Here is a 44,719-nt window from a genome sequence, read left to right as displayed (position 1 = left end):
AGTCTGGACCGTGTCTCAGTTCCAGTGTGGCTGATCATCCTCTCAGACCAGCTAGGGATCGTCGCCTTGGTGAGCCATTACCTCACCAACTAGCTAATCCCACCTAGGCATATCTTGACGCGAGAGGCCCGAAGGTCCCCCTCTTTGGCCCGTAGGCATCATGCGGTATTAGCCATCGTTTCCAATGGTTATCCCCCACATCAAGGCAATTTCCTAGGCATTACTCACCCGTCCGCCGCTCGACGCCCATTAACGCACCCGAAGGATTGTTAGTGTCGTTTCCGCTCGACTTGCATGTGTTAGGCCTGCCGCCAGCGTTCAATCTGAGCCATGATCAAACTCTTCAATTTAAAGTTTTGATTACCTAAATTAATAGGTGTGACTCAACGAATACTGACTTCAAAACTAATATTCATTGCTCTTTCGAAAAAGATTGATGAACATGTAATTCTAAAGCTATTACCATTCCAACAGAATGGTAATGAATTGACTGTGCCGAATAACTACAAGTAGTTAAACGTATTGGTCACTCAGTTCATTGAAATCAAGTTTGTTACCGAAGTAACTGTTTTATCCAAAAGGATAAAACGTTTTGATATTCATCAACGAGTGCCCACACAGATTGATAGGTTTAAATTGTTAAAGAGCTTGTTCTCTAAAAAGAGAACGCTTTCAGTGCCTTAGCACTTAAGCAGGACGCGTATAATACGCTTTCCACTTTGAAAGTCAACATAAAATACTAAGAAAACTTAGAACTCTATGGTGACTTGTCTATTAAATAGACAAAGTCGAAATTAAAGCCTGGCGATGTCCTACTCTCACATGGGGAAGCCCCACACTACCATCGGCGCTATTGTGTTTCACTTCTGAGTTCGGCATGGAATCAGGTGGGTCCACAATGCTATGGTCGCCAAGCAAATTTTAAAATTCGGAAAGCTGCTTCTCTATTTAATAGAGCTATAAAAGTATCTCTTCAAACGCATTCAAGGTCTGTCTTTCTTTGAGTCCACAAAACCCCTTGGGTGTTGTATGGTTAAGCCTCACGGGCAATTAGTACAGGTTAGCTCAATGCCTCGCAGCACTTACACACCCTGCCTATCAACGTCGTAGTCTACGACAACCCTTTAGGACACTTATAGTGCCAGGGAAAACTCATCTCAAGGCTCGCTTCCCGCTTAGATGCTTTCAGCGGTTATCGATTCCGAACTTAGCTACCGGGCAATGCCATTGGCATGACAACCCGAACACCAGAGGTTCGTCCACTCCGGTCCTCTCGTACTAGGAGCAGCCCCTTTCAATTTTCCAACGCCCACGGCAGATAGGGACCGAACTGTCTCACGACGTTCTAAACCCAGCTCGCGTACCACTTTAAATGGCGAACAGCCATACCCTTGGGACCGACTTCAGCCCCAGGATGTGATGAGCCGACATCGAGGTGCCAAACACCGCCGTCGATATGAACTCTTGGGCGGTATCAGCCTGTTATCCCCGGAGTACCTTTTATCCGTTGAGCGATGGCCCTTCCATTCAGAACCACCGGATCACTATGACCTGCTTTCGCACCTGCTCGAATTGTCATTCTCGCAGTCAAGCGGGCTTATGCCATTGCACTAACCACACGATGTCCAACCGTGTTTAGCCCACCTTCGTGCTCCTCCGTTACTCTTTGGGAGGAGACCGCCCCAGTCAAACTACCCACCAGGCACTGTCCGTAACCCCGATTCAGGGGCCAACGTTAGAACATCAAAACTACAAGGGTGGTATTTCAAGGACGACTCCATCACATCTAGCGACGCAATTTCATAGTCTCCCACCTATCCTACACATGTAGGTTCAATGTTCAGTGCCAAGCTGTAGTAAAGGTTCACGGGGTCTTTCCGTCTAGCCGCGGGTACACTGCATCTTCACAGCGATTTCAATTTCACTGAGTCTCGGGTGGAGACAGCGTGGCCATCATTACGCCATTCGTGCAGGTCGGAACTTACCCGACAAGGAATTTCGCTACCTTAGGACCGTTATAGTTACGGCCGCCGTTTACCGGGGCTTCGATCAAGAGCTTCGACCGAAGTCTAACCCCATCAATTAACCTTCCGGCACCGGGCAGGCGTCACACCGTATACGTCATCTTACGATTTTGCACAGTGCTGTGTTTTTAATAAACAGTTGCAGCCACCTGGTATCTGCGACTCTCGTCTGCTCCATCCGCAAGGGACTTCACTGATAAGAGCGTACCTTCTCCCGAAGTTACGGTACCATTTTGCCTAGTTCCTTCACCCGAGTTCTCTCAAGCGCCTTGGTATTCTCTACCCGACCACCTGTGTCGGTTTGGGGTACGATTCCTTACAATCTGAAGCTTAGAGGCTTTTCCTGGAAGCATGGCATCAATGACTTCACTACCGTAGTAGCTCGACATCGTATCTCAGCGTTAGTAGCGGTCCGGATTTACCTAAACCACCCGCCTACATACTTGAACCTGGACAACCGTCGCCAGGCCCACCTAGCCTTCTCCGTCCCCCCATCGCAATTGTAAGAAGTACGGGAATATTAACCCGTTTCCCATCGACTACGCCTTTCGGCCTCGCCTTAGGAGTCGACTTACCCTGCCCCGATTAACGTTGGACAGGAACCCTTGGTCTTCCGGCGAGGGAGTTTTTCACTCCCTTTATCGTTACTCATGTCAGCATTCGCACTTCTGATACCTCCAGCAGCCCTTACAGACCACCTTCAACGGCTTACAGAACGCTCCCCTACCCCACATACCCTAAGGTACGTAGCCGCAGCTTCGGTGTATAGCTTAGCCCCGTTACATCTTCCGCGCAGGCCGACTCGACCAGTGAGCTATTACGCTTTCTTTAAATGATGGCTGCTTCTAAGCCAACATCCTGGCTGTCTGAGCCTTCCCACATCGTTTCCCACTTAGCTATACTTTGGGACCTTAGCTGGCGGTCTGGGTTGTTTCCCTCTCCACGACGGACGTTAGCACCCGCCGTGTGTCTCCCGGATAGTACTTACTGGTATTCGGAGTTTGCAAAGGGTTGGTAAGTCGGGATGACCCCCTAGCCTTAACAGTGCTCTACCCCCAGTAGTATTCGTCCGAGGCGCTACCTAAATAGCTTTCGGGGAGAACCAGCTATCTCCAGGTTTGATTGGCCTTTCACCCCTAGCCACAAGTCATCCGCTAATTTTTCAACATTAGTCGGTTCGGTCCTCCAGTTGATGTTACTCAACCTTCAACCTGCCCATGGCTAGATCACCTGGTTTCGGGTCTAATCCTAGCAACTGTACGCCCAGTTAAGACTCGGTTTCCCTACGGCTCCCCTAAACGGTTAACCTTGCTACTAAAATTAAGTCGCTGACCCATTATACAAAAGGTACGCAGTCACACCACGAAGGTGCTCCTACTGCTTGTACGTACACGGTTTCAGGTTCTATTTCACTCCCCTCACAGGGGTTCTTTTCGCCTTTCCCTCACGGTACTGGTTCACTATCGGTCAGTCAGTAGTATTTAGCCTTGGAGGATGGTCCCCCCATATTCAGACAGGATATCACGTGTCCCGCCCTACTCGTTTTCACTGATTATGAGATGTCGACTACGGGGCTATCACCCTTTACTGCGGCACTTTCCAGAGCCTTCGTCTGTCTCATTAAAAGCTTAAGGGCTAATCCAATTTCGCTCGCCGCTACTTTCGGAATCTCGGTTGATTTCTCTTCCTCGGGGTACTTAGATGTTTCAGTTCCCCCGGTTTGCCTCCTGTTGCTATGTATTCACAACAGGATACGTGCTTATGCACGTGGGTTTCCCCATTCAGGAATCCCAGACTCAAAAGGTTATTACTACCTAATCTGGGCTTATCGCAAGTTATTACGCCTTTCATCGCCTCTGACTGCCAAGGCATCCACCGTGTACGCTTAGTCACTTAACCATACAACCCGAAAGGGTCTTAGTGTATGGCAACTAACCAAGGTTTTTGGTTGTCATCAAGAAGGGTTAATTCTCAATGACTGTTTGCCGGACTCAATTTACTTCTTGTTTCCACTTTTTAATAAAAAGTAGAATCAAAAAATGAACAATCATTTCTGATCATTCGAATACAAGACACTTGAATGTGTTTGTTGTGTTTATCTAATGAAAGATAAACATTGAGAACTTTTAAATTTGATTGAATTACTCGTAAGTAATCAATCAGTCAGCTTTCCAAATTGTTAAAGAGCTTGATTCAATAAAATGAACCATTTTTAAAGACTCTCTTAAGAGAATACTTAAAGATGGTGGAGCTATGCGGGATTCGAACCGCAGACCTCCTGCGTGCAAGGCAGGCGCTCTCCCAGCTGAGCTATAGCCCCATCTAGGTCGATATTGGTGGGTCTGAGTGGACTTGAACCACCGACCTCCCGCTTATCAGGCGAGCGCTCTAACCAGCTGAGCTACAGACCCAATATCGTCTCTTAACTTTTTTAAACCTAATCAATCTGTGTGGACACTCATCGTAAGTATCTTCGTATAAGGAGGTGATCCAGCCCCAGGTTCCCCTAGGGCTACCTTGTTACGACTTCACCCCAGTCATGAACCACAAAGTGGTGAGCGTCCTCCCCGAAAGGTTAAACTACCCACTTCTTTTGCAGCCCACTCCCATGGTGTGACGGGCGGTGTGTACAAGGCCCGGGAACGTATTCACCGTGACATTCTGATTCACGATTACTAGCGATTCCGACTTCATGGAGTCGAGTTGCAGACTCCAATCCGGACTACGACGCACTTTTTGGGATTCGCTCACTATCGCTAGCTTGCTGCCCTCTGTATGCGCCATTGTAGCACGTGTGTAGCCCTACTCGTAAGGGCCATGATGACTTGACGTCGTCCCCACCTTCCTCCGGTTTATCACCGGCAGTCTCCCTGGAGTTCCCGACATGACTCGCTGGCAAACAAGGATAAGGGTTGCGCTCGTTGCGGGACTTAACCCAACATTTCACAACACGAGCTGACGACAGCCATGCAGCACCTGTCTCAGAGCTCCCGAAGGCACACCTGCGTCTCCGCTGGCTTCTCTGGATGTCAAGAGTAGGTAAGGTTCTTCGCGTTGCATCGAATTAAACCACATGCTCCACCGCTTGTGCGGGCCCCCGTCAATTCATTTGAGTTTTAATCTTGCGACCGTACTCCCCAGGCGGTCTACTTAACGCGTTAGCTCCGAAAGCCACGGCTCAAGGCCACAACCTCCAAGTAGACATCGTTTACGGCGTGGACTACCAGGGTATCTAATCCTGTTTGCTCCCCACGCTTTCGCATCTGAGTGTCAGTGTCTGTCCAGGGGGCCGCCTTCGCCACTGGTATTCCTTCAGATCTCTACGCATTTCACCGCTACACCTGAAATTCTACCCCCCTCTACAGCACTCTAGTTCACCAGTTTCAAATGCAGTTCCGAGGTTGAGCCCCGGGCTTTCACATCTGACTTAATGAACCACCTGCATGCGCTTTACGCCCAGTAATTCCGATTAACGCTCGCACCCTCCGTATTACCGCGGCTGCTGGCACGGAGTTAGCCGGTGCTTCTTCTGTTGCTAACGTCAAGATGCGCAGCTATTAACTACACACCCTTCCTCACAACTGAAAGTACTTTACAACCCGAAGGCCTTCTTCATACACGCGGCATGGCTGCATCAGGCTTTCGCCCATTGTGCAATATTCCCCACTGCTGCCTCCCGTAGGAGTCTGGACCGTGTCTCAGTTCCAGTGTGGCTGATCATCCTCTCAGACCAGCTAGGGATCGTCGCCTTGGTGAGCCATTACCTCACCAACTAGCTAATCCCACCTAGGCATATCTTGACGCGAGAGGCCCGAAGGTCCCCCTCTTTGGCCCGTAGGCATCATGCGGTATTAGCCATCGTTTCCAATGGTTATCCCCCACATCAAGGCAATTTCCTAGGCATTACTCACCCGTCCGCCGCTCGACGCCCATTAACGCACCCGAAGGATTGTTAGTGTCGTTTCCGCTCGACTTGCATGTGTTAGGCCTGCCGCCAGCGTTCAATCTGAGCCATGATCAAACTCTTCAATTTAAGATTTTGTGACTCAACGAATACTGACTTCAAAACTAATATTCATTCGCTCTTTCGAAAAAGATTGATGAACATGTAATTCTAAAGCTATTACCATTCCAACAGAATGGTAATGAATTGACTGTGCCGAATAACTACAAGTAGTTAAACGTATTGGTCACTCAGTTCATTGAAATCAATTTTGATTCCGAAGAATCTGTTTTATCTAACGATAAAACGTTTTGATATTCATCAACGAGTGCCCACACAGATTGATAGGTTTAAATTGTTAAAGAGCTTGTTCTCTAAAAAGAGAACGCTTTCAGTGCCTTAGCACTTAAGCAGGACGCGTATAATACGCTTTCCACTTTGAAAGTCAACATAAAATACTAAGAAAACTTAGAACTCTATGGTGACTTGTCTATTAAATAGACAAAGTCGAAATTAAAGCCTGGCGATGTCCTACTCTCACATGGGGAAGCCCCACACTACCATCGGCGCTATTGTGTTTCACTTCTGAGTTCGGCATGGAATCAGGTGGGTCCACAATGCTATGGTCGCCAAGCAAATTTTAAAATTCGGAAAACTGTATTTAAAAGTTATGTCTCTTCAAACGCATTCAAGGTCTGTCTTTCTATTGAGTCCACAAAACCCCTTGGGTGTTGTATGGTTAAGCCTCACGGGCAATTAGTACAGGTTAGCTCAATGCCTCGCAGCACTTACACACCCTGCCTATCAACGTCGTAGTCTACGACAACCCTTTAGGACACTTATAGTGCCAGGGAAAACTCATCTCAAGGCTCGCTTCCCGCTTAGATGCTTTCAGCGGTTATCGATTCCGAACTTAGCTACCGGGCAATGCCATTGGCATGACAACCCGAACACCAGAGGTTCGTCCACTCCGGTCCTCTCGTACTAGGAGCAGCCCCTTTCAATTTTCCAACGCCCACGGCAGATAGGGACCGAACTGTCTCACGACGTTCTAAACCCAGCTCGCGTACCACTTTAAATGGCGAACAGCCATACCCTTGGGACCGACTTCAGCCCCAGGATGTGATGAGCCGACATCGAGGTGCCAAACACCGCCGTCGATATGAACTCTTGGGCGGTATCAGCCTGTTATCCCCGGAGTACCTTTTATCCGTTGAGCGATGGCCCTTCCATTCAGAACCACCGGATCACTATGACCTGCTTTCGCACCTGCTCGAATTGTCATTCTCGCAGTCAAGCGGGCTTATGCCATTGCACTAACCACACGATGTCCAACCGTGTTTAGCCCACCTTCGTGCTCCTCCGTTACTCTTTGGGAGGAGACCGCCCCAGTCAAACTACCCACCAGGCACTGTCCGTAACCCCGATTCAGGGGCCAACGTTAGAACATCAAAACTACAAGGGTGGTATTTCAAGGACGACTCCATCACATCTAGCGACGCAATTTCATAGTCTCCCACCTATCCTACACATGTAGGTTCAATGTTCAGTGCCAAGCTGTAGTAAAGGTTCACGGGGTCTTTCCGTCTAGCCGCGGGTACACTGCATCTTCACAGCGATTTCAATTTCACTGAGTCTCGGGTGGAGACAGCGTGGCCATCATTACGCCATTCGTGCAGGTCGGAACTTACCCGACAAGGAATTTCGCTACCTTAGGACCGTTATAGTTACGGCCGCCGTTTACCGGGGCTTCGATCAAGAGCTTCGACCGAAGTCTAACCCCATCAATTAACCTTCCGGCACCGGGCAGGCGTCACACCGTATACGTCATCTTACGATTTTGCACAGTGCTGTGTTTTTAATAAACAGTTGCAGCCACCTGGTATCTGCGACTCTCGTCTGCTCCATCCGCAAGGGACTTCACTGATAAGAGCGTACCTTCTCCCGAAGTTACGGTACCATTTTGCCTAGTTCCTTCACCCGAGTTCTCTCAAGCGCCTTGGTATTCTCTACCCGACCACCTGTGTCGGTTTGGGGTACGATTCCTTACAATCTGAAGCTTAGAGGCTTTTCCTGGAAGCATGGCATCAATGACTTCACTACCGTAGTAGCTCGACATCGTATCTCAGCGTTAGTAGCGGTCCGGATTTACCTAAACCACCCGCCTACGTACTTGAACCTGGACAACCGTCGCCAGGCCCACCTAGCCTTCTCCGTCCCCCCATCGCAATTGTAAGAAGTACGGGAATATTAACCCGTTTCCCATCGACTACGCCTTTCGGCCTCGCCTTAGGAGTCGACTTACCCTGCCCCGATTAACGTTGGACAGGAACCCTTGGTCTTCCGGCGAGGGAGTTTTTCACTCCCTTTATCGTTACTCATGTCAGCATTCGCACTTCTGATACCTCCAGCAGCCCTTACAGACCACCTTCAACGGCTTACAGAACGCTCCCCTACCCCACATACCCTAAGGTACGTAGCCGCAGCTTCGGTGTATAGCTTAGCCCCGTTACATCTTCCGCGCAGGCCGACTCGACCAGTGAGCTATTACGCTTTCTTTAAATGATGGCTGCTTCTAAGCCAACATCCTGGCTGTCTGAGCCTTCCCACATCGTTTCCCACTTAGCTATACTTTGGGACCTTAGCTGGCGGTCTGGGTTGTTTCCCTCTCCACGACGGACGTTAGCACCCGCCGTGTGTCTCCCGGATAGTACTTACTGGTATTCGGAGTTTGCAAAGGGTTGGTAAGTCGGGATGACCCCCTAGCCTTAACAGTGCTCTACCCCCAGTAGTATTCGTCCGAGGCGCTACCTAAATAGCTTTCGGGGAGAACCAGCTATCTCCAGGTTTGATTGGCCTTTCACCCCTAGCCACAAGTCATCCGCTAATTTTTCAACATTAGTCGGTTCGGTCCTCCAGTTGATGTTACTCAACCTTCAACCTGCCCATGGCTAGATCACCTGGTTTCGGGTCTAATCCTAGCAACTGTACGCCCAGTTAAGACTCGGTTTCCCTACGGCTCCCCTAAACGGTTAACCTTGCTACTAAAATTAAGTCGCTGACCCATTATACAAAAGGTACGCAGTCACACCACGAAGGTGCTCCTACTGCTTGTACGTACACGGTTTCAGGTTCTATTTCACTCCCCTCACAGGGGTTCTTTTCGCCTTTCCCTCACGGTACTGGTTCACTATCGGTCAGTCAGTAGTATTTAGCCTTGGAGGATGGTCCCCCCATATTCAGACAGGATATCACGTGTCCCGCCCTACTCGTTTTCACTGATTATAAGATGTCGACTACGGGGCTATCACCCTTTACTGCGGCACTTTCCAGAGCCTTCGTCTGTCTCATTAAAAGCTTAAGGGCTAATCCAATTTCGCTCGCCGCTACTTTCGGAATCTCGGTTGATTTCTCTTCCTCGGGGTACTTAGATGTTTCAGTTCCCCCGGTTTGCCTCCTGTTGCTATGTATTCACAACAGGATACTTACTTATGTAAGTGGGTTTCCCCATTCAGGAATCCCAGACTCAAAAGGTTATTACTACCTAATCTGGGCTTATCGCAAGTTATTACGCCTTTCATCGCCTCTGACTGCCAAGGCATCCACCGTGTACGCTTAGTCACTTAACCATACAACCCGAAAGGGTCTTAGCGTATGGCAACTAACCAAGGTTTTTGGTTGTCATCAAGAAGGGTTAATTCTTGATAACTGTTTGCCGGACTCAATTTACTTTTTGTTTCCACTTTTTAATAAAAAGTAGAATCAAAAAATGAACAATCATTTCTGATCATTCTAATACAAGACACTTGAATGTGTTTGTTGTGTTTATACTGTTCTTAATAAATAAGAGCAGATAAACATTGAGAACTTTTAAATTTGATTGAATTACTCTTAAGTAAATCAATCAGTCAGCTTTCCAAATTGTTAAAGAGCATAAAGCAAAAAGCTTTAATCAATAACTTACGTTATTAATTAAAGCTCTGGCTTTAACTAAATCTAAACCATCAATCTGTGTGGACACTCATCGTAAGTATCTTCGTATAAGGAGGTGATCCAGCCCCAGGTTCCCCTAGGGCTACCTTGTTACGACTTCACCCCAGTCATGAACCACAAAGTGGTGAGCGTCCTCCCCGAAAGGTTAAACTACCCACTTCTTTTGCAGCCCACTCCCATGGTGTGACGGGCGGTGTGTACAAGGCCCGGGAACGTATTCACCGTGACATTCTGATTCACGATTACTAGCGATTCCGACTTCATGGAGTCGAGTTGCAGACTCCAATCCGGACTACGACGCACTTTTTGGGATTCGCTCACTATCGCTAGCTTGCTGCCCTCTGTATGCGCCATTGTAGCACGTGTGTAGCCCTACTCGTAAGGGCCATGATGACTTGACGTCGTCCCCACCTTCCTCCGGTTTATCACCGGCAGTCTCCCTGGAGTTCCCGACATGACTCGCTGGCAAACAAGGATAAGGGTTGCGCTCGTTGCGGGACTTAACCCAACATTTCACAACACGAGCTGACGACAGCCATGCAGCACCTGTCTCAGAGCTCCCGAAGGCACACCTGCGTCTCCGCTGGCTTCTCTGGATGTCAAGAGTAGGTAAGGTTCTTCGCGTTGCATCGAATTAAACCACATGCTCCACCGCTTGTGCGGGCCCCCGTCAATTCATTTGAGTTTTAATCTTGCGACCGTACTCCCCAGGCGGTCTACTTAACGCGTTAGCTCCGAAAGCCACGGCTCAAGGCCACAACCTCCAAGTAGACATCGTTTACGGCGTGGACTACCAGGGTATCTAATCCTGTTTGCTCCCCACGCTTTCGCATCTGAGTGTCAGTGTCTGTCCAGGGGGCCGCCTTCGCCACTGGTATTCCTTCAGATCTCTACGCATTTCACCGCTACACCTGAAATTCTACCCCCCTCTACAGCACTCTAGTTCACCAGTTTCAAATGCAGTTCCGAGGTTGAGCCCCGGGCTTTCACATCTGACTTAATGAACCACCTGCATGCGCTTTACGCCCAGTAATTCCGATTAACGCTCGCACCCTCCGTATTACCGCGGCTGCTGGCACGGAGTTAGCCGGTGCTTCTTCTGTTGCTAACGTCAAGATGCGCAGCTATTAACTACACACCCTTCCTCACAACTGAAAGTACTTTACAACCCGAAGGCCTTCTTCATACACGCGGCATGGCTGCATCAGGCTTTCGCCCATTGTGCAATATTCCCCACTGCTGCCTCCCGTAGGAGTCTGGACCGTGTCTCAGTTCCAGTGTGGCTGATCATCCTCTCAGACCAGCTAGGGATCGTCGCCTTGGTGAGCCATTACCTCACCAACTAGCTAATCCCACCTAGGCATATCTTGACGCGAGAGGCCCGAAGGTCCCCCTCTTTGGCCCGTAGGCATCATGCGGTATTAGCCATCGTTTCCAATGGTTATCCCCCACATCAAGGCAATTTCCTAGGCATTACTCACCCGTCCGCCGCTCGACGCCCATTAACGCACCCGAAGGATTGTTAGTGTCGTTTCCGCTCGACTTGCATGTGTTAGGCCTGCCGCCAGCGTTCAATCTGAGCCATGATCAAACTCTTCAATTTAAGATTTTGTGACTCAACGAATACTGACTTCAAAACTAATATTCATTGCTCTTTCGAAAAAGATTGATGAACATGTAATTCTAAAGCTATTACCATTCCAACAGAATGGTAATGAATTGACTGTGCCGAATAACTACAAGTAGTTAAACGTATTGGTCACTCAGTTCATTGAAATCAAGTTTGTTACCGAAGTAACTGTTTTATCCAAAAGGATAAAACGTTTTGATATTCATCAACGAGTGCCCACACAGATTGATAGGTTTAAATTGTTAAAGAGCGCTAGCGTTTTGTGATTCACATCTCAGTCGCTAGGGGTGCGTACTATACCTGCACCACTTTGAGAGTCAAGGGTTATTTTCAAACTCTTTTCCTCTACCGATTTCGCTGTGTGACTCTCGTCTCACTCCGTGTCGGTGAGGCGGCATTATAGAGAGATTGATATGGAGCACAAGGACTTTTTCAAATAAAAATTTCGTTCGTCTAAAAAGCCACCAGATTCGCATTTTTCGAATAAAAACTAAACATTTGAGACGTATCACAGCAATACATTGGAAATATGGAAGCCATGAACGTAAGATTCATGTGTCTATTTTGTTAATAGTAGATGCGTCTATTTCGTTTATTAATATGTAGTATTCCGATATGAACTCAAAAAAATCGATGTTGTTAATTGTCGCACTGGCTGTATTAGGCGGCATTGTTTTCTCTCAGGTAGATATATCGCCTGCAATTACCTTTATCCTTGGTGTCTTGGCTTCCGCTTTTGTTGTTAACTTTTCAAGCACCGACTCAAAATCTGATTCTGAACCTAAGGCTTCAACAAAAACACTTTATGTGGGTAACCTTCCATACAAAGCGAATGAATCACATGTACGTGAATTATTCTCAGAGCATGGTGAAGTATTTGCAGTACGTTTAATGAAAGACAAACGTACTGGTAAAAGAAGAGGCTTTGGATTTGTTGTTATGGCAAGTGATGATGTGAATCATGCAATCTCTGCACTTAACGATAAAGATTACATGCAACGAACTTTAAAAGTACGAGTTGCAAATGATCCTAAACATCCTGAAACGGACGAATCTGAACTGAGCTAAACCCTAACTGCTTTAACATACTATTTAGTGCACTTTCTTTTTTAGGAGGTGCACTACAAAAAACTTCACGCAATCCTCTCTCTTTATCACCACTATCCAAATCCAACAAATCTTGAACTCGCTTCGCAATCGCTTTACCGGAATCAACCAATAAAACACTCTTACCCAAGACTTGTTGAATCTCAGATTTTATCAGCGGGAAATGTGTGCACCCTAATACGGCCACATCAACCATGTTGATCATCGGTTGAAGAATCTGCTGCAACTCTTCAATACAAATTTCCTCGCCTCTGAGTTTATCTTCGGCCATATCCACCAGCCGAGTAGAACCTAAAAGTTCGACTCTTTTATTACTCGAGAAATTGTTGATGAGCTCGTGTGTGTACTCTCGCGTAATCGTTGCAGGAGTAGCAATGAGACCCAACGCTTTATTGGCAAGTAGGGATGCTGGCTTGATTGCCGGAACAACGCCAACAATTGGGATTAGATTATTAGCGCGAAGTGTAGGCAAGACTATCGTACTGGCCGTATTACAAGCTATCACTACAATATCAATAGCGTGACTCACCACAAAGCTAGCGACGATACTTTGGACTCGCTGAATAAGAACTTGCTGATCGAGCTCGCCATATGGGTAAGCCTCGTTATCGAATACATAGATATAATTGTGATTTGGTAGTAACTGACTTATCTCTTTATATACAGACAGGCCACCAACTCCAGAATCAAAGATCAATATGTTTTTTTGTATGCTTTCCGCCACAACCATTACCTATAATAAGTTCCGCAGCAATGATACCCCTTCACTTAGTTTTCGCCAATCATCACTCTACATAATGCAAGCTCGGTAGCGTTGATGAACAAAGCGCTCACCTTGATCTACATTTTCTAGATCTATCTTGAGCTTACCTTTAAAGCATGGCGCTGACGTCACTAAGGTGTGGAACTCACCATCTTCGCCACATGGATCGACATGACTCGGTAAGCTACCTATGAGCTCAAGTGTGTACTCCTTCCCGCAATAGCTCATATCTAATGCATCGCTATCGACCGTGACGAGAAAGGTTTCGATGCCTCTGCCTATTATTTCAGTCGCTAATGCCTGACTGCTCTCTCCCATTAGAGGGAACACGCACTCCCAACCAGCTGGTTCTATATAGCTCTTTCGATAATCTGCAATGCCATTACAAAACATGTCTCCAAACGCGACCGCATCAATTGATAAGCCAGAACCTTTAAGTGCGGAAACAATAGTACTTTGATAAATCTCATTACTAGGAAACACTTCTGGAAGCTCAATCGTGATTAATGGCAAACCGACTAATTGCGCCTGCATGGCAACAACATCAATCGGAGTCACTTGGAAAGGAACCTCATCTCCAACATATGTCGTATAGAGAGCAACAACTTCATATTCGGAGCTTTCAAGTAGACGCTCTAGCGTTAATGTCGAGTCTTTACCTGACGACCAGCTTATGACGACTTTCTTTTTCATTGATATACCCAATAAGAAAAAACCGCCCGGAGGCGGTTTAGGTGTAAATTAGAATTGGTAAGCTAGATTCGCAAAATACCTGCGCTCAGGTGCGTTATATCCTAGCGTTGTCTGGTATTTTTCATTAGTTAGATTATCAACTCGGCCACGAACAACCAACTCAGGGGAAATCCAATACCCCACAGAAACATCCCACAAGCTCACTGATGGCAAGATATTATCTGGGTCGGTGGTTTCTTTTGGGTTACCCGCTCTATCACCTGTATATGTATAAGTAAGATTTACATCGAAATCTTCATATGAAGCATCCATCAACCACTTGTAGTTTTCATCAGCACGCTTCGCTAACTTGTTGCCAGCTGAGTCTTTATGATCTTTAAATTCAGCAACAACCGTATGATGGATGAACCACGTGTCGAAATTACCTGTAATTTCTAACCCTTTCAGTTTTGCATCTACGTTTTGAGGGTACCAAAATGGGCTACCTTCATACCAAATAATCAAGTTATCGACTTCATTATCATATGCTGTTATGTCCAGTTTGAATAAATCGAATTCACCGGTGTATCCAATTTCGCGATTTTCAGCTTCTTCAGGCTTCAGGTCTGAGTTTGTTGTCAGATCAGAATAGCTCGGAGCTTTAAATGATGTACCCGCGGCAGCTCTTAACGAGTGCTTCTCCGTTAGGTAATAACGAGTACCTAAAGACCAAGTCGTATGATTGTCGTATGTATCGTGTTTATCGTTACGCACACTACCTACGATTTGCACATCACCAAACCTAAGTTCAGAAGAAGCGTAAACACCCGTCGTGTCTCGTGACTCGCCAGCTAGAGCATCAGGAAACCCATATGACAAAGCATCATCATCAAGCTTTTCTCTACGCCAATCTGCGCCAGCACCAACAGAAACGTTCTCGTTGATGTAATACTGATTTAAGAACTGTAAGTTCGTTAGGTCTATTTTCTTTTTAGTACCAGCATTATCTTTGCCCTGAGTTTGTGAATAGTCTAGGTTCTCGATCGCTTGTTGATTAGCCCTAAGAGTCGAGCTTAAGTTATCACCTTTATAATCAAGAGCAGCTGTAACACTCAGATTCTCAGAGTAGCCATAGTTCTTACCACTAGAGTCGTACTCAGTTAAACTATCGAACCAACGAACTGAAGCACTGCCTGAAAAGGCCTCATTAATAGGTTGAGAATACGATGCAAAGAGATTTTGGCTTTCATAGCCATAATTAAGTCCAGTAGCAGGATCTTTGATATCGTAACCTTCAGTCTCATCAAAACCACCAGCGAGCTTTAATGTTCCGCCATTAGACAAATTACGGGTCGTTGAAAAGTTAGCTTCCTTTTGAGCGTCGCTACCAGCTCCAACAGAAATCCTTGTCGATTCACTTGAACTACCAGAGGCTGTAATAATATTAATTACACCCGCTACAGCATCAGAACCATAAAGAGCACCGCCAGAACCACGAATCACTTCAACTCTCTCAATAATGCCTACTGGGATGTGGTTAAAATTAATACCGCCAGCAGCAGAGTCAATACGAACACCATCAACTAGAAATAATACTTGATCACTATTGTAGCCGCGCATAAAAACAGATGCGCTGTGTCCACGTCCGCCATTTTGAGAAACTTCAACGCCAGGTACTCGTTTCAAAACATCCACTAGAGATTTAGCTTGGGTTTCTTCTATTTCTTGTTTTGATACAACAGTCGTTGATGCAATAACATCACTGAGAGGTTGCTCAAAACGGTTAGCTGTAACGACCATGGTTTCGTCGGCAGTGGCTTCTTGGGCATGTAAATTGGAGATAGGTGAAAGCAGCGATGCTACAGCAACCGCTAAAAGGGATTTGTTCATGTTGTGATCCTAAATCGCGTAAAGTCCTACCAAACCACATTGTGTGGCTTAGCCGCTGGCAGGTATTCGGACTCAAGAGCACAACCTTATGGTTACCTAATATTCGACTTCCCACAAAAAGCTATTTGCAGTGTCTTATGAATATTCGTTCTCTTTTACCGCTGCGCGTCAGTTCTGGATTCACACCAGATTCCCTCTTCAGCCATCTATACATCCAAATGGCACCAGCTTGTCGGAGATAGTATTAACCTATGAATCATTTGTCTAGTCTAAGATAGTTATAAGCTATAGTTTTCAAGGTCGATTTACATTGAATAGCTCTCAACACTGGACAAGCGCCTGTGATTGAATAAAATCTGCGCTCTTGATTTAAAAGCACGACAGCAAAAGGCATAACAATGGCGAATTTAGATGTAAACCCGCAACGCTACCAAGAACAGCTCGCAGAAAAGACTGAACGTCTTACTGAAATGTTCTCACAATACAATGTGCCTGAGCTGGAAGTGTATGAATCTCCAGAACAACACTACCGCATGCGTGCTGAATTCCGCGTGTGGCATGAAGGTGACGATATGTATTACGTCATGTTCAATCAAGAGACCAAAGAAAAATACCGCGTAGACCAGTTTCCTGCGGCTAGTCGTCTTATCAACGATCTAATGCCTCTATTAACGGATGCAATGAAGAGCAACCACTCTCTACGCCACAAGCTATTCCAAGTAGACTTCCTTTCTACGTTAAGCGGTGAGATTTTGGTGTCACTGCTTTACCACCGTCAATTAGGTGAACAGTGGATTCAAGATGCTAAAGCGCTTAAGCAGCAATTAAATGATGAAGGCTTTAACCTAAACCTGATTGGCCGTGCGCGTAAGATGAAAATCGTACTGGATCGCGACTACGTCATTGAAAAGCTAGATGTGAATGGTGATAGCTATATATACCAGCAAGTAGAGAACAGCTTTACTCAACCAAACGGCAAAGTAGCAGAGAAAATGTTGGAATGGGCTGTCGACTGTACTCAAGACAGCAAAGGTGACTTGCTTGAGCTTTACTGTGGTAACGGTAACTTCTCATTAGCTCTGGCACAAAACTTTGAGCGTGTACTTGCAACAGAGCTAGCGAAGCCATCTGTAGAATCTGCTCAATACAACATTGCGGCGAACAAGATTGATAATGTTCAGATCATTCGTATGTCTGCGGAAGATTTTACCGTAGCAATGGAAGGTAAGCGTGAATTCCGCCGCCTACAGCAAGCAAACATCGATCTAAAGAGCTACAACTGCAACACTATCTTTGTTGATCCACCGCGTTCAGGTATGGACGTTGATACTTGTAAGATGGTGCAAGGCTACGAGCGCATCATGTACATCTCTTGTAACCCTGAAACACTGAAAGAGAACCTAGAGATCTTAAGCGAAACCCACGATATCACTCGTTTTGCTCTGTTCGACCAGTTCCCTTACACGCACCACATGGAAGCAGGTGTGTTCTTAGAACGTAAAGCATAAAACACGCTTTCTCGACCTAAGACAAACAGCAGATACAAAAAAACGAGCCAATCGGCTCGTTTTTTTATTTATAGGTTGGCTTAAGCTGTCTTGCCGATAAAGCCTAACTTCTTACCTACCCAAGCTAAAAGCAGCATCGCGACAATAATCGCAAAGAAGTTTGAACCTGCATCAGGGTGCTGTGCTTTCACAAAAGCCGAGTGGCCAAATGCACCTACAAAGAAACAAGCCAAACCCACTAACGGAATATCTTCAGATACTGGATTAGTTAGGTATTCTTGGTAAAGCGCTTGTACAGCCAAAACTAAAGCAATCAACGGGAAAATAGAGAAGCCCACTTCGCTCATTGTTACCCAAGATAACAGTGCATCACCACACACACCTGCAACAACAGCAAGTACGAGTGTCTTTCTTTCAGAACCACGGTTTACAGTATTATTTTCATTCGACATTATTCAATCCCGCCTTTTAATCGGTTACGTTCACGTTCTTTACGATACCAAAAAGCCCCTTTGGCCATCATTCGTAATTGCATGATCAAGCGTTCAGCCAATTCATCTCGCTGACGTCGATCTAAATCTAATGCTTCTGCCCCTGAGTTGAAAACCAATATGACCGAGGCTTCTGCTTGAGTAAAAGCTTCATCTCTTGTCATGCCTGTCGTTATCAGGTATTCGGTTAATTCAGCAGAGAAGTGTTGTATCTCACGAGCTACCGCTGCACGAAACTCAAATGAAGTTCCTGAGCGCTCGCGTAATAACAGTCTGAATACGTTTGGGCTGCTTTCAATGAATTCCATAAAGGTTTCAACCGATGTGCGAATCACACTGCCTTCTTTTACTATACGCTGACGAGCTTGACGCATTAATTGGCGTAATAATAAACCACCTTCATCAACCATGGTTAAGCCGAGCTCATCCATATCTTTAAAGTGACGATAAAAGGAAGTCGGTGCTATTCCAGCCTCACGAGCGACTTCTCTCAAGCTTAGGTTGGAAAAACTACGATCGGCGCTGAGTTGGCTAAATGCTGCATCAATTAAGCTACGACGAGTTTTTTCTTTTTGCTGTGCGCGAATGCCCATTGGTTTCATACTTTATCAATTTCTTCTTTTACAGCCTAAACAGGCATGTCTGATTCTCTGGTTAATATAACGCGAATCACTTCTTTATATAAGGCACTCTGGTTATATAAGACACTAAACACACCTCTTTGTTCACGTATCGAAGTAAATACGTTCGAAGAAAAAATTTCAATATCCACACTGTCATTTGGAGACATACGACATACCAAATATTCTTTTTTCGATGACTCGGCGTGATCTCACCGACTCTCTGATACCCTTTTCATGTACCCAAGAACAGAATCAGTTAAAATCTCGCTAAAGCAATGTTAATCAAATATAACAAGGAAGATAGCTATGCCACACTCCAACCACTTTGATGTAATCGTAATTGGTAGTGGCCCCGGAGGAGAAGGGGCAGCGATGGGATTAACCAAAGCCGGGTTGAACGTTGCAATCATTGAGAAAGAAAGCAGCGTTGGTGGTGGTTGTACTCACTGGGGAACCATTCCGTCAAAAGCACTGCGTCACGCTGTTAGTCGTATTATCGAATTCAACAGCAATCCGCTGTTTTGTCAGAACAACAAAAGCATTCACTCAACGTTCTCTAACATCTTGGGGCATGCTAAATCAGTCATCGACAAACAGACTCGCTTGCGCCAAGGATTCTACGACCGCAACCAGTGTACGCTAGTGTTTGGTACTGCACGTTTTATCGATACTAACACTGTCTCGGTAATGCAAAGCGATGGTACTGAAGAACATTACAGTGCGGACAAATTTGTTATCGCGACAGGTTCTCGTCCTTATCAACCAGATAATGTCGATTTTCTGCATGAACGTATTTACGACAGCGACTCGATTCTTTCTCTTAAACACGACCCGCAACATATCATCATCTATGGTGCTGGCGTTATTGGCTGTGAATACGCGTCGATTTTCCGTGGTTTGGGCGTAAAAACCGATCTCATCAATACTCGAGACCGCTTACTGTCATTCTTAGACAATGAAACCTCAGATGCGCTTTCTTACCACTTCTGGAACAGTGGCGTAGTCATTCGTAACGATGAAACCTTTGAGAAAATTGAAGGCACTGATGACGGTGTAATCATTCACCTAGAGTCAGGTAAGAAAATGCGTGCTGATTGCCTACTGTATGCCAATGGCCGAACAGGTAACACAGACAGACTAAACCTTGGTGCTGTTGGGCTAGAATCGGACTCTCGTGGGCAAGTCTCAGTAAATACCAATTACCAAACCAATGTTGATCATGTTTATGCTGTCGGGGATGTGATTGGCTACCCTAGCCTAGCAAGCGCTGCTTATGACCAAGGTCGATTTGTGGCTCAAGCAATAGTGAAAGGTGAAGCTGAACGCCACCTTATCGAAGACATTCCAACAGGTATCTACACCATCCCGGAGATCAGCTCTGTTGGTAAAACTGAGCAAGAGCTTACCGCAGCTAAAGTACCGTATGAAGTGGGACGTTCTTCCTTCAAGCACCTAGCTCGTGCTCAAATTGCGGGTAAAGACATTGGTAGCTTGAAGATTCTGTTCCATCGCGAAACCAAAGAGATTTTAGGTATCCACGTGTTTGGTGAGCGTGCCGCTGAAATCATCCATATCGGACAAGCGATTATGGAGCAGAAAGGTGAAGCGAATACCATCGAGTACTTTGTAAATACAACCTTTAACTACCCAACGATGGCAGAAGCTTATCGTGTTGCAGCACTCAACGGGCTTAACCGTTTATTCTAGACAAAGCACCAATAGGAGTATTTGACCACCCATAGGCCAAATACAAAAACAGCAAGCAGCGCGCTTGCTGTTTTTATTTAAGATATTGAACATTAAAGCATTAATAGTAATTAGATCATGATGTTCTAAATACCCCTTTTCCTGTACAGCCTCTATTTGTTGCTCCCTGAACTGAGCTATCTAAGTAAGCTAAGCGAGAAACTCACCCTTTTTCCACTGAGAAACAAACAACACACCAAGACCAATTCCGCGCATTGCCATAAAGCTCAGCATCGCTAGCCACAGTGCATGGTTTTCTAAGCCTGATGCTAAGTAGAAAATCGCGAAAAAACTGCAAGTCGCAACAAACATACTATTGCGCATATCCTTGCCTTTAGTGGCCCCAACGAAAATACCATCCAACAAGAAGCACCACATAGATACCAATGGCATCGCAATCAGCCATGGCAGATACACCTCGGCTTGGCTCTTCACGTCTGGGATTGTGGTGATCATATTGATTAAGCTAGAGCCAGCGATTACGAACGCTATGGTCAGTACTAAACAAGTATTGAAGCTCCAGAAGAAAGTACCAATCAATGACTGGTTTAGTTCATCTTTGTCTTTCGCGCCAATCGCCTTACCGACCATAGCTTCCATTGCATAGGCAAAGCCATCCATCCCATAAGATATGATCATCAAGAAACTCATCAACACGGCATTGGCCGCAACAACATCATCGCCAAAGCTTGCACCTTGGAAAGTCATGAAAGTGAAAGTCGCTTGTAGACACAATGAACGAAGAAAGATATCGCGATTCAGTTTCACGAAACGACTCAAACCTTGGCTAGTTTTCTTAAGCAGATCCCATGGCGATGGTAACTGTTTCTTCGCCCAGATTCGGTAAACACAAATCAGGCCAAATGTTAGACCAGCATAATCCGCCATTACAGATGCCAATGCAGCACCTTCCACTTGCCACCCTAAACCGATAACAAAAACGATATCCAAAATGATATTGGTGATGTTGGTGATAATCACCATCCACATTGGCGCTTTGGCATTTTGAGTTCCGAGTAACCAACCTAAAATTACAAAGTTAGTTAGCGCAGCAGGTGCACTCCAAGCGCGGATTGAGAAATATTGCTGACCATAGTGCTTAACTTGATCACTGGCGCTACTCAATGAGAAAACTAAATCGGCGACTAGACTGTGTAAAAGCAAAAAGACACCAGCAAACCCTAAGGCCATAGTCACGCCTTGCACAAAGACTAAGCCAAGTTGCTTGCCATCATTCGCACCATAGGATTGTGCGGCTAGCCCTGTTGTCGACATACGCAGGAAGCCAAGCAACCAAAAGGTCACACTGATCATAGTGCCGCCTAATGCCACACCACCTAAATACCAAGAATGCTCTAGATGACCAATAACCGCCGCATCGACTAAGCCCAGCAGTGGAACCGTAATATTAGAGAGAACCATCGGGATCGCGAGCAACAACACTTTTTTGTGCATCGCCTGATTGGATAGCGTTTGAAAAATAATTTGGGGATTAAATAGCTTCACGATCACCTCTTAGTTTAGAGGCGATAGTTTAACCTAGTGGGTGGGCTTTCACTATGTTGTGTACTTTGTGTATTGGTTAGCTTTTACCAAACTATGTGTTGATAGAAGAAGCTAACGCTACCATTTAACGAGTACTAATTGAGGAGTTAAACGCTTTTTAAACTGAGAAATCTTACACAACAATCGCTGCCACAACTTCCAACGATTACATTGCTGCTCTAATGGTGAAAATGACTTAACCCATTGCGCCCATGGCAACCAATTGAGAACACTGTCTATTGGTGAAGACAACCCGTGAGCATACTTTCCAGAACCGAGCTTTTGCCCAAGAGCACTCGAGCTTTTGTCTCCAGCTAACACTAAACACGCGTGTGCATGAGTAAAGTAACGACTCAATGACTGAATAAAGTGCGCCGTCAGCTGTTCATTACAATCAAGCAGAGCATGTTCACACACCACCATCACAGAAGCTTGCTCTGGAATGTTAAGTTCATCTAACCAAGTTAAGTCGTCAACAGAGCCACACTCTAAACGATAGCGTTCATTTTTGTGGAACAGGCGTTGTCGCCAAAGCAGATTCTCGGTTACATCCAGCTCAACCCAATGACAGCGGCCATTATCTAAACGGTAGAAACGGGTATCGAGCCCTGCTCCCACGTTAATAATCCAAGCATCTGGGTTATGAGATAAAAACTGTTGAACTTGAGAATCACAAAGTTGAGTCAGTGTCGCGTAAAGGAGTTGTTGTTGGTCGAGTTCACCAGTAAGACATTCTGGTGCTAATTGGCAGCGTTTGCAGGCTTGAGCTGCGATAGGGTCATAGACTAGGCCGTCATCGGCAAGGCTTTCGCGGCTGCGAAACCAAAGATGTTGAACGAGATTCGTCGGAACTTGGAATTCTTGATGTGCAGACCCTTGATTAGAAGAAGCCTTTTGAACAGAGGAGCGCGGCTTACGAATAAGCGGCTTCATTTGAGGTTTGGTTGGATTTGGCATCATCATCTTCCTTGTATCTAGACAAAGAAGATGATAATGAATATCAATTACAATAACAAGTTATTGAGAATAAATATCAATAAGCTTTTTTTGCAATGACTACATCCAGTCGGTGTTACGAATAATACCAACAGCCAGCCCTTCAATAGACAAATGTTGAGATTCTAGATCGACGTGAATTGGAGAAAACTCTTCATTTTCAGCATGTAACAGAACCGTTGAACCTTTGCGTTCTAGGCGTTTTACCGTTACATCATCATCAACACGAGCTACAACAACCTGACCGTCGCGTACGTCTTGTGTTTTATGAACAGCCAGTAGATCACCATCCATAATACCGATGTTTTTCATACTTTCGCCATTTACACGAAGTAAGAAGTCAGCCTGAGGTTTAAACATACCTGGGTCTACTTGGTAATGCATTTCTACATGTTCTTGAGCCAGAATAGGCTCACCAGCGGCAACCTGACCGATTAATGGTAAACCTTGTTCCTCATTTGCTGCATCTTCAAGCAAAATACGAATACCACGAGACGCACCCGGGATAATCTCTATCGCTTCTTTACGAGCAAGAGCTTTTAAATGTTCTTCTGCAGCATTAGCAGAGCGGAAGCCTAGTTCTCGTGCAATTTCTGCACGTGTCGGTGGCATACCGAAATCGTCAATCTTACTTTTGATAAGATCAAAAACTTGTTGTTGGCGCGGCGTTAACGGCTTCATGATTCACCTGTCTTTTTATACAGTTGACTGTGAGTATATCCAGTAACTGAACAAAAGCAAAGCAATTGGTTGTTTTTAGTTCATTTTTCAAGAATCACAAAAATAGGATCTCTAGCCACACGTAACCCGCTAGTATTAGACAGATGAGAACAGCCGCCGAGCCGACATCTTTCGCCATCCCAGAAAGCTCATGATGCTCACTACCGATTCGATCAACAACTGCTTCAATCGCGGTATTGATTAACTCGACAACCATCACTAACACAACAGCTGAGATCATCAAGATTCGCTCAACTTGGCTTACGTCCAAATAGAATGCCAACGGAATCAGTATTGCTGCCATGAACACTTCTTGCCGAAATGCAGCCTCGCTTTTAAACGAACTTGTGAGGCCTTGCCATGAAAAGCCTGCTGCTTTTATGATGCGTTTGAATCCGGTGTTTGATTTTTTGGTCATTTTTAACTCTATACTCAATCAGTCGATGAATGATTTTCCACAAACTTAACGGCAATATGACTATTTCCATTAAAAGGTTAGACCAGTTTCTGGTATTCTTGCATCGATTAAATTTACGCCTAGGCTTATCCCTATTTCACTCATAGGATTTATCCTTTTTCATCATAGAAATAGAGATACGCTTGAGCACATTGAAATAACTATTGAGGCAGTGAACCTATATGTCTTCTGGACAATCTTTTTCACGTTCATTAATGAAGCTACCTTTATCCGTATTGGTAAAGGGCACATCAATTCCTTCAAACCCTGTTGAGGATTTGAACATTGATTTGAGCAAACCGATTGTATACGCCTTACCGTTTCGCTCAAGTGTCGACATTCTTACATTGCAAAAACATGCACTTGAATTAGGTCTACCTGATCCATTAAGCAAGCTTGAAATCAACGGCAAATCACTGCAACGCTACGTTTTTATCTCTTCTCGCAAAACTCTGCTTCAAGACGATGATTATGTACCAAGCTCTTCAATTGAAGTGTTCTCTGAGTTGCTTTCACTGCATGCTGAAGACTCTGAGCTCGATGTTCAAGTTATCCCTGCCACTGTGCTTTGGGGACGTAAACCAGGTAAAGAGACTAACCAGAAACCTTACCTACAAGCAATGAATGGCTTAGAAAAATCAAAAGCGGTATTGCTCGCAGGTCGTGACTGTCTAGTTCGCTTTAGTCCTGTGGTATCTCTTCGCTACATGGCAAACTCACACGGTACCGACAGCACCATCGCGCACAAACTGGCGCGTGTAGCGCGTATCCACTTCTCTCGCCAAAAACTTGCTGCATCAGGCCCTAACCTTCCAAGCCGCCAAGCGCTGTTTGATCGCCTACTCAAATCAGAAGCGATCAAGAAAGCAATTGAAGACGAAGCACAAGCAAAGAACATCTCGATCGAGAAAGCGAGCAAAGAAGCCCAAGACATCATGGACGAGATTGCTGCAAACTTCTCTTACTCGCTGATCAAGCGTGGTGAGAAGATTCTGGGTTGGTTGTGGAATAAGCTTTACCAAGGCCTGCATATCAGCAACGCTTCAACGGTTCGTAAATTGGCTCAAGATGGTCACGAGATTGTTTATGTGCCTTGTCACCGTAGCCACATGGATTACTTGTTGCTTTCTTATGTGCTTTACCACGAAGGCATGGTGCCTCCGCATATCGCGGCGGGTATCAACCTCAACTTCTTCCCTGCCGGTCCTATTTTCCGTCATGGTGGTGCATTCTTTATTCGTCGTAGCTTCAAAGGCAACAAGCTGTACTCGACGATTTTCCGTGAATACCTAGCGGAATTGTTCGCTAAAGGTTACTCAGTAGAGTACTTCAGTGAAGGTGGTCGTTCTCGTACAGGTCGTCTATTGCAGGCAAAAACGGGCATGCTAGCGATGACCATTCAGGCAATGCTACGTGGTATGAACCGTCCTGTTACTTTGGTCCCTGTGTACATTGGTTATGAACACGTGATGGAAGTGGCGACTTACGCGAAAGAACTTCGTGGCAAGCGTAAAGAGAAAGAAAACGCGAGCTTAGTGATTCGTACCATTCGTAAGCTACGTAACTTTGGTAAAGGCTACGTGAACTTCGGTGAGCCGATTCAACTGAACCAATACCTGAATGAACACTCACCTGAGTGGACCAAAGACATCGACCCAATGGGCACCAGTAAACCACAATGGATGAATCCAGTGGTTAATGACCTGGCGACCAAAATGATGACGCACATTAACGATGCCGCGGCGACCAACGCATTGACCCTTTGTGCAACCGCGCTATTGGCCTCAAGACAGCGCGCATTGTCTCGTGACTCTTTGGTTTCTCAGATCAATTGCTACCTGTCTCTGCTTAAGAACGTACCTTACTCTGATACATTTACGGTACCAAAAGACAGTGCTGAAGATCTGGTAAAACACGCTGAATCGCTGAACAAGTTCCTAATTGAATCAGACTCAATGGGCGACATTATTTCGCTAGACCGTCACCAGTCAATTCTGATGACCTACTACCGAAACAACATCATTCACTTGTTCGCTCTGCCATCTTTAATTGCCCAGATGACCATTCGTCAGCGCGGTTTATCGATTGAAGCGATTCAAAAGAATGTTGCAGCAATTTATCCGTTCTTAAAGAAAGAGCTGTTCTTAAGCTACGACGAATCACAGCTTGAAGGCGTAGTATCAAACATCATTGATGAACTTGTTAGCCAGGGCATGATTGTTGTGTCTGACAATGAAGTGACGATCAACCAATCGAACAGCCAAGCTCTTATGCTGTTAGGCCGTACGATTTCAGAAACGCTACAGCGCTACTCTATTGCTCTAAACTTGCTGGCAGAGAATCCGGAACTGGACAAATCTGACCTTGAGCAGAAAAGCCAAGACATCGCACAGCGACTTGGTCGATTGCATGGTATCAATGCTCCCGAATTCTTCGATAAAGGCGTGTTTGCTTCTATGTTCGCAACGTTGAAGCAGCAACAGTACCTAGATAACGACGGCAACTGCGATTTAGAGAAGACTCAGCAATTCGCTAAGCTTCTTTACTCGATGCTTTACCCAGAAGTCCGTCTGACTATTCAAGAGAGTATTCACCAAGTCGAGTAATTCCTGTATATAGCAGGGCTCTGATAGCAGATTCAACGCGATCAAAAAAGGCACCCACTGGGTGCCTTTTTCTTGAATATTCGTTTGATAAAAACTGATGCTTACCAGAAGGTAACGAACAAACCGACCGTTACGGCCATGCCAACATAGTTGTTATTTAGAAAAGCTTGAAAACATAAGTCTCGGTCACGATGCCGCATCAAATGTTGTTGGTACACAAACAAGCTGCCTGCGGCTAACAATGCCCAATAGAAAGTATCACCCAATTGGTAGTGCATACCTAACACAATCAGCATCGCTAGAGTAACAAGTTGCAAAGAGCCGACGATAAGCTTATCGAAGCGACCAAATAAAATAGCCGTCGATTTAATACCAATCTTCAGGTCATCATCTCGGTCAACCATCGCATATTGCGTGTCGTAAGCAACCGTCCATAAAGCATTAATTACGAAGACAAACCAAACAATACTTGGTAGTTCATTGGTTTGTGCAGCCCATGCCATTGGTATCGCCCAACTAAACGCTAAGCCCAGGAACAACTGTGGAAGATGTGTAAAACGCTTCATGAAAGGGTAAATGAACGCCAGACCCACACCAATAAATGAGAGCTTAATGGTCAGTGGATTCATGGTGAGTACTAGCAAAAATGAAACTACGGCTAGCACTAAAAAGAGCAGAATCGCTTCCTTACTGGAAACCAAACCTGAGGGTAATGGACGCTGCTTGGTGCGTTTAACATGGCCATCCACTTTACGGTCCGCAAAATCATTGATCACACAGCCAGCTGAACGCATCAACACGACGCCGAGTACGAAAACAACCAAGACATCAAAATCAGGCATACCTTGTGCGGCGATAATCAGCGACCACAAAGTCGGCCAAAGGAGTAACAGAGTACCAATCGGGCGATTCATTCGCGTTAATTGCCAGTACGCCTTCGCTTTGGTGGCAAACATTTACACACTCTCCTTAGAGTAAATGGGTGATGTTGGTAAAAACAGTTCTGCCACAAGCATCGGTTTATGGTTCATCCATAATCGAGAGCGACGCGCGAGTAAACACTCATCACCTGCGATAACCCAACCGACTTGCAGCGCATCCCGCTCGACATTCTCAGCACTAAACACCGTTAGTCCAAGCGGGACATTTCCTTGTTGAGAAAGGTCGGAGTGTTGATGATCTTCTAACGTCACACGGGGAATCAAGGTTCGACCTAGCACCCATGGGGCATCATCACCCTTCAAAATCACTTTACGCAGCAAGCAATCAAATGATGATAAAAGATGTTCCTCGTCTTGTTGCAACATTGAGCGTTCTACAACTTGATTATGAAGCAACTCAACAGACAGGTGCTGACAACACTTCCCCAACTTGCGGGAAAGAGAACCTTGCTCCATAAGCCACTCTTTGGTGGTTTTATTAGGAAAATCAAATGTTTCTGTACTTTGCCAATCTACATTCATTAACGAATTAAGATACAGCGATATTGGCTGATTCATACTAGTATTCAATAGGTGACTTTACACGTACAATAAAGCTTCAACTTTCGAACAAAATTAAAGCGTTCTTCGAATCGTAAACGTATTTAGATTTAGACCGCTCATTGTAACAAGACTAATGCGTTTCGAATATCGCGAATAAACTAAAGAAAAGTCACAAATATGCACAAACGTTATGTAGCCCAAATATTTCTTGCGATTACTCTACTCTTTTCAGCATCTAGCTTCGCAGAAGAGGAGTCGGGGCCCAAACTAGCCTACTTCACGCTAGAGCCAGACCTGACCACTAATTTTTACACCAAAGGTAAAAAGCTGGGCTATATTCAAGTTCGCCTCGATATCATGGTCGCGAATAGCGATGACTTGGCGGCCATTGAGCATCACCAACCATTGATTCGCGATGCAGTGATTGAATTGCTTGGCAAACAAAACGAAGAAACCATCAAATCTCTGTCTGGTCGCGAAGATTTAAGAAAATCCTTAGTTGAACATCTCAACAAGATTCTGCTTCCTGAGACAGGTAAAACCCTCATTGCTGACTTATTGTTTACCAAATACCTTTATCAATAATGAAGATGTGAAAAGAAATCCAAATAAAAAAGCGGCTCATCTGGCCGCTTTTTTGTCTCTAGCACTTGTCTATTCTCGATGATACGAGAGTTAGCTTGTTGTAGAGCGAGGTGCTTTCATTGAATCAATTAAACCGATAATTAAACCTGCCGCCAAACCGGCTAAATGAGCAGTATTCGCGATAGCCATGAACGGCTGCATGTAACCAAGCACTAACCACAACAGCATAAAGCCTACGATCTGCCTTGGGATACTCAAACCAAGCTGAGGGGCTTTCGACCCTAAAATCCATAAGTAGCCAACCAGAGCATAAACAACACCAGACAAGCCGCCGAAGTTTGCTCCTTCAACCCAATACTGTCCAGCGCCAGAAAGCGCAGAAGATATAGCAAATATCTGAAGTAGCTTGAGGCTACCTAGCTTTTTCTCGATGTCTCCACCTAACTGCCACCACCACAAGATATTAAATGCGATGTGTATAACAGAGAAATGCAAAACGGCATGACTCAACCAGCGCCATAGCTGCCATTGCTGCCCATCGACTGCTGGAAAATGCAGAGCATTGAAAATAGCTTGGCCAAAACCGATCTGTTGCAGCACAAAAATCACAACACACACCAACATCAGGCTTAGTGTCACAGGGCCTGCTTTCGCTTTGATCATGCCCATAAAGCTTGGAGTATGGTAATGGAAGTTGCTCTTTCTAGTCTCTGCCATGTCCCAAGAGGCCGCTTGATAGCGTTTATGATTAGGTTCCGCAAGAAAACGATTCAGCTCCGCCTCAGTTTCCACCTGGTATTGACTGTCTATCAGCCAAAGAGCAAAACGTCCCTCTCCCTCAGCAGACATTTGAATAGGGATCTGACGAGAAGCCATATAATCAATAAATGCTTGCGCAAGACGAGGATTGTCTAACACCATCAGTCTAATCATTGTTATTTCCTATTCATGCTATTAGAAAGGCTTGAAGTGGCTAAAGTGCTAAAGGCTATAACCCAGCGATCACTGGAAGTTCAGCACGATGCCAAGCTTCAAAGCCACCATCAACACTATATACCTCTTCAAAGCCTTGGTTCACTAAATATTGTGCAGCACCTTGGCTACTAATGCCGTGGTAACACATGACTAAAATAGGTTGTTCGAACTCTACCTCATCCATGAACGACACCATCGTATCATTGGTAAGGTGATAAGCTGTCTTTGAGTGAGCCACCGCGAAAGACTGCGGGTCACGAATATCGACAAGTCTTGCTTCGCCTTGTTCTATAAGGGCTTGAGCGCTTTTAACATCGATATGTTTAAACTGGTCCATGACTTTCTCTTTTATGCTGATTTACTTTGCTGCCATTGTAACCTATCCCAAGGCTAACAATCACATCCACTTAATAAGGTTATCCACCAGCGATCACTTTTACACCGTTTGTGGATAAATCTGTGGATTGCGTGAATAAAGTGTTTTTTTTAAAATAGATCCACAACATGTAGTGATGATCCTGATCTAACTGTGGGTGTTATGAAAAATATCCCCACATCAAAAACCCTCACAAAGCCTTACTACACCCTGCTTTTAGACAACTGACGAATAAACTTCTCACAGAGTTATCCACAAAATCATTTTGCAAATTTCGATCGCAAAAGTTGAGAAATCGATCGAAAATAAAAAGGCCGAGATCTCTCGATCTCGGCCTTTTCAAATTCAGCTTATTTTACCGCTTCAGGCTTATCTGCCTTTAAAAGTCGCCAACAGCTTGCTTCAACTTCTTCATCGCATTCTTTTCTAACTGACGAACACGTTCTGCAGAAATGCTGTAAGTATCGGCAAGGTCTTGCAGCGTCGCTTTATTGTCATCTAACCAACGTGAGCGAACAATGTGTTGGCTACGCTCATCTAAGCTCTTCAATGCGAGACCTAAACGATTGTTGGTATGAGATTCCCAGTTAGCGGCTTCAACTGTCTCAGCAACATCTGATGCTTTGTCTTCAAGGTAATAAACTGGTGCAGTATAAGCAGAGCCACCGTCGTCATCATCCATAGGCGCTTCAAACGTAGCATCTTGAGCCGCTAAACGAGATTCCATTTCACGAACCTCTGAAGGCTCGACACCTAATTCACGAGCAACAGTCTCGACTTCACCATTATTGAACCAACCTAAACGCTTTTTAGACTTACGTAGGTTAAAGAACAATTTACGCTGTGCTTTAGTCGTTGCGATCTTAACAATACGCCAGTTACGCAATACGTACTCATGAATCTCAGCTTTGATCCAGTGAACAGCAAAAGATACTAGACGAACACCAACTTCTGGGTTGAAGCGCTTAACAGCCTTCATTAAGCCGATGTTACCTTCTTGGACAAGATCAGCCATTGGTAACCCGTAGCCAGAATATCCTCTTGCAACGTGTACCACGAATCGTAGGTGGGAAAGGATCAAGCCTTTCGCAGCATCGATCTCACCTTTGTAATGTAATCGCTCTGCAAGTCCACGTTCCTCTTCAGGGGTCAGCATTGGGTAGCTGTTCGCTGATCGGATATAGCTATCTAAACTATCTTGTGTGACTAAAGCCATTTGATACGCTTGGTTTGCCATTCGGTTCCTCATCAATCTCTGATCTGGAGTAATACATCTATTAAAACCCAACAATCTTGAACCTAAAATGAACAGGTTTCAAGGAGGGGGAAGTAATTATGCATAATCAATTCGTCTATACAAGGCTAAAACTGGTTAAGAAGTGCCTATTTTTCGTCTAATTATGACTCTATTCACCTAAACAGGTTCAATTTCTTTTAGGTGACGCTGCGCAGAAAGCTTCGCAGCCACGCTACCAAGCAGGGTTCCAACGATCAAAAGCAGTAAGGATTCATCCCAACTCAAGCCAATTAGGCGGAAGTGGCTGTCATAAAGCTGAGCTAAGTCATCTACTGCGCTGTTGAGCAATATGGTAATCAATGCCGTCATGATCCAAGCACTAATCGAACCTAAAACACCAAACCACATCCCTGCATAAAGGTATGGTCGGAGAATAAAACTGTCGGTCGCACCAATCAGCTTCATGGTTTGAATCTCTTCTTTATGCGCCAATACATTAAATCGCAATGTGTTACCGATAATTAAAAACACCGCGCCCAACATCAATACCGTTAAGGTAATCACGATGACAGCCGCTAATGCTTTGATCGCATCTAATCGCGCTAACCAATCTTCGTCTAAACGAACATCGGTCACTAATTCTTGTTGTTTAACTGTGCCTGCCAGTTCTTTAATTAGGGTATCGCTGTGTACGCTTGGTGTAATCACCAACACACCTGGCAGTGAATAATCGTCGAGGATGGTTAGGGCATCTTCAAAACCAGAATACTGGCTGAGGTCTGCAAGCCCTTGTTGCGGAGAGATGTACTCCACCAGCTCAACTTGATCCCAACTTTCGATTTCATCCTTAAGCACCATAACTCTAGGATCAGGAATGCCATCCTCTATATAAGCACTTATTTGTGACGGGCTAGTGACATCTTGCGCTACTTCACCAACATTTTTACCCAGTAGGTATAAACAAGCTGGCATCGCCAAAGCCATTGAAATAACCGCAAGCGTCAGCAAGTTACCCAAAGGTCGTTGCCACATTTGCGTGAAAGATGATTTTGCTTGCTTCCAATGAATAACAAAAAAGCCGTCACTTGAAGCGCGGTTTGCTGCTCGGTTAGATTGAGGTTTCTTGATACGCTTATTCGCGGCCATAGTCTTCAACCTCGCTCAAAAATCCTTGGTTTAATTCAAGGTGACGATATTGAGGGCGAGTGTTTACTAACCCGATATCGTGCGTCGCTAGGATAATGGTGACGCCCGCGCGGTTAAACTCTTCAAAGAGTCGCAACACACGGTTAGACAATTCAGGATCGAGGTTACCTGTGGGTTCATCCGCTAACAGCAGCGTTGGACGGTTAACCACGGCGCGAGCAATACCTACTCGTTGCTGTTCACCACCAGATAACTGACTTGGTAGGCAACGCGCCTTATCAAGTAATCCGGTTTTATCCAACGCAGCACTAACTCGACGTTTTATTTCGTTTTCAGAAATAGATTCAATACGCATAGGCAGAGCGACGTTATCGAAAATCGAGCGATCCATCAGCAGGCGGTGATCTTGAAAAACAATCCCAATATTACGTCGTAAAAAAGGAATGTCTTTGGCTGGAATCCGAGTGATATCGTGATCATTGAACCAAACACGGCCATCAGTCGGACGCTCAATAGCACAGATCAACTTCAGCAAGGTACTTTTACCAGCTCCAGAGTGACCACCCAAAAAAGCCATCTCTCCACGTTTAAGATGAAAATCCACTTTTTGGAGCGCTTGTCGCCCACCTCGGTAGGCTTTGCTCACTTGCTGAAATTTGATCACCGAAAATTCCTCTTACGATCACTCATATCAAATTTAAAACGGTAGCAGGTTAAGGATAAACCACTTTGCTACGCGCGTTACTCTTCACGACTAAATAGTGCTTCAATAAAGTCTTTCGACTCAAACGGACGCAAGTCGTCAATACCTTCACCCACACCGATGTAGCGGATTGGAATCTGGAACTGATCCGCGATTGAGAAAATCACACCACCTTTTGCAGTGCCATCTAACTTCGTTAGCGTAATACCCGTTACTGGTGCAACTTCACTGAACAGCTTTGCTTGGCTGATAGCATTCTGACCAGTACCGGCATCTAGTGTTAGCATGATTTCGTGTGGTGCAGAATCATCAATCTTCTTCATTACACGAACAATCTTGCGTAGCTCTTCCATCAAGTTGCTCTTATTCTGCAAACGACCTGCAGTATCTGCAATCACAACATCAACACCACGAGCTTTCGCTGCTTCAATCGCATCGTAAATAACAGACGCACTGTCAGCACCAGTGTGTTGAGCGATAACGGGAACATCATTGCGCTGACCCCAAACTTGAAGTTGCTCAACCGCTGCTGCACGGAAGGTATCACCCGCAGCAAGCATCACTTTCTTGCCTTCACCTTGGAACTGTTTAGCCAGTTTGCCGATAGTGGTTGTTTTACCGACACCGTTCACACCGACCATTAAGATAACGTAAGGTGTTTTTGTTGTATCAACCACAAGAGGCTGTTCAACTTGGCTTAGGATATCGGCCATCTCTTCTTTGAGCAGACCATATAGAGCTTCACCATCTTTTAGGTCATTGCGAGATGCTTTTTCTGTTAGGTTTTCAATGATTTTTACGGTGGTATTCATACCCACGTCAGCAATCAGAAGTTGCTCTTCTAGCTCTTCAAATAGATCTTCATCGATTTGCTTACCTTTAAATAAACCAAAGAAGCCAGCACCAATATTGGCTTTGGTGCGACTAAGGCTACGCTTAAGGCGTGCAAAAAAGCTTTCTGTCGGCTTTTCTTGTACTTCTTCAACCTTAGCTTGAGGAGCTGCCACTTCTTCCTGCTCTGCTTCTACTTCGACAGATTGCTGCTCTTGTTGAATCTCTTCAAGCGCTTGCTCAGGTTCAACTGACTTAGATTCAATTGGCTTAGCTTGTTCAGCTTCAGGCGCGACCTGTTCAGCCTCAACTTGTGATTCAACTTCAGTTTGATCTTCAACGTTTTCTACGTTCGCTTCATTCTGAGTTTTTGGGCTTTGTTCTTCTTCACCAAAACCAAGCCACGATAATAATCCGCGCTTCTTTTTTTCCGTCATCAGAGGAGTTTCCTAGATCTACTAATTAGCTGTATTGACTTAATACACGTCGACTCTTTGCTATTGTTATACAATACAAGCTTGTATAAACGAATAGTAAAGAAAAATGACAAAGCAGTGATAAGTTTGCTTTTAGCTTGATACACTTTGTCATTGTAAATTTATTTAATACACGAACCCACTTAAATTGGGCTCGGTATAGTATCACTTTATTAGCGGTCAAAAAATCTATGGTAAGACGTCGCCAGCAAAACACATCACAAAAAAAGCCATCCGGAGGCTTTGTTCGAATTATTAGTGGCTCGTGGAGAGGTAGAAAACTGCCCGTTCATGATTTAGAAGGATTACGCCCAACCATTGACCGAGTAAAAGAGACACTCTTTAACTGGGTGGCTCAAGATATCCCACATTCAACTTGCTTGGATGTATTTGCCGGTTCTGGTGGTCTAGGTTTTGAAGCCGCTTCTCGCCAAGCAAAAATGGTGACACTGCTCGAAATGAACCAAAAGGCAGCTAAACAGCTTTCTGATAACGCGAAAGAGCTTAAGGCAGACAACATCAATGTCGTGAATACTGATGCTATCTCTTTCCTTAAGAAGCCTGGCACTCCTTACGATATGGTTTTCCTTGATCCACCATTTCGTAAAGGCTTGCTGGCAGAAACAGTACAACTGCTTGAGAGTAATGGTTGGCTTGCAGACAATGCGATCATTTACGTTGAAACAGAGAAAGAACTGAAACTCGAAGCTATGCCAGATAACTGGGAATTGCATCGCGATAAGACCACTGGCCAGTCTAGCTACCGACTGTTCAATCGAATCACTGAAGAATAGGAGTTATTGAATGAAGTTCTTGCTTCCACTAGCAAAAGCAGCCATCGCCTTTGTTTGGTTTATCTTAATCGCCAATATTTTCTACCCATTCCCGGGTAATGCTGCGATTGCGCTTTATATCATGACAGCATTTTTGTTCTTCATGCACGGCCTGCAGATGCTGATTTTCATCGGTGCTTTTGGCGATAAGATCGAAATGTCACGTTGGGAGAAATGGTCAATACTGATTTTCGGAGTCTTTGCCCTACTCGATATCCGACGCAAACACATGATGTAATCAAGCTTAAGCTCAGATACAAAATACTGAACTACAGAAAACATCATGACAGAAACAGTCGATACAAAAGCGCCGCTCATTTGAGCGGCGTTTTTTTATTCATCGTTGATACTGATGTTAGCCCATGTAGCCCTTTACACCATCTAGGAACATTTGCGTCGACAGCATAACCAGCAACAAGCCCATCAAGCGCTCGATGGCTTTAAGACCTCTCTCTCCCAGTACTCGCAGGAAGAAGCCATTAAACATCAGAATAAAGAAGGTCGCGCCCCAAGCCAGCATCACAGCAGCTGAGAGCTCTAGCATGTTGTCAGGATGCTGGGTCGACAACAGAATCAATGCCGCAATCACTGACGGGCCTGCAATCATCGGAATCGCCATAGGCACAATAAACGGCTCTTCACCTGCCGCGAGGCCTGTAATACTACCTGCGCTTGGGAAAATCATCTTAATCGCGATGATAAACAAAATAATACCACCTGAGATACTCAAGGTTTCAGGTTGTACGTGCAGGAAGTTCATAATGCTTTGTCCAGCAAACAAGAACAACAGCAAGATAATCAGTGCAAACATCAGTTCACGAACAAGAACAATACGGCGACGCTTCGGATCGAGGTGCTTAAGGATAGAGAGCACAATTGGTAGATTACCAAGCGGGTCCATAATAAGAAACAGCATGGTTGCTGCAGATAAGATTTCCATAAGTTGGTCTCGAAAAGCGAAGGTGCGCGGAGTATAACAGCCTCACATTGATTTTCGAACACAGTAGTTGGCATCGTTAAGAGGGAATTTACAGAGGGAAGTGATACGGAAATAAATATAGGAGTGGAGTCAAAACCTCTCATCCACTCGCCCAATATCTGAAGATCAAAAGACTCTGAAACCAAAAATATCTAAAACTCAGTACCTACTAAAGATCAATGATTACACACGCGCTCGCGATTGGTACAAAGCTTGTTATCAACAATCACGACCTTTTCCATCTTCAGAAAAAACTTCAACAAAGCATCCAAATCTAGACCGTCTAGCTTACAAGTGTGAAAGCGAGCTTTTGCTCCATACGTCAGAGCCAGTTCTTGTGTCAGCTCTTCACGAGTCAGTGGTTTTTCACTAAGCAAATTTAAAACGTTGTGTGCGTGAATTTCGATAGTCATAACTCAATCTCATGTTTAATGAATTAAGCGTAGAGTACAGACTTTCAACAAGGCTGCCTTGATGTAGCTCAGAATTGAGTAAGCTCTACCCTAAATGGTCAGAGATGCCACAATAAGTGCATGTGCAAATAAATAACTGCCCGTCACCCAAAAGTAAGCACCTTTGATTGGGCTACGATAACAGTTCAGTGCATAAGCCAATGCAGAAAGCAGCAACACACTACAGCCAGCAAAGCCCACCGCATGGGACAGTTTAGGATCAAGCAACCAAACCTCACCAGAAGCCCATGCCAGCTGAATAAGCACCATCCCCATGATAACAACAGGAAAGACAAGTTTATCTAAGCGAGGCAATAATAAGAAGAAAGCAACAATACATGCCGCTAACAACAAAGCGAACAGCCACCAGACCATTTCTCCTGACAACTGTAACCAAAATGCTTTGCTATAACAAAGTTGAGCAACCAAGAAACAAACAAAATGTAGAGAACGTTTTTGAGTGAAAGTATGAAGAACATCTGCAATCGCAGAGATAGCCAGTCCAGCCACTACCCAATAGGTAAAATCAGCAACAACAGATTGAGTTAAAGCAATGATCGCTAATAATACAAAGGTAAAAACCTTATACGATAAGGCCTGACCGATATGTCCATGTTTCGTTCCTGCTATTACTCCAATACCAGACAAGGAAACCGCTAACCAACTCCACATATCATTTACCCTATTGCTTTAAAACGTCGCCAGTCTAGGCACACGAGTGTTGATGTAAAGCCTAAGCCTTTCAAAATTGGATCTTGATTACGCTTCCACTAAAAAAGCACCTCTTTCCCCCAAGCAATAAGAAATCCCTTAGCTCTCATTGATATTTGTTTAAAACTAGAACACTTTCATACAAAACCTCTTTAAAGCTCGACTCCAGCCCTTCAACTTGTCATTTGGACAATTCTAGTCTAACGAAACTGTCAAAAATGAGCAAAAACCGGCTAAAATCATGATATTAAATACAAACCAAAAATAAATTAAGCAATCAAAAACAGCAACTTAAAACAAAAAAACAAAAATAAAACAGGAAAACAAAAGGCCAAGTAGCACTAGCCCACTAAAGTAAGAGGTTTGCTTTGATTTAACGTCTAATTGTCAGAACAATCCTATACCTATGTAAAAACTACCACTTAAAACCTAACAAAAAATAGAAAATACAGCCAAAAACAACCTGGACATACCCAACCCCTATTAATACAGTTTAACAACTTTTAACAATATCAATTACACAATACACCACAACAAAAACAACAACTTAAATACAATAAGAACAAACATGAATCACAACGAACAAAATAAGAACACACCAAAAAATACAGTTAAATCGAGATTTACAACTTAAAAACTGGCACTTTTCTTCTACTTTTAAAGCTTTCGAAAGTAATACTTGATCTAAAGCCATAAGTAGTGCTATTCTTTTAAACATAGCGAGAGACAACCAAATTTAGGAGTAGTGTTATGATTTCATCTTCGCAAAGACAAGGACTTGTAATGATCGCGGTAGTTGTAGGTCTAATGACACTACCGATGATGTACTAAGCAAGTTACAGATAAAAAAAGGGACGCCATGAGCGTCCCTTTTTTTGTTCAGATTTTTCACTTCGAAAACAAATGTAATGTTAATACATCCCAGTTCGCATAATAGAAACCAGCAGCAGCCAAAGTCATTACCATCATCAGTAAGATCGCAACTCGCCAAATAAAACGACCGCTACGAGGTGTCAGTTCCTTCTCACAGTCGTTACACATCATTATAAATTTTTGCTGGTCTTCCAGCTGAGCCTCATGTTCATTCACTACCTTGTTACGACACGTTGCGATATAACGCAGCTTGATTACCATATCGTGCGGTAGCCTTTCTTCACAGCTTGTTACAAGCTCATGCAATCCTTCGCCTTCAGCGTGATATTGAAGTCTCAATAATTTTTCTATATTGCGAGTTCTATTCACCACTTTTTCAATATCGGTCATCTTGGCCCTCCCACTCCACACTATAATTCTAGTCGAGCATTTCCTTATTCTTATACAAAATCATTGTTATTTACGAGAGAAAGAGACAATAAATAACAACGCTTTATCCCAAACTAGCCATTAAATGTGATATCAGCCGAAAAATAATCAGCTTGGCTTACAACACTTCACGAATAACGGCTTCAAACACATATCCCTATTGCTTGAAAGACTAGAATAACCATCACGACTACATGGAGGTTATATGCCTAATTCACTCTTTTTTGCCATCTTTGCACTCGCCGGTCTAGCAGCTTGGGTATTTCTTGGTTTCTATCGAAAACACACGCAAGGTGAAAATGCGCCAGAAAAGAAAGTGAATGTCACTGTGTTAGACAAACAATCCATCGATCTTCCTGACGCCGAACCGGGCCAAGAAGATCAAGAATACTGGATTTACGTTCAACGTGGGGTTGTTGGTCCGAAGCGAGAATTCCAAGTCGGTATCCACTATTTCCACGCACTTAATCCTGGTGATAAAGGAACCTTAACTTACCAAGGCGATAAATTTTTGCACTTTGCTTTGAAACGCTAGTCATAAACCGCCTCAACCATCTGTCATCAAAGCAAGCCAAGCACAGTTCGCAAGAATAGCCTTAGTACTAATCGCTAAGGTAAAAGCCAACGTGTCTTCTCTGACTTAGATACTAACCAGCTCATCCATAAAGCCCCTGCACCACTAACCACGATCCATAATGGAATCACCCAAGCAGGATGTCCTTGGAACCAACCGAACTCTTTCATTGGCCACAAAAAGATAGGATGCAGCAGGTAAATACCTAAACTGTGTTTACTGATAAAACCAACCACTTGATTGCTCTTATCAGATAAACCCTCTCCGTAATAACGACACAGCATGAACACCATGCTTGCAGCTAATACCGTATTCAATGTTTTGTAAGATAACCAACGACCTACCGTGTATTCCTCAGCTATCAGGCTTGCATCAACCACCATGTAGACCGTGGTTAGTAATGCTAACCCACCAAGTAAAACACTCACACCGACCGTCACCTTGTTAAGCGGAACGATTTTATACAGCATATACCCCAAAGGTAGGTACCCAGTGTAAAGCCACAGCTCGTGACTCCATGGGCCATCTATCCTGAGTAAGAACAACAAAGTGGTAAATAGCCACACTGCAGTGAAACCATAAACCGCTTTGTCCCCATACTTTCTAACCATGATCTGTAAGAAAGGAATCACAAAGTAGAGCGGGATAAAGTAATAGAAGAAACCAAGATGGTAGTACGTGTAGTGATGGTAACTATTGAGCAAAATATCCCAACTCACATCAGCATCAAAACCCATCGCAGACCAACCAGACAGGTAGGTATAGAAAAGCGACCAGACAATGAAAGGGATCAGTACCTTGCCCAATCGACGCTTAAGGTAGTATTTCGCATCAAACGGGCGTTGGTCACTGAGCATCAGGGCACCAGTAATCAAGATGAACACCGGCACCGCCCAGCGGCTGAAACTGTTCACCGTGATGGCGGTAAGCCATTCGCCGAAAGGAATGGTGTTCAATTCATTACGATAAGGAGCCAAAACATGAATCGCGATAACCGCTACGGCCGCGACACATCGTGCTAAATCAAAAAAGAGAATTCGCTGCTTCATGTAAATGCCTGATTAATATTCAATCATTCTACTATAGCAATAAAAAAGCTGACCGGAATAAATACCAAGTCAGCTTAGTGTTAAAGGAGAGGCTTATCGCGAATTAAGTTCATTCGACTTTAGGCTATACAAGCCTCGCTCTTACGACTAAGACTCATGCGGCTGAAGCTTATGCCGCTGAGATTTGTGGCACTTTCGGTAAACGCAAAGAGATCAGTGTCGTTATCGCTAAGAACGCGAAGGAGACCCAAAGACACGCAGACAAGCCGGCCATTTGGAAAACCAAGCCTGATAATATCGTACCAATCAAACGGCCCATCGCATTCGCCATGTAGTAGAAGCCGACATCAAGCGACACACCATCGCCTTTCGCATAACTCACAATCAAGTATGAGTGCAATGATGAGTTCACCGCGAAAACGGCACCAAACACCATCAAGCCACCGATGATCACTAACTCTGGTTGCCAGCCAATTTGCACCGCATAGGCAATACCAGCGGTCACAATAGCCAACGCCCCCGCCCACAATAGCGCTGCATGGCCATCAGGTACCTTACCTTGCGCTTTACCGGTAATCTTTGGTGCAATGCCCTGTACAAAGCCGTAAGCGATGGTCCAAGCCGCTAAGAAGCCACCAACCCATGAGTGATCCCAACCAAACACGCTGCCTAGATAAATCGGCAGAGCAATCACAAACCACACATCACGAGCACCAAATAGGAACATACGCGCAGCCGATAAGATATTGATGGATTCAGATTTGGAGAAAATCTGTTTGAACTTGGGTTTAGTTTTCGCTTTCCCCATGTCCGCTTCTAAGCTCACCAAACTGCCAATGAAGACCAATGTCAGCACAGCAGCCATCGCGAGCACAGCGTACTGGAAACCAATCATCGAAAGCAGTAAACCACCGATAAAGAACCCGGCACCTTTCAGTGCATTCTTAGATCCGGTTAGAACCGCAATCCACTTATAAAGCGCACCTTGCTGTTCATCAGGGACTAAAGTTTTGATTGAGCTCTTGGCACTCATCTTATTGAGGTCTTTAGCGATACCAGACAACGCCTGCGCCGCCATTACCCAAGGGATGGTCAACATTGCGCTTGGCACCGCGAGCATACTCAAGGCGACAACCTGCATCCCTAAGCCGATATTCATGGTTTTATTGAGGCCAAGACGCGCCCCTAACCAACCACCGATTAGGTTAGTCACTACACCAAAGAATTCATAAAAAAGGAACAGTGAGGCGATCTCTAACGAACTGTAGCCAAGGTCATAGAAATACAGAACCACCAGCATACGAAGTGCACCATCCGTAATGGTGAAATTCCAATAGTTGAATGTCACCAACATATATTGGCGAACGCTCTTACTTAGGTTTGAAAACATAATGCTATCTCTGCAATCTAAACAAAAAGAGCTTTTGGATCATGATAAGTTCAACACTCCAGATACCAAAAGCTCCTTGTATAACAACCATGGCTTATTAGCCGTTCGCTACGCCATTAATGTACTCAATCTGGATCGGTTTAGTGAAGGCGCCCGGACGAAGTGATTGTACTTCTTGAACAATCTTACTCAGATCCCAACTCTTCTCTAACAGCAAGTGTGCAGCAAGCAAGCCAGTACGGCCAGAACCGCCCATGCAGTGCATTGCTACCTTGCCGCCGTTATCCACCACTTGGTGTAGCTCAGGGCTAGCCGCCTGCCATTTCGCAGCAAAATCAGCACCCGGAGCACAATCGTCTTCGATTTCGATTTGGAACCACTGCATGCCTAGTACTTGCGCTTTCTCGCCTAGCTCAGATACGTTCTTGCTCGCCAGTTCTTCACTGTCTAGAGCCGTCACAATCGCTTCCACGCCTTGTGCTTTCAGTTGCGCTAGAGATGCATCTAAGTCAGCACCTTTTGTACCTGGACATGGAGTAAGCACTAACGCACCAGTTTCTAAATCTAGTTGCCATGTTGGATGTACTTGAGAGTTTGTCATCGTCATCTATCTCTTAAAAATCTTGTAAATTAAGCCAGACCAACAGTACGAACTAGCTCAGCAGTACGTGTTGCGTAGCCCATCTCGTTGTCGTACCAAGCGTAAATCTTGACCATGCGCTTACCCACTAACATGGTTGATAGTGCATCCACGATGGTTGAGCGTTGGTCACCTTTGTAATCGATAGAAACCAGTGGACGCTCTTCAAAACCAAGAATGCCTTTAAGTTCATTCTCAGACGCTTCTTTCAGCATCGCGTTAACATCTTCGGCTGTGGTGTCTTGCTTCACTTCAAAGATGATATCTGTCAGAGAAGCATTCGCTAGTGGTACACGAACCGCGTGGCCGTTGATGCGGTTTTCAAGCTCTGGGAAGATCTCAACAATCGCTTTAGCGCTGCCTGTCGTTGTCGGGATAAGACTCATACCACATGCACGAGCACGACGTAGGTCTTTGTGCGGCGCATCTAATATAGTTTGTGTATTGGTTAGATCGTGAATAGTGGTAAAGGCTGCGTTCTCGATGCCTAACTTCTCGTTAATCACCTTCACAACAGGCGCAAGACAGTTAGTAGTACAAGATGCAGCTGTCACAATCTTATGTACCGCTGGATCGAAGATAGCGTCATTTACACCAACTACGATGTTGGCGACACCGTCTTCTTTCACTGGAGCCGATACCACAACACGCTTCACGCCTTGCTCAAGATATTTATTAAGGAAAGAGGTTTTACGGTGAACACCAGTCGCTTCAAGAACAACATCACAACCTGACCAATCAACAGCATCAATATCGCGTTCTTGAGTCGTCTTGATACGCTGTCCATTGACGATCATCTCATCGCCTTCAACATTCACTGCGTGGTTCCAGCGGCCTTGAACAGAATCAAACTCAAGCAAGTGAGCCAATGTCGATGTATCGCCAGCAACATCGTTAATCTGAACAAACTCTAGCTCAGCCCAATCGAATGCGGCACGAAGTGCTAGACGGCCGATACGGCCAAAACCATTAATACCTACTTTAACTGTCATTGTGTGTTCTCTCAGTCAGTGGTGAATCTAAAAATATTCAATTAAACGCAACATTGAGGGCGTGAAGTTATTGCTTCTAAACGCTCAATATCTTGCTGGTATTCCGTTTTCAAACAGTTCGATGCGATAAGGTCATCAATTAACTTGAGCATCCAACCGGGTAAATCTTGTGACAGACGATAAAACACCCACTGCCCTTGGCGAACATCCGTCAAAATACCATTTGAGCGCAACTGCGCTAGGTGACGGGAAATCTTTGGCTGACTTTCTTGTAATGCTTGAGTCAACTCACCAACAGAAAGGCATTCATTGCGCACAATCAGCATTAAGCAACGCACTCGCGTTTCATCAGACAGTAATTTAAAAAATTGGTGAGGAAGCATAATTACATACTCATATATGGATATGCATATATCTTAATTATAAAAAAACGCACGTCAAGGCGTGCGTTTCAATTGTCATTAAAGTTTAACAAAGATAAATCAAAGCTGGTTAGTAACGGTATGGCTCCAGCGTCGCGCTTCGGTAAGCTCTGTTTTTACTTGCTCGACATTAAGTCCTAGATCAGCGCAATGCTCATCAATTTGTTGCCAATCTGCATGCTCAAAACTCTCTTCAAGTGCCAGTAGAGTCCCGTATGGCCCTTCTCTTCGAAGCAAAGCAACCTTGATACTTTTACACAACGGCAACTGCTCTACGAGATTCTCTAACGACAGATCAAGCAGCGCATCAAGCAATGAAAACAAACCAATCATAAACGCCTGCTCAGTGTGCCCTGCAAATGCCTGGTAACGAGACATGCGCTGGCAAAATTGAGCACGCTGTAAAGACAGGCCATACAACTCTTTTGGTTTTTTATCAGAGACATAAGATGCCACCGCCAACGAGACAAACATTTTCAGTTTCTCTTGCCCCAGATACACTAAGGCCTGACGGAACGAAGAAATAGTCACCTCAAGACGAGGCGACATGGTGTTTACAAACCGCAGTAACTTATAAGATAAAGCGACATCTTTCGCGACAATGCTTTCAACACGTTGGAAGTCGACGTCCGGTTTACACACCTCTTGAAATAACTCCATGGCAATCACTTGCTCTGGGCTAATATACTTGGTCTTGATGATTTGCGGCTTACTAAAGAAGTAGCCTTGGAAGAACTTAAAACCGGCCTCTTTCGCTTGCTTGAATTCTTGTTCGGTTTCAACGCGTTCAGCAAGAAAGCTAAACTTCTTCCCTTGATGGGCTTTAACCAAATCACACGCCTCATCCA

35 protein-coding genes, 2 tRNA genes, 7 rRNA genes and 1 riboswitch (1 of these 45 cut by a window edge) are annotated in these 44,719 nt (G+C 44.8%); of the genes, 8 read left to right on the top strand and 36 right to left on the bottom strand.

The annotated features are described in order from the left end of the window. The 9 genes from SJY39_RS21725 to SJY39_RS21685 form a co-directional block, all read right to left on the bottom strand. Nucleotides 1-350 (bottom strand): 16S ribosomal RNA (locus SJY39_RS21725); the annotation flags it as partial. Nucleotides 351-799: 449 nt separating this feature from the next. Next, a 5S ribosomal RNA gene (gene rrf / locus SJY39_RS21720) occupies nucleotides 800-915 on the bottom strand. Between the two features lie 114 nt (nucleotides 916-1,029). Beyond that, nucleotides 1,030-3,923: ribosomal RNA gene (locus tag SJY39_RS21715) — 23S ribosomal RNA — on the bottom strand. Between the two features lie 344 nt (nucleotides 3,924-4,267). Continuing rightward, nucleotides 4,268-4,344 (bottom strand) — tRNA-Ala (locus SJY39_RS21710). A 14-nt stretch (nucleotides 4,345-4,358) separates the two neighbouring features. Then, nucleotides 4,359-4,435: transfer RNA gene (locus tag SJY39_RS21705), tRNA-Ile, on the bottom strand. Between the two features lie 67 nt (nucleotides 4,436-4,502). Then, a 16S ribosomal RNA gene (locus tag SJY39_RS21700) occupies nucleotides 4,503-6,057 on the bottom strand. A 428-nt stretch (nucleotides 6,058-6,485) separates the two neighbouring features. After that, nucleotides 6,486-6,601, bottom strand: a 5S ribosomal RNA gene (rrf, locus tag SJY39_RS21695). Between the two features lie 101 nt (nucleotides 6,602-6,702). Then, nucleotides 6,703-9,596 (bottom strand): 23S ribosomal RNA (locus tag SJY39_RS21690). Between the two features lie 412 nt (nucleotides 9,597-10,008). Next, nucleotides 10,009-11,563 (bottom strand): 16S ribosomal RNA (locus SJY39_RS21685). A gap of 642 nt (nucleotides 11,564-12,205) precedes the next feature. On the opposite strand from SJY39_RS21685, the gene SJY39_RS21680 reads away from it, so the two are divergent. Continuing rightward, a complete protein-coding gene (locus tag SJY39_RS21680) occupies nucleotides 12,206-12,658 on the top strand; it encodes an RNA-binding protein (protein WP_010438674.1) in 453 nt (150 codons plus the stop codon). On the opposite strand, the gene murI is transcribed toward SJY39_RS21680, so the two are convergent. Genes murI through SJY39_RS21665 form a run of 3 tightly spaced genes read right to left on the bottom strand, consistent with a single transcriptional unit; the run spans nucleotide 12,621 to nucleotide 16,022 of the window. Next, nucleotides 12,621-13,427: a glutamate racemase gene (gene murI / locus SJY39_RS21675; protein WP_016768449.1), complete on the bottom strand. Its 807-nt coding sequence runs from the start codon at nucleotides 13,425-13,427 to the stop codon at nucleotides 12,621-12,623. The two genes, SJY39_RS21680 and murI, sit on opposite strands and share 38 nt — an antisense overlap. A 60-nt stretch (nucleotides 13,428-13,487) precedes the next feature. Then, nucleotides 13,488-14,153 carry an ATPase gene (locus SJY39_RS21670; protein WP_016793352.1) on the bottom strand — a complete coding sequence of 222 codons (666 nt, stop codon included), beginning with the start codon at nucleotides 14,151-14,153 and terminating at the stop codon, nucleotides 13,488-13,490. A 48-nt stretch (nucleotides 14,154-14,201) separates the two neighbouring features. Continuing rightward, nucleotides 14,202-16,022, bottom strand: coding sequence for a TonB-dependent receptor domain-containing protein (locus tag SJY39_RS21665; RefSeq protein WP_010438683.1), 1,821 nt, complete (start codon nucleotides 16,020-16,022; stop codon nucleotides 14,202-14,204). 39 nt (nucleotides 16,023-16,061) lie between these two features. Then, nucleotides 16,062-16,266, bottom strand: a riboswitch (cobalamin riboswitch). Between the two features lie 154 nt (nucleotides 16,267-16,420). Between SJY39_RS21665 and trmA the strand changes: the two genes are divergently transcribed. Then, nucleotides 16,421-17,530 (top strand): tRNA (uridine(54)-C5)-methyltransferase TrmA, encoded by a 1,110-nt coding sequence (gene trmA, locus SJY39_RS21660; RefSeq protein ID WP_016783992.1) that lies wholly within the window; start codon nucleotides 16,421-16,423, stop codon nucleotides 17,528-17,530. Nucleotides 17,531-17,610: 80 nt separating this feature from the next. Here trmA and SJY39_RS21655 read toward each other — a convergent pair whose 3' ends face one another. Next, nucleotides 17,611-17,982 (bottom strand): YijD family membrane protein, encoded by a 372-nt coding sequence (locus SJY39_RS21655; protein WP_004736696.1) that lies wholly within the window; start codon nucleotides 17,980-17,982, stop codon nucleotides 17,611-17,613. Continuing rightward, entirely contained in the window at nucleotides 17,982-18,623 is a 642-nt protein-coding gene (fabR, locus tag SJY39_RS21650; protein WP_010438693.1) for an HTH-type transcriptional repressor FabR, read from the bottom strand. Before fabR ends, SJY39_RS21655 begins: the two co-directional genes overlap by 1 nt. Before the next feature lie 327 nt (nucleotides 18,624-18,950). On the opposite strand from fabR, the gene sthA reads away from it, so the two are divergent. Beyond that, nucleotides 18,951-20,351, top strand: coding sequence for a Si-specific NAD(P)(+) transhydrogenase (gene sthA, locus SJY39_RS21645; protein WP_010438694.1), 1,401 nt, complete (start codon nucleotides 18,951-18,953; stop codon nucleotides 20,349-20,351). A 189-nt stretch (nucleotides 20,352-20,540) separates the two neighbouring features. On the opposite strand, the gene dinF is transcribed toward sthA, so the two are convergent. The 4 genes from dinF to SJY39_RS21625 all read right to left on the bottom strand — a co-directional run bounded on the left by dinF (nucleotide 20,541) and on the right by SJY39_RS21625 (nucleotide 24,069). Further along, the gene (dinF, locus tag SJY39_RS21640) at nucleotides 20,541-21,896 is read right to left on the bottom strand and encodes an MATE family efflux transporter DinF (protein ID WP_016768445.1); all 1,356 of its coding nucleotides are present in this window, start codon (nucleotides 21,894-21,896) and stop codon (nucleotides 20,541-20,543) included. A gap of 117 nt (nucleotides 21,897-22,013) precedes the next feature. Continuing rightward, nucleotides 22,014-22,892 carry a class I SAM-dependent methyltransferase gene (locus tag SJY39_RS21635; RefSeq protein ID WP_016768444.1) on the bottom strand — a complete coding sequence of 293 codons (879 nt, stop codon included), beginning with the start codon at nucleotides 22,890-22,892 and terminating at the stop codon, nucleotides 22,014-22,016. Nucleotides 22,893-22,991: 99 nt separating this feature from the next. After that, entirely contained in the window at nucleotides 22,992-23,612 is a 621-nt protein-coding gene (lexA, locus tag SJY39_RS21630; RefSeq protein ID WP_022570862.1) for a transcriptional repressor LexA, read from the bottom strand. A gap of 94 nt (nucleotides 23,613-23,706) precedes the next feature. Then, the gene (locus SJY39_RS21625) at nucleotides 23,707-24,069 is read right to left on the bottom strand and encodes a diacylglycerol kinase (protein WP_010438699.1); all 363 of its coding nucleotides are present in this window, start codon (nucleotides 24,067-24,069) and stop codon (nucleotides 23,707-23,709) included. A 221-nt stretch (nucleotides 24,070-24,290) separates the two neighbouring features. On the opposite strand from SJY39_RS21625, the gene plsB reads away from it, so the two are divergent. Continuing rightward, nucleotides 24,291-26,714, top strand: a complete 2,424-nt coding sequence (gene plsB / locus SJY39_RS21620; protein WP_010438703.1) for a glycerol-3-phosphate 1-O-acyltransferase PlsB — start codon at nucleotides 24,291-24,293, stop codon at nucleotides 26,712-26,714. 101 nt (nucleotides 26,715-26,815) lie between these two features. Here the strand turns inward: plsB and ubiA are convergent, their stop codons facing one another. Beyond that, nucleotides 26,816-27,670: a 4-hydroxybenzoate octaprenyltransferase gene (gene ubiA / locus SJY39_RS21615; RefSeq protein WP_016768443.1), complete on the bottom strand. Its 855-nt coding sequence runs from the start codon at nucleotides 27,668-27,670 to the stop codon at nucleotides 26,816-26,818. Beyond that, nucleotides 27,671-28,213: a chorismate lyase gene (locus SJY39_RS21610; protein ID WP_010438706.1), complete on the bottom strand. Its 543-nt coding sequence runs from the start codon at nucleotides 28,211-28,213 to the stop codon at nucleotides 27,671-27,673. It lies immediately after the preceding gene. A gap of 162 nt (nucleotides 28,214-28,375) precedes the next feature. Here SJY39_RS21610 and SJY39_RS21605 point away from each other — a divergent pair, with 162 nt between their 5' ends. After that, nucleotides 28,376-28,783, top strand: coding sequence for a flagellar basal body-associated protein FliL (locus tag SJY39_RS21605; RefSeq protein ID WP_010438708.1), 408 nt, complete (start codon nucleotides 28,376-28,378; stop codon nucleotides 28,781-28,783). A 90-nt stretch (nucleotides 28,784-28,873) separates the two neighbouring features. Here the strand turns inward: SJY39_RS21605 and glpG are convergent, their stop codons facing one another. The 6 genes from glpG to ftsY all read right to left on the bottom strand — a co-directional run bounded on the left by glpG (nucleotide 28,874) and on the right by ftsY (nucleotide 34,488). After that, nucleotides 28,874-29,716 (bottom strand): rhomboid family intramembrane serine protease GlpG, encoded by an 843-nt coding sequence (gene glpG, locus SJY39_RS21600; RefSeq protein ID WP_372275771.1) that lies wholly within the window; start codon nucleotides 29,714-29,716, stop codon nucleotides 28,874-28,876. A 55-nt stretch (nucleotides 29,717-29,771) separates the two neighbouring features. After that, nucleotides 29,772-30,095, bottom strand: a complete 324-nt coding sequence (gene glpE / locus SJY39_RS21595; protein WP_010438714.1) for a thiosulfate sulfurtransferase GlpE — start codon at nucleotides 30,093-30,095, stop codon at nucleotides 29,772-29,774. 418 nt (nucleotides 30,096-30,513) lie between these two features. Beyond that, entirely contained in the window at nucleotides 30,514-31,371 is an 858-nt protein-coding gene (gene rpoH, locus SJY39_RS21590) for an RNA polymerase sigma factor RpoH (RefSeq protein ID WP_010438716.1), read from the bottom strand. A 177-nt stretch (nucleotides 31,372-31,548) separates the two neighbouring features. Further along, a complete protein-coding gene (ftsX, locus tag SJY39_RS21585) occupies nucleotides 31,549-32,517 on the bottom strand; it encodes a permease-like cell division protein FtsX (protein WP_016787988.1) in 969 nt (322 codons plus the stop codon). Continuing rightward, nucleotides 32,504-33,181 carry a cell division ATP-binding protein FtsE gene (gene ftsE / locus SJY39_RS21580; RefSeq protein WP_004736585.1) on the bottom strand — a complete coding sequence of 226 codons (678 nt, stop codon included), beginning with the start codon at nucleotides 33,179-33,181 and terminating at the stop codon, nucleotides 32,504-32,506. The genes ftsX and ftsE overlap by 14 nt, the downstream gene beginning before the upstream one ends. 77 nt (nucleotides 33,182-33,258) lie before the next feature. Next, nucleotides 33,259-34,488: a signal recognition particle-docking protein FtsY gene (gene ftsY, locus SJY39_RS21575; protein ID WP_016787987.1), complete on the bottom strand. Its 1,230-nt coding sequence runs from the start codon at nucleotides 34,486-34,488 to the stop codon at nucleotides 33,259-33,261. Between the two features lie 230 nt (nucleotides 34,489-34,718). Between ftsY and rsmD the strand changes: the two genes are divergently transcribed. Together rsmD and SJY39_RS21565 are read left to right on the top strand one after the other, a co-directional pair. After that, a complete protein-coding gene (gene rsmD, locus SJY39_RS21570; protein ID WP_016787986.1) occupies nucleotides 34,719-35,321 on the top strand; it encodes a 16S rRNA (guanine(966)-N(2))-methyltransferase RsmD in 603 nt (200 codons plus the stop codon). Nucleotides 35,322-35,331: 10 nt separating this feature from the next. Continuing rightward, the gene (locus SJY39_RS21565) at nucleotides 35,332-35,598 is read left to right on the top strand and encodes a DUF1145 domain-containing protein (RefSeq protein ID WP_009848233.1); all 267 of its coding nucleotides are present in this window, start codon (nucleotides 35,332-35,334) and stop codon (nucleotides 35,596-35,598) included. A 117-nt stretch (nucleotides 35,599-35,715) separates the two neighbouring features. Here the strand turns inward: SJY39_RS21565 and SJY39_RS21560 are convergent, their stop codons facing one another. The 4 genes from SJY39_RS21560 to SJY39_RS21545 form a co-directional block, all read right to left on the bottom strand. Further along, nucleotides 35,716-36,300: a YhgN family NAAT transporter gene (locus SJY39_RS21560; protein ID WP_010438728.1), complete on the bottom strand. Its 585-nt coding sequence runs from the start codon at nucleotides 36,298-36,300 to the stop codon at nucleotides 35,716-35,718. 215 nt (nucleotides 36,301-36,515) lie between these two features. After that, the gene (locus SJY39_RS21555; protein WP_010438731.1) at nucleotides 36,516-36,752 is read right to left on the bottom strand and encodes a YecH family metal-binding protein; all 237 of its coding nucleotides are present in this window, start codon (nucleotides 36,750-36,752) and stop codon (nucleotides 36,516-36,518) included. A gap of 90 nt (nucleotides 36,753-36,842) precedes the next feature. Then, a complete protein-coding gene (locus SJY39_RS21550; RefSeq protein WP_010438734.1) occupies nucleotides 36,843-37,463 on the bottom strand; it encodes a lysoplasmalogenase in 621 nt (206 codons plus the stop codon). Between the two features lie 927 nt (nucleotides 37,464-38,390). Continuing rightward, nucleotides 38,391-38,765 (bottom strand): hypothetical protein, encoded by a 375-nt coding sequence (locus SJY39_RS21545; RefSeq protein ID WP_010438737.1) that lies wholly within the window; start codon nucleotides 38,763-38,765, stop codon nucleotides 38,391-38,393. A 244-nt stretch (nucleotides 38,766-39,009) separates the two neighbouring features. Between SJY39_RS21545 and SJY39_RS21540 the strand changes: the two genes are divergently transcribed. Then, nucleotides 39,010-39,339 (top strand): DUF2500 domain-containing protein, encoded by a 330-nt coding sequence (locus SJY39_RS21540; RefSeq protein WP_010438739.1) that lies wholly within the window; start codon nucleotides 39,010-39,012, stop codon nucleotides 39,337-39,339. Between the two features lie 74 nt (nucleotides 39,340-39,413). On the opposite strand, the gene SJY39_RS21535 is transcribed toward SJY39_RS21540, so the two are convergent. The 6 genes from SJY39_RS21535 to SJY39_RS21510 form a co-directional block, all read right to left on the bottom strand. After that, nucleotides 39,414-40,427: an acyltransferase gene (locus tag SJY39_RS21535; protein ID WP_010438741.1), complete on the bottom strand. Its 1,014-nt coding sequence runs from the start codon at nucleotides 40,425-40,427 to the stop codon at nucleotides 39,414-39,416. A 169-nt stretch (nucleotides 40,428-40,596) separates the two neighbouring features. Continuing rightward, a complete protein-coding gene (gene arsJ / locus SJY39_RS21530; protein WP_010438743.1) occupies nucleotides 40,597-41,817 on the bottom strand; it encodes an organoarsenical effux MFS transporter ArsJ in 1,221 nt (406 codons plus the stop codon). 97 nt (nucleotides 41,818-41,914) lie between these two features. Next, nucleotides 41,915-42,424, bottom strand: coding sequence for a cyclin-dependent kinase inhibitor 3 family protein (locus SJY39_RS21525; RefSeq protein ID WP_016793354.1), 510 nt, complete (start codon nucleotides 42,422-42,424; stop codon nucleotides 41,915-41,917). Between the two features lie 23 nt (nucleotides 42,425-42,447). Then, nucleotides 42,448-43,449 (bottom strand): ArsJ-associated glyceraldehyde-3-phosphate dehydrogenase, encoded by a 1,002-nt coding sequence (locus tag SJY39_RS21520; RefSeq protein WP_016768437.1) that lies wholly within the window; start codon nucleotides 43,447-43,449, stop codon nucleotides 42,448-42,450. Between the two features lie 41 nt (nucleotides 43,450-43,490). Next, nucleotides 43,491-43,832, bottom strand: coding sequence for a metalloregulator ArsR/SmtB family transcription factor (locus SJY39_RS21515; RefSeq protein WP_010438748.1), 342 nt, complete (start codon nucleotides 43,830-43,832; stop codon nucleotides 43,491-43,493). Nucleotides 43,833-43,931: 99 nt separating this feature from the next. Continuing rightward, nucleotides 43,932-44,719: the 3' portion of an EAL and HDOD domain-containing protein gene (locus SJY39_RS21510; RefSeq protein WP_010438750.1), read on the bottom strand. It continues 433 nt past the right edge of the window; 788 of the gene's 1,221 nt are visible here — the last part of the coding sequence; the start codon falls outside the window, past its right edge; the stop codon is at nucleotides 43,932-43,934.

Origin of the sequence: Vibrio sp. R78045 (assembly GCF_042466085.1) — a bacterium.
GTDB lineage: Bacteria > Pseudomonadota > Gammaproteobacteria > Enterobacterales > Vibrionaceae > Vibrio > Vibrio cyclitrophicus.
The sequence above is the reverse complement of the archived record's forward strand: the minus strand, read 5'-3'. Positions and strand labels throughout refer to the sequence as shown.

Coding starts and splice junctions, on each gene's coding strand:
- glpE (WP_010438714.1), bottom strand. CDS start 30,095: ATGGACCAGTTTAAACATATCGATGTTAAAAGCGCTCAAGCCCTTATA.
- fabR (WP_010438693.1), bottom strand. CDS start 18,623: ATGAAACCAATGGGCATTCGCGCACAGCAAAAAGAAAAAACTCGTCGT.
- trmA (WP_016783992.1), top strand. CDS start 16,421: ATGGCGAATTTAGATGTAAACCCGCAACGCTACCAAGAACAGCTCGCA.
- ubiA (WP_016768443.1), bottom strand. CDS start 27,670: ATGTTTGCCACCAAAGCGAAGGCGTACTGGCAATTAACGCGAATGAAT.
- rpoH (WP_010438716.1), bottom strand. CDS start 31,371: ATGGCAAACCAAGCGTATCAAATGGCTTTAGTCACACAAGATAGTTTA.
- SJY39_RS21535 (WP_010438741.1), bottom strand. CDS start 40,427: ATGAAGCAGCGAATTCTCTTTTTTGATTTAGCACGATGTGTCGCGGCC.
- SJY39_RS21610 (WP_010438706.1), bottom strand. CDS start 28,213: ATGAATCAGCCAATATCGCTGTATCTTAATTCGTTAATGAATGTAGAT.
- ftsX (WP_016787988.1), bottom strand. CDS start 32,517: ATGGCCGCGAATAAGCGTATCAAGAAACCTCAATCTAACCGAGCAGCA.
- lexA (WP_022570862.1), bottom strand. CDS start 23,612: ATGAAGCCGTTAACGCCGCGCCAACAACAAGTTTTTGATCTTATCAAA.
- glpG (WP_372275771.1), bottom strand. CDS start 29,716: ATGATTAGACTGATGGTGTTAGACAATCCTCGTCTTGCGCAAGCATTT.
- sthA (WP_010438694.1), top strand. CDS start 18,951: ATGCCACACTCCAACCACTTTGATGTAATCGTAATTGGTAGTGGCCCC.
- SJY39_RS21680 (WP_010438674.1), top strand. CDS start 12,206: ATGAACTCAAAAAAATCGATGTTGTTAATTGTCGCACTGGCTGTATTA.
- rsmD (WP_016787986.1), top strand. CDS start 34,719: ATGGTAAGACGTCGCCAGCAAAACACATCACAAAAAAAGCCATCCGGA.
- SJY39_RS21655 (WP_004736696.1), bottom strand. CDS start 17,982: ATGTCGAATGAAAATAATACTGTAAACCGTGGTTCTGAAAGAAAGACA.
- SJY39_RS21670 (WP_016793352.1), bottom strand. CDS start 14,153: ATGAAAAAGAAAGTCGTCATAAGCTGGTCGTCAGGTAAAGACTCGACA.
- SJY39_RS21525 (WP_016793354.1), bottom strand. CDS start 42,424: ATGACGATGACAAACTCTCAAGTACATCCAACATGGCAACTAGATTTA.
- SJY39_RS21665 (WP_010438683.1), bottom strand. CDS start 16,022: ATGAACAAATCCCTTTTAGCGGTTGCTGTAGCATCGCTGCTTTCACCT.
- SJY39_RS21605 (WP_010438708.1), top strand. CDS start 28,376: ATGCACAAACGTTATGTAGCCCAAATATTTCTTGCGATTACTCTACTC.
- plsB (WP_010438703.1), top strand. CDS start 24,291: ATGTCTTCTGGACAATCTTTTTCACGTTCATTAATGAAGCTACCTTTA.
- SJY39_RS21550 (WP_010438734.1), bottom strand. CDS start 37,463: ATGTGGAGTTGGTTAGCGGTTTCCTTGTCTGGTATTGGAGTAATAGCA.
- SJY39_RS21520 (WP_016768437.1), bottom strand. CDS start 43,449: ATGACAGTTAAAGTAGGTATTAATGGTTTTGGCCGTATCGGCCGTCTA.
- SJY39_RS21625 (WP_010438699.1), bottom strand. CDS start 24,069: ATGACCAAAAAATCAAACACCGGATTCAAACGCATCATAAAAGCAGCA.
- murI (WP_016768449.1), bottom strand. CDS start 13,427: ATGGTTGTGGCGGAAAGCATACAAAAAAACATATTGATCTTTGATTCT.
- SJY39_RS21635 (WP_016768444.1), bottom strand. CDS start 22,892: ATGCCAAATCCAACCAAACCTCAAATGAAGCCGCTTATTCGTAAGCCG.
- SJY39_RS21560 (WP_010438728.1), bottom strand. CDS start 36,300: ATGGAAATCTTATCTGCAGCAACCATGCTGTTTCTTATTATGGACCCG.
- SJY39_RS21515 (WP_010438748.1), bottom strand. CDS start 43,832: ATGCTTCCTCACCAATTTTTTAAATTACTGTCTGATGAAACGCGAGTG.
- SJY39_RS21540 (WP_010438739.1), top strand. CDS start 39,010: ATGCCTAATTCACTCTTTTTTGCCATCTTTGCACTCGCCGGTCTAGCA.
- ftsY (WP_016787987.1), bottom strand. CDS start 34,488: ATGACGGAAAAAAAGAAGCGCGGATTATTATCGTGGCTTGGTTTTGGT.
- arsJ (WP_010438743.1), bottom strand. CDS start 41,817: ATGTTTTCAAACCTAAGTAAGAGCGTTCGCCAATATATGTTGGTGACA.
- SJY39_RS21555 (WP_010438731.1), bottom strand. CDS start 36,752: ATGACTATCGAAATTCACGCACACAACGTTTTAAATTTGCTTAGTGAA.
- SJY39_RS21545 (WP_010438737.1), bottom strand. CDS start 38,765: ATGACCGATATTGAAAAAGTGGTGAATAGAACTCGCAATATAGAAAAA.
- SJY39_RS21565 (WP_009848233.1), top strand. CDS start 35,332: ATGAAGTTCTTGCTTCCACTAGCAAAAGCAGCCATCGCCTTTGTTTGG.